Below are 53,257 nucleotides of genomic sequence, written 5' to 3' on the forward strand. Positions count from 1 at the left end.
GCACCGGCGCCGGTGCCCCGGCCGCCCCGCTGATCCCGCTCGTCGGGATCGGCACCGACGTGCACGCCTTCGAGGCCGGACGCGAGCTGTGGTGCGCCGGACTGCTCTGGGAGGGCGAGGACGGACTGGCCGGACACTCCGACGGCGACGTCGCCGCGCACGCCGCCTGCGACGCCCTCTTCTCGGCCGCCGGGGCCGGCGACCTCGGCGCGCACTTCGGCACCTCCCGCCCCGAGTGGTCCGGCGCCGCCGGCGTCACGCTCCTCGCGGAGGCCGCCCGGATCGTCCGGGCCGAGGGCTTCGAGATCGGCAACATCGCGATCCAGGTGATCGGTGTCCGCCCGAAGATCGGCAAGCGGCGCGAAGAGGCGCAGAAGGCGCTCGCGGCCGCCGCGGGCGCCCCGGTCTCCGTCTCGGGCACCACCACCGACGGCCTCGGTCTCACCGGCCGTGCCGAAGGCCTGGCCGCCATCGCCACGGCCCTCGTCTACCGGACGAACCCTGCCTAGAGCCGCGTACGACGACACCGCTCCGGCAACAAACGGGGCCCCGCGTCCGCAAAGGGTCGCGGGGCACTGCTACGGGCGCACTACCCTGGATGCCGTGACTATTCGCCTGTACGACACCAGCGCCCGGCAGATCCGCGACTTCACCCCGGTCACCCCGGGCTGCGTCTCGATCTACCTGTGTGGCGCCACGGTGCAGGCCGCCCCGCACATCGGGCACGTCCGGTCGTACCTGAACTTCGACATCATGCGCCGCTGGTTCGCCTACCGCGGCTACGACGTCACCTTCATCCGCAACGTCACGGACATCGACGACAAGATCATCAAGAAGGGCTCCGAGCAGGGCCGCCCCTGGTGGTCCATCGGCTACGAGAACGAGCGCGCGTTCAACGACGGCTACGACGCCCTGGGCTGCCTCCCGCCCACCTACGAGCCCCGCGCCACCGGCCACGTGCCGGAGATGATCGAGATGATGCGCGGCCTGATCGAGCGCGGGCACGCGTACGAGGCGGACGGCAGCGTCTACTTCGACGTGCGCTCCTTCCCCGGCTACCTGGAGCTCTCCAACCAGAACGTCGACGACCTGCGCCAGCCCTCCGAGGAAGGCATCACCGGCAAGCGCGACCCGCGCGACTTCGCCATGTGGAAGGCGTCCAAGCCGGGCGAGCCCGACTGGGAGACCCCCTGGGGCCGCGGCCGGCCCGGCTGGCACCTGGAGTGCTCGGCCATGGCGCACAAGTACCTCGGCAGCGTCTTCGACATCCACGGCGGCGGCCTGGACCTGATCTTCCCGCACCACGAGAACGAGATCGCCCAGGCCAAGGCCTTCGGCGACGAGTTCGCGCGGTACTGGGTCCACAACGCCTGGGTCACCATGTCCGGCGAGAAGATGTCCAAGTCGCTCGGCAACTCGGTGCTCGTCTCCGAGATGGTCAAGCAGTGGCGGCCGATCGTGCTGCGCTACTACCTCGGCACCCCGCACTACCGCTCGATGATCGAGTACAGCGAGGAGGCCCTGCGCGAGGCGGAGTCGGCCTTCGCGCGCATCGAGGGCTTCTGCCAGCGCGTCGTGGAGAAGGCCGGCGGCCCCGTCGAACCGGCCGCCGAGGTACCGCCCGCCTTCGCCGAGGTCATGGACGAGGACCTCGGCGTACCGCAGGCGCTCGCCATCGTGCACACGGCCGTCCGGCAGGGCAACAGCGCCCTCGCCGCCGATGACAAGGACGCCGCCATCGCCCGCCTGTCCGAGGTCCGCGCCATGCTGGGCGTCCTCGGTCTGGACCCGCTCGACCCGTCCTGGGCCGGCGAGACCGACCGCGGCGAGGACCTGCACGGCGCCGTCGACACCCTGGTGCGCCTGGTCCTGGAGCAGCGCGAATCCGCCCGGGCCCGCAAGGACTGGGCCACCGCCGACGCCATCCGCGACCAGCTCCAGCAGTCCGGCCTGGTCGTCGAGGACAGCCCCACGGGACCCCGCTGGACGCTCGGCCCCCGCTGAGCCCACCGGAGCAGTCCCGCTGTGCCGCCCGGCGTCCCGGGCGGCACACTCTTCATACGTACACACCGCAGCACCAACGAAAACAGGTAGAGGTCATGGCCGGGAACAGCCAGCGCAGGAACCGCCGCACGTCCAACAAGAAGGGCGCTACGGTCGGCAGCGGTGGCCAGCGGCGCAAGGGCCTGGAAGGCAGGGGTCCGACGCCCAAGGCCGAGGACCGCAAGAAGCACAAGGCCCACCGCATCAGCAACGCCATGGCCAAGCAGGCCGCCAAGCGGCGCCCCGCCCCGCGCCGCGGCGGCCCCAAGGGCACCAGCGAGATGGTCGTCGGCCGCAACCCGGTCTTCGAGGCGCTGCGCGACGGCGTGCCCGCCACCACCCTCTACGTGCAGCAGTTCATCGAGAACGACGAGCGCGTGCGCGACGCCCTCCAGCTCGCGGCCGAGCGCGGCAACATCAACCTGATGGAAGCCCCGCGCCCCGAGCTCGACCGCATGACCAACGGGCTCAACCACCAGGGCCTGGTCCTCCAGGTCCCGCCGTACGAGTACGCGCACCCCGAGGACCTCACCACCGCCGCCTACGACAACGGCGAGGACCCGCTGATCGTCGCCCTCGACGGCGTCACCGACCCGCGCAACCTCGGCGCCATCGTCCGCTCCGTCTCCGCCTTCGGCGGCCACGGCGTGGTCATCCCCGAGCGCCGCGCCGCCGGTATGACCGCGGGCGCCTGGAAGACCTCGGCCGGCACCGCCGCCCGCACCCCGGTCTCCCGCGTCACCAACCTGACCCGCGCCCTCCAGGAGTACAAGAAGGCCGGCATGGCCATCGTCGGCCTGGCCGCCGAGGGCGAGCACACGGTGAACGACCTGCCGGCGCTGGCCGGCCCGGTCGTCATCGTCGTCGGCTCCGAGGGCAAGGGCCTCGGCCGCCTGGTCGGGGAGAACTGCGACTACCTCGTCCGCATCCCGATGCCGGGCGGCGCCGAGTCGCTGAACGCCGGTGTCGCCGCGGGCGTCGTGCTCTACGAGGCCGCCCGCCGCCGCGCCGAGGCGCCGCGCACCTGATCAACCGGCGTCGCCTTGATCCAATTGGCTCAGGGAACGTGACCCGTGAGCGTGTCACCCCGCCCCTTCCGGGCGGGGTGACTTGATCTTGACGGGTCTCGGACACATCCCTGCTGTCAAGGCAGTGTCCTTATCACTCGTCACTCGGTTAGATGAGTGTGGACACCAGAACGTCAGGGTTCGACGACCAGCCCGCGCTGAGCATGGTCAAGGTGCCGTGCGACCCCGCACAGGTCATCGTCAACCACGCAAGCTTCCGCGTGCGGCTCGCACCGAGCCCGAGCGCGCGTTCCAAGCCCTCGATGCCCGCCGACTCCCCGGGCCGCGCGCCCGTCCTCGGCGGAGCCGTGGTCGCCGCCGGGGCGGCGACCCGCCGCCGGGCCCCCGTGGTCTGGAGCGGCAAGGCCGACACCGGCGACACCGCCGCGATGGGCGGACTGCTCCAGGCCGCCCGGGAGGCGGGCCGCGGCCACGACCAGTTCGACGGGGGAGCCACCCAGACCATCCCGCGTCTCGACCTCGAACACGACCTCGCCGACGACACCCTCGCGACGCCGACCGTCATCGGCCAGCGCACCTACGGCGACCCGGAAGAGACCCGCCCCCTCGGCGCGGTCCGCCGGTCGGCCCGGCCGTCCTACGGCTACGGGCCGCCGGACGGGTACGGAGGCGGGTACGAGAACGGGTACGGCGACGGCGATGACGGCGAAGCCGGCGAACGGTCCCGGCGGCCCGCCCCCGACACCCGCGCACAAGCCTCGTACTACCCCGGCCGCCGGATGAACCTCGGTGTCGTGCTGCTCCCGCTGCGCGTCTTCCTCGGCTTCATCTCCATCTACGCCGGCATGGGCAAGCTGTGCGACCCCGTCTACTTCGACGGCGGCGAACGCGGCTCCATGGTCACCTGGCTGCACACCCTGCACCCCTGGGCACTGGCCGAACCGCTGCGCGACTTCGCGCTCGCCCACCCCGTCGGCGCGGGGCTCACCGTGGCGTTCCTCCAGGTCATCGTGGGCGTGCTGACCGTCTTCGGGCTCTGGCAGCGGTTCGCCGCCTGCTTCGGCGCGCTGCTGTCCGCCGCCCTGCTGATGACGGTCAGCTGGCAGACCGTCCCGGCCTACGACGCGCCCGACATCATCTACCTCGCCGCCTGGAGCCCGCTGATCATCGCGGGCGCCCCCGTCTACTCGCTCGACGGGCGCCTCGCGAGCGAGGCCTGGCGCACGCTCGGCCCGCGCTCCGAGGTCTGGCAGCTGCGCCGGCGCGTACTGCGGCGCGGAGCCCTCATGAGCGGTGTGATCTGCGGTCTCGCCCTGCTCGTCGGATCCCTCCTCGGCGGGGCCGTCCGGTCCACCGCAGTGGTCACCGTCCCGGGGCCCGGCCGGGCCCCGAGCAACTACCTGCCCGGTACCCCGCTGCCGGCGCAGGCCCCGGCGAAGCAGCAGCAGCGGCCCTCGCAGCAGCCGTCGAAGCCCGCCGCGCCCTCGGCGAGCGCGTCGGCTCCGGCCGCCAAGTCGGCCCGGAGCGGAGCGGGTTCGGCCCCCTCGCAGAGCGCCGGGACGGGCGCGCAGTCACCGTCCGCGAGCCGTAGCGGCGCCGGGAGCCAGAGCACCCCGCGCAGCAGCACGCCGCGCCAGTCCAGCCCGCAGCAGCCGCCGGCGTCCACCTCGGGCAGTGGCAGCGGCGGCAGCAGCGGCGGCGGCACCGCCAAGAAGCCCGGCCTGGTCGGGGGTCTGCTCGGCTGAGGACGGTACGACGTCACTCCGGGGCCCGGCGCGCGAGGAGCGCGCCGGGCCCCTCCGGCGTGCGGGCCCCTCCGGCGTGCGGGCCCCTCCGGCGTGCGGGGCCCTCCGGCGTGCGGGGCCCTCCGGCGTGCGGGGCCCTGCGCGGCGGGCCGGGCTTTCAGCCGGGCTGCGGGGGGCCTGCGTACGACCGTTCAGGAGCCCCCGTACGCGGCCAGCTCGCGGGCGGCCTCGGTCAGGTCCTTGGCGGTGTCGATCGCCCGCCAGTAGGCCCCCTGGGGCAGCGGAAAGCCCGCGAGGCGGCGCTCCCGGGCCAGCCGGGGGAAGGTGGTGCGCTCGTGGTCGCCCAAATCGGGCAGCAGCGCAGCGAATTGCGGACTGAACACGTACACCCCGGCGTTCACGGGATACGGCGACTGCGGCGCCTCGATGAAGTCCAGCACCTGCCCGAACTCGTTGGTCTCCACCACCCCCCACGGGATCCGCGGCCGGGCCAGCGCCAGGGTGGCGACCGCGTCCCGCTCCCGGTGGAAGGCGGCCATCTCGCGCAGCGAGAACCGGGTCCAGACGTCCCCGTTGGTCGCGTACCAGGGCTGGTCCCCGTACGGGAGGTGGCGCGCGGCGTACTTGAGCCCGCCGCCCCGGCCCAGCGGCTCCTCCTCCACCACGGTCGTCACCCGCAGCGGCAGCCGGGTCCGGCCCAGCCAGTCCTGGAGCACACCGGCGAGGTGCCCGCAGGAGACGACGGCATCGGTCACCCCCTCCGCCGCCAGCCAGGCGAGCTGGTGCCCGATGATCGGCATGCCCGTCCCGGGGATCTCGACCATCGGCTTCGGCCGGTCGTCCGTGTACGGCCGCAGCCGCGTCCCCTGGCCTCCCGCCAGGACCACGGCCTGGGTGGGGGCAGCCGGGAACGCGGCCGCGTCGTGCGTGGGTTGGGGCGGTACGGGGGGAACGTCGCTCATGCCCGCCAGCGTAGGCAGGACCCTCCCGCGGCGACGGCCGACTCGGCGGCCGTCAACCGGCTGGAAGGGCCGTCAGCCCATGGAGGCGACGCCGGACGCGTACGAGGTGTCGCAGACCGGGCGGGCGAACGACTGCGCCTTCGTCGGCCCGTAGGCGTCGACGGCGGCGCGGCCCAGCGCCCGCGCGATGCCCACGCAGTGCTCGGCGAGCGAGGGCCGCCGGTCGACCTCCTGCTGGAGGTGCGTGAGGACGTCGCCCGGCTCCTCGCCCTGCCGCAGCTCGGCGAGCAGCTTCTCGCGCAGCAGGTCCTGGGCGGCGCGCGGCTTGGCGGGAACGGACACGTCTTCGGCGGAGGCGGTCAGGATCTGGGAGGAGGAATTGTCCGCCCAGGGGACCATGGTGACCGCCAGCGTCCCGGACAGGACCAGGACGACGGGCAGGACCAGGGCGAGGGAACGGCCGATACGGCGGGCAGTGTGGGTCACGAGGGCGAGAGTAGCGCTCGGTGAAGATATGGCGACATTCAGTCACCCGGTCGGGGGATGGTTCGACGTGGTTTTTCGATTCCGGGGTTGACGGGCAGGGCTGAATGGCCCGATCTGCCCGGGATTCCGGTCACGGCCTTCCGCAACTCGCGCGGAAGGGGCGCCCCTTGGCGGAGCGCCCCTTCACGAGTGCTGCGCGGACCGTCAGTCGGAGAGGCGCTCGCCCGAGGAGGTCGAGAACACGTGGATCTCGCCGGGACGCGGCACCGCGTGCAGGGTCGAGCCCTTCTCGGGCACCTGGCGGCCGTTGACCCGGACCACGAGGTCCTGCTTGCCGGCGGTGGCGTCGGCGACCGAACCGTAGACGTAGCCGTCGGCGCCGAGTTCCTCGACCACGTTCACCGTGATCGTCAGGCCGCCCGCCTCGGCGATGTCGAAGTGCTCGGGACGCACGCCGACCGTCACCGTACGGTCGCCCGCGTCGGCGGCGGCGGCCAGCGCCTCGCGGGAGACCGGGACGACGCTCTCGCCGAACTTGACGCCGCCGTCGGTGATCGGCACCTCGACGAGGTTCATGGCGGGCGAGCCGATGAACCCGGCGACGAACAGGTTCGCCGGCCGGTCGTACATGTTGCGCGGGGTGTCGACCTGCTGGAGCAGACCGTCCTTGAGGACCGCGACCCGGTCGCCCATGGTCATCGCCTCGACCTGGTCGTGGGTGACGTACACGGTGGTGATGCCGAGGTCCCGCTGGAGCGCGGCGATCTGCGTACGGGTCGACACGCGGAGCTTGGCGTCGAGGTTCGACAGCGGCTCGTCCATCAGGAACACCTGCGGCTTGCGCACGATGGCGCGGCCCATGGCGACGCGCTGGCGCTGGCCGCCGGAGAGCGCCTTCGGCTTGCGGTCGAGGTACTGGGTGAGGTCGAGCATCTTCGCCGCCTCCTCCACCTTGCGACGGATGGTCGCCTTGTCCTCGCCGGCGATCTTGAGGGCGAAGCCCATGTTGTCGGCGACGGACATGTGGGGGTAGAGCGCGTAGTTCTGGAACACCATCGCGATGTCCCGGTCCTTGGGCGGCAGGTGCGTCACGTCGCGCTCACCGATGCGGATGGCGCCGCCGTTGACGTCCTCCAGGCCGGCGAGCATGCGCAGCGAGGTGGACTTGCCGCAGCCGGAGGGGCCGACGAGGACGAGGAACTCCCCGTCCTGGATCTCCAGCTCCAACTGGTCGACGGCGGGCTTGTCGCCGCCGGGGTAGAGCCGGGTCGCCTTGTCGAAGGTGACAGAAGCCATGGTGGTGAATCCCTTCTACCGGCAGGAACGTGCCGGACGATCCGAGTGGAAGGTCTAGTCCAGTAACCGGACTCCGCCTGACGCTACCCGCCCGCCCGCCTCCTGTCAGCACCCCCGGGACGTCCCGTCGGAAAGTTCTTCGCTGGGGGGTTGGCGGGCTGTGTAAAGTGAAGACGATTCTGCGTGCCGCGCAGTGTCAGTCGCCTCCTTAGCTCAGTCCGGCCAGAGCAACGCACTTGTAATGCGTAGGTCGTCGGTTCGAATCCGACAGGGGGCTCCGTCCCAGGTCAAGTGGTTGTCGGCCGTGGGGAATCGTACGGAAGCGGAATGCCCCGGGCCCTCAGGGTCCGGGGCATTCCGCGTGTTCGGGGGCGGTCAGCGGCGGCCCGAGATGCGGTTGGCGAGACGGGCCAGCGGCGTGGTGGTGGGGGTGTGGGTGGCGGTTTCGCGGCGGTCGGCCTCGCGGTAGGCGGCGTAGAGGGCCTGGACGCCGAGCCAGCGGAAGGGCTCCGGCTCCCAGCGGCGGACGCGGTGGTTGACCCAGGGGAGGGCGGTGAGGTCCGTGGACTCGCCCAGGACCAGGTCGCGCAGGGTGCGCCCGGCGAGGTTGGCGGTGGCCACGCCCGAGCCGACGTAGCCGCCGGCCCAGCCGAGGCCGGTGGTGCGGTCGAGGGTGACGGTCGCGCACCAGTCGCGGGGGACGCCGAGCACCCCGGACCAGGCGTGGGTGATCTCCACTCCGGTGAGGACCGGGAAGAAGGAGGTCAGCAGGGCGGTGAGGGAGGCGACGGTGCGTTCCTGGGTGGTGCCGTCGTGGTCGGTGCGGGAGCCGTAGCGGTAGGGGACCCCGCGGCCGCCGATCGCGATGCGGTCGTCCGCGGTGCGCTGGGCGTACATGTAGGCGTGGGCCATGTCGCCGAGCACCTCGCGGCCGGACCAGGCGAGGGAGTCCCACACCTCGGGCGGGAGCGGCGCCGTCGCGATCATCGAGGAGTTCATCGGGAGCCAGCTGCGCTTGTGGCCCTTGAGGGCGGCGGTGAAGCCCTCGGTGCAGCGCAGGACGTACGGGGCGCGGACCGTGCCGTACGGGGTGCGGGCCCGGCCGGGGGCGATCTCGGTGACGGGGGTGGACTCGTGGATGACCACGCCGAGCCGTTCGCAGGCCGCCGCCAGGCCGGTGACCAGCTTGAGGGGGTGGATGCGCGCGCCGTGGGGGGACCAGCTGGAGCCGACGGCGTCGGCGATGTCGATGCGGGCGCGGGTGTCGGTGGCGTCGTGCAGGACGCGGTCGGTCTCGCCGAAGGAGAGCTCGGCCTCGTGGAAGGCCTTCAGGCGGGTGAGCTGGGCGGGGGTGCGGGCGACTTCGAGGACGCCGCCGTGGTGGATGCCGGCGTCGATGTCCTCCTTCGCGGCGATGCCGATGACCTCGGTGACGGTCTCGTTCATGGCCCGCTGGAGGCGGAGCGCGGCCTGGTGGCCGTGGAGCGCGGCGTAGCGGTCGCGTCCGGCGATGCCGTTGTAGAGCCAGCCGCCGTTGCGGCCGGAGGCGCCGTAACCGCAGAACTTCTGCTCCAGGACGGTGACGCGGAGGTCGGGTGCGGCGGCCTTGAGGTAGTAGGCGGTCCACAGGCCGGTGTAGCCGCCGCCGACGATGACGACGTCTGCCGTCGAGTCGGAGGTGAGGGGGGCGCGGGGCGGTGCGGTGGCGGTGTGATCCGTCGCGTACCAGAAGGAAATGCCGCCGTTGATCGTCATGGGGAGTTTGCTACACCCGGTTTCCGAGGGGTGTCCAGGGACGGGGTGTCGGGTTTCCGGGCCGGATCGGGGGCCGGTTGGCTGATGCGGCCCGGCGGCCCGGTCGTAGGGTGCGGTCATGATTCGTATCGCTGAGGTGGCGGACGTACCCGTCATTCATTCCATGATCCGGGAGCTGGCCGAGTACGAGAAGGTGCCGCACGAGGCGCGGGCCACCGAGGAGCAGTTGCGGGAGGCGCTGTTCGGGGCGCGGCCGGCGGCGTTCGCGCACGTCGCGGAGACGGCGGAGGGGGAGACCGTCGGGTTCTCGTTGTGGTTCCTCAGCTTCTCGACGTGGCGCGGGGTGCACGGGATCTACCTGGAGGACCTGTACGTACGTCCCGGCGCGCGCGGGGGCGGGTACGGGAAGGCGCTGCTGGCGGAGCTGGCGCGGATCTGCCGGGAGCGGGGGTACGAGCGGCTGGAGTGGTCCGTGCTCAAGTGGAACGAGCCGACGATCGCGTTCTACGAGGCGCTGGGCGCGCGGCCGCAGGACGAGTGGACGGTGTACCGGCTGACGGACGAGGCACTGGCCGGGCTGGGGGCGGGCGCGGGGGCGTAGCGGGGCGGGGGCGTTGGCCGGGGCCGTTGTCAGTGGGGTGCGCCACGATGGGGGAATGGTGCGCAAGGGTCAGGGGTCGGGCGGTTCGGTGAGGGCGGCGAAGCGGGCGGAGGTGCGGCTGCCGGAGCTGGTGGCGTGGGAGGGGGGTGTGCTGGAGCCGGACGGGGACTACGACGGGGTGGAGTTCGCGGACCTGGACCTGGGCGGTCAGGAGGGGATCGGGGCCCGGTTCATGGACTGCGCGGTGCGGCGGTGTGCGCTGGACGAGGCGGGGCTGGCGAAGGCGCGGATCCTGGACTCGGTGCTGGAGGGGGTGCGGGGGGTGGGGACGGACCTGTCGGGGGCGTTGCTGCGGGACGTGGAGCTGGTGGAGGCGCGGCTGGGCGGTGTCCAGTTGCACGGGGCGGTGCTGGAGCGGGTGGTCGTGCGGGGCGGCAAGATCGACTACCTGAACCTGCGGACGGCGCGGCTCAAGGACGTGGTCTTCGAGGGGTGCGTCCTGGTGGAGCCGGACTTCGCGGGGGCGGTGCTGGAGCGGGTGGAGTTCCGGGACTGCACGCTGCGGGGGGCGGACTTCCAGGGGGCGCGGATGACGGACGTGGACCTGCGGGAGGCGGTGGAGCTGGGGATCGCGCGGGGGGTGGAGTCCCTGGCGGGGGCGGTGATCAGTCCGGCGCAGCTGTACGACCTGGCGCCGGCGCTGGCGGCGCAGCTGGGGGTGCGAGTGGTGCCGTAGCGGGCGGGGCGGGGCGTGGCGGGGCCGGGGGCGCCGGGCCGTGGGCGTCAGGCGGGGACGCGGGGGAAGCGGGCCTGGAGGGTCCAGATGGCGGGGTTGTCGGCGAGGCCGTCGTGCATGTCGACGAGGTCGGCGATGAGGTCGTGCAGGAAGTCCCGGGCCTCGCGGCGGAGCAGGCGGTGGGTGAAGGTGAGGGGGGCTTCCTCGGGCGGCATCCAGTCGGCCTCGATGTCGACCCAGCCGAAGCGGCGCTCGAAGAGCATGCGGTCGGAGGACTCGGTGAAGTCGAGTTCGGCGTACTGGCGGTTGGCGGAGCGGCTGCCGCGGGGGTCCTGGTCGAGCTGCTCGACGATGTCGCAGAGCGCCCAGGCGAAGTCGAGGACGGGGACCCATCCCCAGGCTGTGGACACTTCGCGGTCGGCGTGGGTGTCGGCGAGGTAGACGTCTCCGCAGAAGAGGTCGTGGCGCAGGGTGTGGACGTCCGCGGAGCGGTAGTCGGTCTGCGGGGGGTCGGGGAAGCGGCGGGAGAGGGAGTAGCCGATGTCGAGCACGTATTGATGGTGTCACGGCCGGTCGCGTGGGCCGGGTGCGGGGCGCCGCCGGCGGTCGGCGGGTGCGGGTGCGGCGCCGTTGCCGGGGGCCGGCCCCCGGCACCCCGCGCCTCAATCGCCGGCGGGGCTGGGTTGTGGGCGCGCGCCGCGATCGCCGGGGCTCGATTTGGCGGGGCCCGGTGGTCAGGGGAGGAGGCGTTGTTCCTTGGCTACCGCGACGGCTCCCGCGCGGGTGTCGACGCCGAGTTTGTCGTAGATGCGGCCCAGGTGGGTCTTGACCGTGGCCTCGCTGACGAAGAGGGCGCGGGCGATGTCGCGGTTGCCGAGGCCGCGGGCGAGCTGGCCGAGGATGTCCAGTTCACGGTCCGTCAGCGTCGGACGCGATCCCCGCATGCGGGCCATCACGCGGCTGGCCACCGGCGGGGAGAGGGTGGTGCGGCCCGCTGCCGCCGAGTGGATCGCGGCGAAGAGCTCCTCGGGGCGTTCCGCCTTGAGCAGGTAGCCGGTGGCACCCGCTCCGATGGCGCGGGTGATGTCCGCGTCCGTGTCGTACGTGGTCAGGACCAGCACGTGCGGCGGGCTCGGTGCCGAGGTGATGCGGCGGGTGGCCTCCACGCCGTCGATCCCGTCGCCGAGCTGGAGGTCCATCAGCACCACCTGGGGCCGGAGTTTCGCGGCGAGCGCGACCGCTTCCTCGCCGCTGCCCGCTTCGCCGAGCACCTCGATGTCGGGTTCGCTGCCCAGCAGGGCCAGTAGACCGGCGCGGACCACCGCGTGGTCGTCGCAGAGGAGGATCGTGGTCATCGGACCGGCTCCAGGGGGATCGCGGCGGACAGGACGGTTCCTTCGCCGGGGGCGGATTCGAGGGTCAGGGTGCCGCCGAGCTGCCGCACGCGGGCGCGTATCGCCGGGAGGCCGTGGCCCCGGCCCGGGTCGTCGTCGCGGGGGTCGCGCGGTGCGGTGAAGCCGTGGCCGTCGTCCGCGACGTCCAGGACGACCTGGTCGCCCAGGTAGCTCAGGGTCAGGGCCGCGGTACGGGCGCCCGAGTGCTCCCGGACGTTGGCCAGGGCGCCCTGGGCGATCCGCAGCAGGGCGGATTCGGCGCGGTCGGGCAGCGGCGCGGGCGTGCCCTCCAGGTGGAAGCGGACCTCGATGTCCGGGCCGGCGTCCAGCGCGCGCAGGGCGTCCGCGAGGCGTCCGCCGCCCGCCAGCTCGGGCGGGGCGAGGTCGTGGACCAGGCGGCGGGCCTCGGCGAGGCCGCGGGCGGCGATGTCGGTGGCGGTCCGGACGTGCGCGCGGGCGGTGGCGGGGTCGCTGTCCCAGGTGCGGTCGGCGGCCTGGAGCAGCATCTGCTGGCTGGACAGGTGCTGCGCCAGGGTGTCGTGGATCTCCATGGAGAGCCGTTGGCGTTCGGCGAGGGTGCCTTCGCGGCGCTCGGTGGCGGCCAGTTCCCGGCGGGTGCGGATGAGGTCGTCGATCAGGGTGCGCTGGGCCCGGGTCTGGCGCTCCATGTGGACGAAGACGGCCGTCGCGAGGGCGGCGACGGCGGGCGGGGCCAGCAACAGGTTGGGGTCGAAGGAGGGGGAGAGCTGCAACTGGGCGGCGACGACGAGGGCGGTGAGGAGGGCGACGAGGACGACCGCCGCGCGCGGGGGCAGGGTGCGCAGGGCGGTGTAGAAGAGGGGGACGGCGCACCAGGCGAAGCTGGGTGCGAGCAGGACGAGGACCACCCAGGTGGCGACGACCACGCCGAGCCAGAGCAGACGCCGGAGGGTGGGCGCGGCGCCGAGGGCGGGGCCGAGGACGTAGAGCAGGGCCAGGGCGGTGCCGAGGGCGATGACCCAGGGGGTGCGGGGGGCGCCGGGGTGGTGGAGCAGGAAGCGGGCCATCGAGGCGCCGAGGAGCAGGAAGAACGCCGTGTGGGTGACGGCGGCCAGCATCCGCGTCCCGGTGCCGGTGCCGGTGCCGGTGTCGGCCGCCCGAGCGGCAGGGGCCGGGTCAGGGGCGGGATCGGCAGCGGTGACAGGGGTCCCCGGCGGTGGTGCTTGGCTGCTCACGGGGTGCTCCTGGGGTGGGTGGTGCGTACGTCCATCCTGAGCCAATCCGCCGGCGTGCCGGGTCCGCATCGACCGATCGGATGACCCCGGGGTCATCCGGTGCGGTGGCCGTCGCGAGCCGGTACGGGGACGGCCGGCCCCGGTATCCGGCCCGAGGCTTGGACCAGCGGCGAGCAGGAGCAGCCGCCCCGGCCGCACAGGTCGTCCCAGCCCCCGACGCCCCCAGGAGCAGCAGACATGAACACCCGCACCCGCGTCCTCACCGGTACCGCCCTCGCCGTCGCGCTCGGCGCCGGGACCTTCGGCGCCGTCAGCGCGAGCGCCGCGCAGGCCGAGTCCGCCCCGGCGGCCGTCGCCGCCGTGCAGGGCGACGGGCAGCAGGGCGACGGCCAGCAGGGTGACGGCGGCGACGACAAGAACTTCACCACCACGACCCGCCTGACGGTCGACGCGGCCACCCGCGCGGCCCAGGCCGCGCTCCGGGCCGCCGAGAAGGAGGGCCAGAAGGTGACGGTCGCGGTGGTGGACCGGGGTGGCAACACCGTCGTCACCCTGCGCGGCGACGGTGCGGGCCCGCAGTCCTACGAGTCGGCGCAGCGCAAGGCCTTCACCGCCGTGTCCTGGAACGCCCCGACCTCGGTGCTCGCCGGCCGGCTGGCCCAGGCCCCGGCCCTCAAGGACATCCCCGGCACCCTCTTCCTGGCCGGCGGCGTCCCGGTGCAGGCCAAGGGCGCCCCGGTCGCGGGCATCGGGGTGGCCGGCGCCCCGAGCGGCGACCTGGACGAGAAGTTCGCCAAGGCCGGGGTCGACGCCCTCGGCAAGTAGGGCCCGGACGCCCGGACGGCACGACAGGCTCCCCGTCCGCCGTCCCGCATAGGATCGAACGCGTGGATCACCGTGCGCTCACCCGCCTCGCCGCCCCCGCGGTCGCCGTCCTCCTCGCCCTCACCACGGGCTGTACGGGTACGACGGTGCAGGGCCGGCCGGGCGCTTCGGGACTGCGGGACCCGTACTTCCCCAAGGCGGGCAACGGCGGCTACCAGGTCGAGCACTACGCCCTGGACCTCGGCTACCGGCCCGCGGGCGGGCAGCTGACCGGTACGGCCGTCATCACCGCCCGCGCGGAGCAGACGCTGAGCTCCTTCAACCTCGACCTCAGCGGGCTGCGCGTCGACGCGGTCACCGTCGAGGGGAAGCCGGCCCGGTACAACAGGACGGGCCGGGAGCTCACGGTGCGCCCACGCCGGGATCTGGGCAAGGGCGAGGTCTTCCGTACGGAGGTCCGGTACAGCGGCACGCCGAAGCCGCTCACCGACGCGGACGGTTCGCCGGAGGGCTGGATCAGGACCGCCGACGGGGCGGTGGCCGTCGGCGAGCCGGTCGGGTCGATGACCTGGTTCCCCGGCAACCACCACCCCAGCGACAAGGCTTCCTACGACATCACGCTGACCGTTCCGCAGGGCTACGAGGCGGTGTCCAACGGCGAGTTGCGCTCCCGCAGGGACACCGGCGACGGGCGGACCGCTTTCGCCTGGCACAGCGCGGAGCCGATGGCGAGTTACCTGGCCACCGCCGCGATCGGGAAGTTCAAGGTGGCCACCGGCCGCACGGCGTCGGGCGTCGGCGTCTACGACGCGGTCGCGCCCGGCGAGGAAGCCGGGAGCGCCGCGGCGCTGCGGCGGCTGCCCGAGGTCGTGGAATGGGGCGCCGGACGGTTCGGGCCGTACCCGTTCGCCACCGTGGGCACGATCGTGGTCCCGAACGGCACGCTCCCGTACGCGTTGGAGACGCAGACCAAACCCGTCTACGCCGGAGCTCCTTCGCTGGAGCTGGTCGTGCACGAGCTCGCGCACCAGTGGTTCGGCGACTCGGTGTCGCCGAAGTCCTGGAAGGACATGTGGCTCAACGAGGGGTTCGCGACGTACGCGGAGTGGCTGTGGTCGGAGGACCACGGTGGGCCCAGTGCGCAGAAACGGTTCGACGCGCTCCTGGCCGGCGATACGTCCCTCGAAGGGGCGGAGGCCTCCGACTGGGACGCCTTCCCGCCCGCGGCCCCGCCCGGGCCCGCGGACATCTCGGAGGGACCGGTGTACTACCGGGGTGCGATGGTGCTGCACCGGATCCGGCAGGAGGTCGGCGACGAGCGGTTCGCCGCCCTGCTGCGCGGCTGGGCGGCGGACCACCGGCACGGGAACGCGAGCACGGCGGACTTCACCGCCTACGCGCAGCAGAAGACGGGCCACGACTTGAAGAAGGTGTGGGACGTGTGGCTGTACGGCGAGGACAGCCCGAAGCCGTAGCGCTCGACGCCGCGCCCGGTGGAACGGCGACGAGGCCCGCTCCCGGACGGCGGGAAGGGGCCTCGGCGGGGTGCTGCGGGGGAAATCAGACGTTGACGCCGAAGTCCTGGGCGATGCCGGTCAGGCCGGAGGCGTAACCCTGGCCGACGGCGCGGAACTTCCACTCGGCGCCGCTGCGGTAGAGCTCGCCGAAGACCATGGCGGTCTCGGTCGCCGCGTCCTCGGAGAGGTCGTAGCGGGCGATCTCGGCGCCGCCGGCCTGGTTCACCACGCGGATGTACGCGTTGCGGACCTGGCCGAAGTTCTGGCTGCGGGTCGCGGCGTCGTAGATGGAGACCGGGAAGACGATCTTGTCGACATCGGCCGGGAGCCCGGCGAGGTTGACCTTGATGGACTCGTCGTCGCCGGAGCCCTCGCCGGTGCGGTTGTCACCGGTGTGGACGATGGTCTGGTCCGGGGTGGACTTGTTGTTGAAGAAGACGAAGTGACCGTCGGAGACGACCTTGCCCGTCGCGTTGACCGCGATGGCGGAGGCGTCGAGGTCGAAGTCGACACCGGTGGTGGTGCGGACGTCCCAGCCGAGGCCGACCGTGACGGCGCTGAGGCCGGGGGCCTCCTTGCTAAGCGAGACGTTGCCGCCCTTGGACAGGCTTACTGCCATTTTGACTGGTGTCCCTTCCTCAATCACATGACCGCCGGACGTGGTCAAGTTACCGCTGACCTCCATAACGCGGGGAGGGGGGCCGTAGGTTCCACGGGGGTTCCACGGGAGGTTCCACGGGCCCGTCCGGCGGGCGGGGAAATGGGGGTGACGGGGTGCGGCGGGGGGCGGATCATAGGGGCATGCCTGGTCCCTATGTCATCCGTGGTTCCGTCGTGCTGCCCGAGGGGGAGCTCGGCTGGCGGTTCTCGCGTTCCTCCGGGCCGGGCGGTCAGCACGTGAACACCTCGGACTCGCGGGTGGAGCTGCTGTTCGACCTGGCGGCGACGAAGGCGCTGCCGGAGGTGTGGAAGGAGCGGGCGCTGGAGCGGCTCGCGTCGCGGCTGGTGGGCGGGGTGCTGACGGTGCGGGCGTCCGAGCACCGCTCGCAGCTGCGCAACCGGGAGATGGCGCTGGTGCGGCTGGCTTCGCTGCTGGCGGAGGCGACGGCGCCGCCGCCGAAGCAGCGGCGGGCGACGAAGATCCCGCGCGGGATCAATGAGCGGCGGCTGCGGGAGAAGAAGGCGCGGGCGGAGACGAAGCGGGGCCGGACGGGGCGGGACTGGTAGCCCCCTCGGGGACGGGGGTGAGGCCGGGTCGTCCGCGGCGCCGTCGCGCTGCGCGGCCCCGGCTGCGCCGGGCTTCCCGGGGCTCCGCCCCGGACCCGCGCCTCGATCGCCGGCGGGGCTGGAGTGGGCCAGTGGGGCTGGATTTGCGCCGGCGGGGCTGGGTTTGGCCCCACGGGGCTGGAGTGGGCCGGCGCGGCCCCCGGTCAGCGGGCCAGGTGGCGGTAGCGGCCGCGGAAGTAGGTGAGGGGCGGGGCGTCCGGGTTGGGGAGGGTGGCCGTCAGGACGCGGCCGATGACCAGGGTGTGGTCGCCCGCCGGGACGCGGGACTCCGTACGGCACTCCAGCGTGGCCGACGCCTCCGTCAGCAGCGGGGCCCCCGAGACGGGGCCCCGTTCGTACGGCACGCCCTCGAACAGCAGCCGGTCGCTGATCCTCCCCTTCATCGCGAACCGGCCCGCGACCTGCAGCTGGCTGTCCGCGAGGATCGAGACCGCCCACAGCGGCTGCTCCGCCAGCAGGTCGTCCATCCGGGAGCCCTCGCGCAGGCTCACCAGCACCAGCGGCGGGTCCAGGGACACCGACATGAAGGCGGTCGCCGTCATGCCGACGTCCTCCCCCCGCGGGCCGTCGGCCGTCAGGGCGGGCTCGTGGGCGGTGATCAGCGTTACGCCGGCCGCCAATCGGGACATGGCGGCCCGGAATTCTTCGTCGGTCACCCCCTCAGGATGCGGGGTGGGGGCAGCGGGGGCGGGTTCCAGGGTCGTCTTCGGCACGCCTGGAACGCTAGTCTCGCTCCCCCGCGCGCACATCGGGCCCTGGTCCGAGGCGCGTACGGACCCCCGGTCCTAGGACCGCGCGTATCGTTTGCCCGCGGAAAGGAGAGGGAGCGCCCCCGGGTGCGGCTGAGGCTCGCGCGCCTTTTCGGGGCACGTTCTTCATCTCATGTGACTTGAGTCACAGACGGCAAGATTTGTTGACCCTGTGTACCTGCCGCACAGCTCACTGTGATTCAGTGGACGGGACACCGCAACGAACCGCCGATGACACACCTGGAGTTGCTGTCGAGGTCTCGGGGAGAGCGAGCAATGGAGACCGAGTCGGAGCCGTACGTCCGTCTTGCGACCCTGCGGCAGCTGCACCGGGTGGTGGCCGATCTCAATACGGCCCGGAGCCTGGCGGACACTCTGCAGACCGTCGTGGACGGCATCGTCGCGGGCCTCGGTTACGAACTCGCCTGTGTCAACCTCGTACGCCCTGACGGGGATCTGGTCGTGGCCGCCTTCGCAGGTGACCCGGCCGCCGAGGCCCTGATCACCGGACGCGTCGGCTCCCGCCTCTCCTGGGAACGCCGGCTGACGATGGGTGAGAACTGGGACGGGCTGCGCTTCATCCCGCACACCGAGGGCTGGGTCCTGCTGGAGGACGACGTGCCCCAGTGGCACACCGACGGCCCCGATCCCCGCTTCGCGGACGAGTGGCACCCCGAGGACCGGCTCTATGCCCCCATGTACGCGTCCGGCGGGGAACTTCTGGGTGTCATTTCGGTGGACAGACCGCGCAACGGCCGCCGCCCGGGCGCCTGGGGGCGCGAGGCGCTCCAGATGTACGCCTTCCAGGCGGCGATTGCGATCAGCAACGCGCGACTTCGCGCGAACATGCAGCGGGCCCTGGTCCGGCTGGAACGCGAACAACAGGCGCTGCGCGCCAGCGAGGAGTCGTTCCGTCAGGCCTTCGAGTACGCGCCCAGCGGCATGGCAATCGCCGAGATGGGCGGGGACCAGCACGGCCGGCTGCTGCGCACCAACGACGCGCTGTGCCGGCTGCTGGGGCGGCCGGCCTCGGTGCTGCGCCGGTACTCCTTCTCCGACCTCGTCCACCCCGAGGACATCGGCACGCTGCTGCGCACCTCGGCCGAGGGCGGCCGGGCCGAACTGCGGCTGGGCCGGCGCGACGGGACGTACGTGTGGGTATCGCTGCGCAATTCCGTGGTCGCGGACGCCGCCGACGGGCCGCGGTTCCTGCTCACGCACGTCGAGGACATCGAGGAGCGCAAGCGGCACGAGCTCCAGCTAGCGCACCGGGCCAGCCACGACGCGCTGACCGGCCTGCCCAACAGCGCCGAACTGCGCTCGCGGCTCGGCGCCCGGCTGTGCCGTCGGCCGCAGTCGGTGCGGGCCACCGCCGTGGAGGCGCTGGACGCGGCCTACGAGGGGCGCCCCGAGGGAGGTGGTGCCGTCGAGCACGGCTTTCGCCCCGACGGGTACGGCGACCCTTTCGAGGGGCAGGGCGTGGGGCCGGTCGCGGGGGCCGGCCCGGGCGAGCCGGGCCCGTACGACCACCACGTGCACACGGTCGCACCCGCCACTGACATCGACGACGGGACGAAGGGGCTCGCGGTGCTCTTCTGCGACCTCGACGGCTTCAAGTCGATCAACGACCGGTTCGGTCACCACACGGGCGACGCGGTACTGATCGAGGTCGCCCGGCGGCTGACGACGGGCGTGCGCGACGGGGACACCGTCGCCCGGCTCGGCGGTGACGAGTTCGTCGTCCTCGCGGACGGGCTGGGCGCCGCCGACGCCGCCGACCTGGCCGTCCGGCTGCGGAACGCGATCATCCCGCCGATCCGGGTGGACGGCCGCGCGGTCCGTGTCGGGGCGAGTTTCGGCATCGGCTGGGCCAGCTGCGGCATGTCCGCGGACGAGGTGCTGCGCTCCGCCGACCAGCGGATGTACATCGAGAAGAGGTCCCGTTCCAAGGCGCACCGCAGGGCGGGCTGAGCCGGTCGGCCGCCCGTGGGCGCACGTGTTCGGGGTAGGCTCCCGGGGGTCGAAAGGAGTGACCTGCGATGACGACGCCCGCGAACAGCGGTCCGCACGGCGGGGCGAACCAGCCCGAGGACGAAGATCCGTTCGGCTACCTCTACGCGGACGGCCAGGCTGCCGGTGCCACCCCGCCCGGTTCCACCGGCGGGTACGGGTACCCCGGCCCCGCGGCGGGTGGGCAGGGCGGCGTACAGCCCGGCGTCCCCCGTACTTCGTACAACCAGGTGCGCACGGTCGGCGACCGGCGCGGCCAGCGCGGTGCGGTCCCGTACCAGCCCGGGCCGGCGCAGCCGGGTCAGCAGGGCTACCAGGCCCAGTACCAGGCCCCGGAGGCGCTCCAGGCCGGTGGCTACGGCGTGCCGCAGCAGCAGACGCAGTCCCAGCCGCTCCCCGGCCGCGGCGGGCACGGCGGTGGCGGCGGTTCGAGCCGTCGCGGTCTGCTCATCGCGGCGGTCGCGGTGGTCGCCGCCGTCGCGATCGGCATCGGCGCGGCCCTGGCCTTCGGTGACAAGGGCGACAAGGACAAGAACCAGGCGAACGGCCAGAACAAGTCGTCGGCGGCACCGCAGGGCAACTCCCCGGGCCCGCAGCCGAGCGGTTCCCCGGAGCCCTCGGAGGGCCCGCTGCCCAAGGCGGACGCCTCGGGCTCGGGCATGACCCTGTCGGGCGGCGCGGCGCTGACGAGCACGGTACCGGGCGCGAAGAGCGCGGGCGGCCAGTACGTCGGCAACTTCAACCAGCCGGGCGCGGCGCTGACCTGGAGCCTGGACGTGTCCAAGGCGGCCCAGTACGCGGTCTACATCAGCTACTCCGTTCCCGGCAATGACGCCAATACCACGCTCACCGTCAACGGCGAGAAGCAGAGCCGTCCGATAAACATGAAGAACTTCGCCAAGGCCAAGCCGGGCGAGTGGGACAAGTGGACGTACACGTACTCGCTGGTGGACCTGAAGAAGGGTCCGAACACCATCAAGATGTCGTGCGAGACGGGCAACCAGTGCGAGATCGTCATCGACCAGCTCTGGCTCCAGAAGCCGTAGCCCGTCCTCACGCCTGAGCGTTCGTCACCGTCACCGACCCCCGTACCTGTTCGTAGGTGCGGGGGTCGAACTCGCCCGCCGCCGGGGCGTGCACGGTGGCCGCCGAGAGGGCGACGGCGCGGGTCAGGCGGGCGGGCCAGTCCAGGCCTTCGGTGAGGGCCGAGAGCAGGCCCGCGACGGCGGAGTCCCCGGCGCCGGTGGGGTTGCCGGTCAGCGGGCGGGGCGGGGCGGCCTGCCAGGTGCCGTCGGCGGTGGCGGCGAGCAGCCCGGCCGGGCCGAGCGAGGTGACCACCGCGTGGGCGCCCCGGCGGCGGGCGTCGCGGGTGGCGGGCAGCGGGTCGCGGGAGCCGGTCAGTTCGGCCAGCTCGGCCGCGTTCGGCTTGATCATCTCGGGGCGGGCCGCGACGCCGCGGCGCAGCGCCTCGCCGCTGGTGTCCAGCAGTACGGGGACCCCGGCCGCGCGGGCGGTGCGGACGAGTACGGCGTACGCGCCCACCGGCACGCCCGGCGGCAGGCTCCCGCACAGCGCTACCGCGCGGGCCCCGTCGAGGAGTTCCTCGTAGCGGGTCAGGAAACGCGTCCATTCCGCGGGAGTGATCTGCGGGCCCGGTTCGTTGAACTGCGTGGTGTCGCCGGCGGCTTCGTCGACGACGGCCAGGGTGCGCCGGGTGGTGCCGGTGCAGGGGACCAGGGCGTCCGTCACGCCGGGGTCGGCGGCCAGCAGTTCCCGTACGACCGCGCCCACCGGGCCGCCCGCGAAGCCGGTCGCCGTGACCCGGTGGCCGAGCGCGGCGAGCACGCGGGCGACGTTGACGCCCTTGCCGCCGGGGCGTTCGGTCGCGCCGGTGACCCGGTGCGAGGTGTGCGGGAGCAGTCGCGGCACCCGGTAGGTGACGTCGAGCGCTGCGTTGAGGGTCACGGTGAGGATCATGGTCAGCCCCGGTCTTGGTGTGTGCCGGGATCATGCCAAACCGCGGGCCGTCCGCCCAGTCCGGCGGGGCGACGGCCCGTTCCCGTCCAGCCGATCGGCGGCTCAGCCGCCGGGGTTGACGATCCATTCGCCGCGCCGCATGACGCCCTTGAGCTCGAACCCGGCGTCCAGGACGACGAGGTCGGCGTACTTGCCGGGCTCCAGCGAGCCGACCTGGTCGTACAGGCCGATCAGCTTGGCGGGGTTGGCGGAGATCGCCTGGACCACCGATTCGACGGGCAGCCCGTCGATGGTCACCGCGCGCTTGAAGGCGGTGTCCAGGGTGAGCGTGGAGCCGGCGATGGAGCCGCCTTCCACGAGGCGGGCGACGCCGTCCTTGACCTCGACCTCCAACGGCCCGAGGTGGTAGGTGCCGTCGCCGAAGCCGGCCGCGTCCATGGCGTCGGTGATCAGCGCGACCCGGTGGGCGCCCGCGTGGTGGAACGCCAGTTCCAGCATCGCCGGGTGCAGGTGCGTGCCGTCGTTGATCAGCTCGACGGTGACCCGCTCGTCCTCCAGCAGCGCGGCGATCGGGCCGGGGGCGCGGTGTTCGAGGCCCGGCATCGCGTTGTAGAGGTGGGTGGCGACGGTGGCGCCCGCGTCGATGGCCCGGCGGGTCTGGTCGTAGGTGGCGTCGGTGTGGCCGATCGCGGCGATGACCCCGTGCTCGGCCAGCAGCCGTACGGAGTCCAGGCCGCCGGGCAGTTCGGTGGCGAGGGTGACCATCCGGGCGGCTCCGTGCGCGGCGTCGACCAGCTTGCGGACCTCGGCCGGGTCGGGGTCGCGCAGCAGCTCGGCCTTGTGGGCGCCCTTGCGGCAGGCGTTGATGAAGGGCCCCTCGAAGTGGATGCCCGCGATCTCGCCCTGCTGGGTCAGCTCGGCCAGCAGCCCGGCGCGCCGGGCCAGTTCGTCCAGTTCGCCGGTGACGGTGGAGGCGATGAGCGTGGTGGTGCCGTGCTCGCGGTGGGTCCGTACGCCCTTGAGGACCTCTTCGGCGGTGCCGGAGGTGAAGGAGGCGCCGCCGCCGCCGTGGTTGTGCATGTCCACGAAGCCGGGGACGATCCAGTGCCCGGTCAGGTCGGTCACGGGGGTGTCCGCGGCCGCGCTGCCCGCGATCCGCTCGCCGTCGACGATGACGCGGCCGCCCGCCACGGTCCCGGTGGGCAGCACCACCTTGGCACCGGACAGAACAGTGCTCTGTGTGCTTGCGGCCATCAGGCAGGTACCTCCGTGGCGAGTAGGTCCCAGGCGAGCAGCCCTGCGCCCAGGCATCCGGCGGTGTCCCCGAGGGCCGCCGGAACGATCTCGGGCAGCCGCTGGAACGTCACGCGCTCCTCCACGGCCGTCCGAAGTGGTGTGAACAAGGTTTCCCCCGCCTCCGCGAGCCCGCCACCGATGATCACCGTGCGCGGGTCCAGCAGGGTGATCGCGGTGACCAGCCCGTCGGCGAGGGCGCCGATGGCGGCCAGCCACACCTCCCGGGCGCGGGCGTCGCCGGACTCGACGGCCTTCGCGCAGTGCGCGGCGTCCGCGTCGGGGTCACCGCAGGCGGCGGCCCAGGCGCGGCTGACGGCGGAGGCGGAGGCGAGGGTCTCCAGGCAGCCGTGCTGGCCGCAGCCGCAGGCGGGGCCGCCGGGGCGGACCACGATGTGGCCGATCTCGCCCGCGTAGCCGTGGGCGCCCGCCTCGATGCGGCCGGCCAGGCCGATCGCGCCGGCGATGCCGGTGCCGAGCGGGACGAACAGGAAGCGGTCCGCGCCGCGGCCCGCGCCGATCCGGCCCTCGGCGAGACCGCCCGTGCGCACGTCGTGCCCGAGGGCCACCGGGATGCCGCCGAGGCGGGCGCCGAGCAGCTCGCGCATCGGTACGTCGCGCCAGCCCAGGTTCGCCGCGTAGACGGCGGTCCCCTGCTCGGCGTCGACGATGCCGGGCACGGCGACCCCGGCGGCCGAGGCCGCCCGGCCGAGGTGCTCGCGGCCGTGGGCCAGGAGCTCGGCGGCGAAGCCGAGGATCGTCTCGACGACGGCTTCGGGGCCCCGCTCGCGGCCGGTGGCGCGGCGCGCCTCGTGCAGCAGGGTGCCGTCCTCGGCGATGAGGGCGGCCTTCATCCCGGTGCCGCCCACATCGAGGGCGATGACGTGTTTCACGGGTTTCACAGAAGACAGTCTCGCGTGCTCGGGAGGCAAAGGTCTAGTCCATTGGGAGGAATGTTGAGCGGCCATACAAATCCGGGAGCCCGCTCCGGCAACGGTCCGGACACGGTCCGGGCGAGCGGCGCGTTCCGGATGTGAAGCAGCCGGAAAGTGGTGTAGACCTTACGACGAATAGTAGGTACGACAAGGGGTGGATCAGAACTGTGAAGGGCCGTTACCTGAGCCTGGCCGCGACCGGGGCCGCGCTGTGCCTGACCGCCGTGACGCTGACGGGCTGCGGAACCGTGCAGGGGCTCACCGGGAACAACGAGGTGACCCTGCGGGTCGTGGCGGCCGACTACGGCGACAATCCGCAGAACTCCTCCGCCGCCTACTGGAAGACGCTCGCGGACTCCTTCGAGAAGACCCACCCCGGCATCAACGTCGAGGTCAGCGTCTACTCCTGGACCGAGGTCGACGCCAAGGTCGCCGAGCTGGTCAAGGCCCACAAGGCCCCCGACATCGCGCAGATCGGCGCCTACGCCGACTACGCGGAAGCCGGGAAGCTCTACTCCGCCGAGGAACTGCTCTCCGTCAAGACCGAGGCCGACTTCCTCGCGCCGCTCGCCGACGCCGGCAAGGTCAGGCACATCCAGTACGGCATGCCCTTCGTGGCCAGCACCCGGCTGCTCTTCTACAACGAGAAGCTGCTCACCGACGCCGGTGTCATACCCAAGGACAGCAAGGCCGGCTGGCAGCCCAAGAGCTGGGCGGACCTGGAGGCGGCCGCCAAGAAGCTCAAGACCGCGGGCGTCCCCACCCCCCTCGCGCTGCCGCTGGGCCGCGAGGAGGCACAGGCCGAGACGATGATGTGGATGCTGTCGGGCGGTGGCGGCTACACCGACAACGAGGACAGCTACGAGATCGACTCCGCCGACAACGTCAAGACCTTCGAATTCCTGCGCGACAAGATGGTCGGCCAGGGCCTCACCGGCCCCGTCGAACCCGGCAAGCTCGACCGGCAGGCCGCCTTCGACGCCTTCGCGCGCGGCGAGGTCGGCATGCTCAACGGCCACCCGACCCTGCTGAAGCAGGCCGGCGGCAAGGGGATCAAGTTCGGCATGGTGCCGATGCCGACGGCCGACGGCGCCGACCACTCCACCATGGGCGTCGCCGACTGGGTCATGGCCTTCAAGAACGGCCACAAGGCGGAGACCGGCAAGTTCCTCGACTACCTGTACGAGGCGAAGAACGTGACGGCCTTCACCGACAAGTACGACCTGCTGCCCGTCACCACCAGCGGCTACCGGGCCATGGAGGCCGCCGCGGCCGGCGGCGGGGGATCGCCGCAGCTCAAGACCTTCCTGGCGGCCCTGCCGAACGCGCGGCTGTACCCCGTCGGCAAGAAGTCGTGGGCCGGGGTGAGCGAGGACGTCAAGCAGAACATCGGCAAGGTGGTCCAGCCGGGCGGCCGGCCGGACAAGGTGCTGGGCGACATCGCGGACGCGGCGCGCAAGGCGGACGGCGACCGCTGAGCGGCGGGCCCCGCGCCTCCTGTGGGTCCGCCCGGGGCGTGTCGGTGGGCGGCGTTAATCTGGCCGTATGACGGACGACGGGCGATTGACGGCCGCCGAGGCCGCCGTGCTCGCGTACGAGGGACGTACCTGGTCCGGGCCCGGAGCCAAGGAACGGGCCATCCGGGAAGGGCTGGGGATGACCCCGGTCCGGTACTACCAGCTGCTCAACGCCCTGATGGACGACCCGCGGGCGCTGGAGCACGCGCCGGGGACGGTCAACCGGCTCCGGCGGATCCGCGCGGCACAGCGCGCCCGGCGATAGCAGTCGTACGACTGGACCGTTAGGGTCGTCCTCATGGGGAGCCATGCGCACGATCTGCCGATGCCCGTGCCCGCCACCGCCGCCGGACGGGAGGGGCTCGAAGCCCTCCTCCGCGCGCCGCGCCGATCCGTCGTAGCCCTCGACTTCGACGGCACCCTCGCCGACATCGTTCCCGACCCCGACCAGGCGCGCGCCCACCCGGACGCCGTACCGGCGCTGTCCGCGCTGGCGCCCGAGGTGCTGTCGGTGGCCGTCGTCACCGGCCGGCCGGCCGGGGTCGCCGTCCGGTACGGCGGCTTCGCCGGGGTGCCCGGCCTGGAACACCTCGTCGTGCTCGGCCACTACGGCGCCGAGCGGTGGGACGCCGTCAGCGGGCTCGTCCACGCGCCCGCCGAGCACCCGGGGGTGGCGGCCGTACGGGCCGAGCTGCCCGGGTTCCTGGAGTCGATCGGGGCGTGGCGCGGGACCTGGATCGAGGAGAAGGGCCGGGCGCTGGCCGTCCACACCCGGCGCGCCGAGGATCCGGAGGCGGCGTTCGAGGCGCTGCGGGAGCCGCTGGCGGAGCTGGCGGCACGGCACGGGCTGATGGTGGAGCCGGGGCGGGCGGTGCTGGAGCTGCGGCCGCCGGGGATGGACAAGGGCGTCGCCCTGACGGAGTACCTGGAGGAGGTCGGCGCGGAGGTGGTGCTCTACGCGGGGGACGACCTCGGGGACCTCGCGGCGTACGCCGCCGTCGAGAAGCGGCGGGCGGAGGGGCTGCCGGGGCTGCTGATCTGCAGCTCGGCGGAGGTCCCGGAGCTCGCGTCCCGCGCGGATCTGGTCCTGCCGGGTCCGGCCGAGGTGGCGTCGTTCCTCGCGACTCTGGCGGCGGCCCTGCGCCGCTGACGCCCCGGCGGCCCGAGGGTCTGCGGCGCCGCGCTGCGGGCATCCGCTGCGCGGAGCCTGTCCCCTCCCCGCCCTTCCGCCGTTCCCCGGGCTCTGCCCGGACCCGCGCCTCAATCGCCGGCGGGGCTGAAAAGGAGCCCGGACCCGCGCCTCAATCGCCGGCGGGGGAAATCCAGCCTCGCCGGCGTTTGAGGCGCGGGGTGCGGGGCGGAGCCCCGCGAGGCCCGGGCGGAGCCCGGGGGCGCTTGCGCGGCGGCGCCGCAGCCGATCAGGCCCCGGCCCCGGGTACCGGGCAGGCCGCGTCCGCCCCGGCTACGGTCAGGGCGTCCGCCCGAGGCACGGCCAGGCCCCGGCCCGGGTACGGCGAACGACCTGTCGGGTCCCGCCCGGGGCATGGGTACGGCGCCCGACCCGTCGGGTCCCGACCGAGGCATGGGTACGGCGCCCGACCCGTCGGGTCCCGCCCGAGGAGCGGGCAGGACCCGCCCCCGTCCCGGCGGCGTCAGGCCTCGCGGAGGGCCGAGAGCTGGGCCGTGAACCAGGCCGTCGGGGGCAGCGCCGTGGCCGCCGCGGACAGGCGCTTCGTGCGCTCCGCCCGCTCCGCCTCCGGCATCGCCAGCGCCGCGTGCAACGCCGCCGCCGTCTCCGACACGTCGTACGGATTCACCGTCAGCGCGTCCGAGCGGAGCTCCTCGTACGCCCCCGCCCCCGTCGACAGCACCAGCGCGCACCCCGCCTCCGACACCACCGGGATCTCCTTCGCCACCAGGTTCATCCCGTCCCGCACCGGGTTCACCAGCGCCACGTCCGCCATCCGGTACGCCGCCAGCGACCGCGCGAAGTCGTCCTCCACCGACACCAGCACCGGCTGCCACTCCGCCGTCGCGAACTCCGCGTTGATCTCCGCCGCCAGCTCCCGCACCGCCGCCGTGTACTCCCGGTACACCGCCAGGTCCTGCCGCGAGGGGTACGCCGACGCCATGTGCACCACCCGTTCGCGCCACTCCGGGTGCGCCGTCAGCAGCTCCCGGTACGCCAGCAGGCCGCGCAGGATGTTCTTGGACAGCTCCGTCCGGTCCACCCGGACGATCGTCTTGCGGTCCCCGACCTCCGCCCGCAGCCCGGCCAGCTTGTCGTCGACCTCCGGCCGGTGCGCCAGCGCCCGCAGGTCGTCCCCGTCCACGCCCAGCGGGAACGCCCGCACCTCCGTCGTGCGCCGCGGCCACACCGACTCCCGCCGGTGCTCCACGCGGCCCTCCCGGACCTCCTCCGCGCTGCCCTCAGCCCCGTCGAACGGCATCGCCGCCAGGAACGCCCGCGCCCATTTGGCGGTGTGGAAGCCCAGCAGGTCCGCCCCGAGCATCCCCCAGGTCAGCTCCTCCAGCACGTACCGCGGCAGCATCCGCAGGACGTCGGGCGAGGCCCACGGGGTGTGCGTGAAGTGCGCGATCCGCAGGTCGGGCCGCAGCACGCGCAGCATGCCCGGCACCAGCGCCAGCTGGTAGTCCTGGACGAGCACCGCCGCGCCCTCGCCGGCCTCCGCCGCCAGCGCGTCCGCGAAGGCCCGGTTGTACAGGACGTACGCGTCCCAGCGCCGCCGGAACTCCGCGTCGAAGACCGGCTCGCGCGGGATGTCGTACAGGTGGTGGTGGGTGAACCAGAGCACCGAGTTCGCGATGCCGTTGTACGCGGCGTCGTACACCGCGGGATCGATGTCCAGCATCCGGACGCCGGGCTCGGAGACCCCCCGCCGCACCGCTTCCCGGTCGCCCTCCGACAGCGCCGCGCAGATCCACACCGCGTCCGGCTGCTCCGCGAGCGCCGCGGAGAGTCCGGAGACGAGACCGCCCCCGCCGCGCCGGGCGCTGAGGGTGCCGTCGGGGGCGTGGGCGTACGAAAGGGGGCCGCGGTTCGCGGCGACGAGTACCTGGGAAGCCATGCCGCGAACCTAACCCCGCCGCACGCGCCTCAAACCCGCCGCGGCCGCACGCCACGCCGCATCAGGCCACGCCGCATCAGGCCACGCGGCGGACCGCGTACTCCTCGATCTCCAGCATCGGCGGCCGCTCCTCGGTGTCCACGGCGTGCGTGCGCGCCACGAAGCCGTCCGGGCCCCGCTCGAACTGGGTCAGGGCGGGGCGTACGGGGGGGTACCCCCAGCGGTAGCCGGGGGAGTGCCCGCGCGAGAGCCGCAGCTGCGCCGTGCGGTAGATCGCCGCGGCCATCCGGCCGAGTGCCTGCCCGTCCTGGTGGCGGTGCAGCCGTACGCCGACGTCCACCTGGGCCAGTGCGTCCAGCCCCACCGTGTGCAGCGCGTCGACCAGCAGGCCCAGCTCCACGCCGTAGCCGACGGGGAAGGGGAGACGTTCCAGCAGGGAGCGCCGTACGGCGTACTCGCCGCCCAGCGGCTGGACGAAGCCGGCCAGCTGCGGCCAGTGCAGGTTCAGCAGGGGCCGGGCCACCAGCTCGGTGACGCGGCCGCCCTGTCCCGGCGCGTCGCCGAGCGGGCGGTCGTACATCGCCTTGACGAACTGCACGTCGGGTTCGGTCAGCAGCGGGCCGACGATGCCGGAGACGAAGGCGGAGGAGAAGTCCCGCAGGTCGGCGTCCACGAAGCAGACGATGTCCCCGGTGGTGGCGAGCAGCGAGCGCCACAGCACCTCGCCCTTGCCGGGCACCGCCGGGAGCCGCGGCAGCACGGCGTCGCGGTGCACCACCCGCGCCCCGGCCTTCGCGGCCACCTCGGCGGTACGGTCGCTCGACCCGGAGTCGACCACCACCAGCTCGTCCACCAAGGGGTACGGCAGTCCCTCGATCAGGTCGCGGCGGATCACCTCGACTATGGCGCCGACCGTGGCCTCCTCGTCGAGCGCGGGCAGCACCACGCTGACCGTGGCGCCCGACGCGCGCTTGCGGTCGAGCAGCCGGTCGAGCGGCCGGTCGGCGGCGGACCAGGAACGGTCGGCCAGCCAGCGCTCCACCTCTTCCAGCACCCTCGGCACTCCCTGCATCGTCAGTTGTTTGGACCCATTTGTGATCCATCTCGCGGTTCGGACGGCTGTCTCAACCGCCCGCCCCTTCGGTTACAGTCTTGAACAACGCGGAGGACCACGGCATGCCGGGGTCCTCGCGCACAAATGCCCGGGAGCGCCATGGAGCGCGCGGCCCGGTGCCATACCGCTCATCCAGAGGGGCAGAGGGACACGGCCCGTTGAAGCCCCGGCAACCCTCCAGTCGGTTCTCGCGATGCGTTTTCACGCACCCCCGCGAGGTCCCCGGCTAGGGAAGGTGCCAATTCCGTCTCATGGCGAAGTGCGCCATGGGGAAGATGAGGAGAAAGGGCCTCGCCATCATGGCTGCACAGACTGTCGCCACCTCTGTTGATCTCGGACCTGCCACCGGCCTTTCCTGTCGCGAGTGCGGTACCCGCTTCGAGCTCGGGCCCATCTTCGCGTGCGCCGAATGCTTCGGACCTCTGGAAGTCGCCTACGACCTGCCGACCGGCGACCCCGAGGCCCTGCGCGCCGCGATCGAGGCCGGCCCGGACAACATCTGGCGCTACGCCCCGCTGCTGCCCGTCCCCGCGGACGTGGCCTCCAAGCCGAGCCTCAACCCCGGCTTCACCAAGCTGGTGGACGCGGCCAACCTGGCCAAGGAGCTCGGCGTCACCGGCAAGCTCTACGTCAAGGACGACTCCGGCAACCCGACGCACTCCTTCAAGGACCGCGTCGTGGCGATCGCCGTCGAGGCCGCCCGCGCGTTCGGCTACACCACCCTCTCCTGCTCCTCCACCGGCAACCTGGCCGGCGCCGTCGGCGCGGCGGCCGCCCGGGCCGGCTTCCGCTCCTGCGTGTTCATCCCGCACGACCTGGAGCAGGGCAAGGTCGTCATGGCCGGTGTCTACGGCGGCGACCTCGTCGGCATCGAGGGCAACTACGACGACGTCAACCGCTTCTGCTCCGAGCTCATCGGCGACCCGCTGGGCGAGGGCTGGGGCTTCGTCAACGTCAACCTGCGCCCGTACTACGGCGAGGGTTCCAAGACGCTGGCGTACGAGATCTGCGAGCAGCTCGGCTGGCAGCTGCCCGACCAGATCGTGATCCCCATCGCGTCCGGCTCGCAGCTGACGAAGATCGACAAGGGGCTCCAGGAGCTGATCAAGCTCGGACTGGTCGAGGACAAGCCGTACAAGATCTTCGGCGCGCAGGCCGAGGGCTGCTCGCCCGTGTCTACCGCCTTCAAGGCGGGACACGAGGTGGTGCGCCCGCAGAAGCCGAACACCATCGCCAAGTCCCTGGCGATCGGCAACCCGGCGGACGGCCCGTACGTCCTGGACATCGCCCGCCGCACCGGCGGTTACGTCGAGGACGTCAACGACGAGCAGGTGGTCGAGGCCATCAAGATCCTCGCGCGGGCCGAGGGCATCTTCGCCGAGACCGCGGGCGGCGTGACCGTCGGCGTGACGAAGAAGCTCATCGAGAACGGGCAGCTCGACCCCTCGCTGACCACGGTCGTCCTCAACACCGGCGACGGCCTCAAGACCCTGGAAGCGGTGGCCTCGGACAGCGGCCAGACCGCCACCATCCGCCCCAGCCTGGACGCGTTCCGCGCCGCCGGCCTGGCCTGAGGCCCGACCCACCCCCCTGTTCCCGGAAAGGCAGTAGCGCCATGAGCGTCAACGTCCGCATCCCCACCATCCTGCGCACCTACACCGGTGGCAAGGCCGAGGTCCCCGCCGAGGGCGCGACCCTCTCCGAGGTCATCGAGTCCCTGGAGAAGAACCACCCGGGCATCGCGGCCCGCGTCCTGGACGACCAGGGCAAGCTGCGCCGGTTCGTGAACGTCTACGTCAACGACGACGACGTGCGCTTCGAGGGCGGCCTGCAGACGGCGACGCCGGACGGCGCGGGGGTCTCGATCATCCCCGCCGTGGCCGGCGGCTGCTGACGCCCGGCTGCTGATGGCCGCCTTCCCGGCGCCCGTCCTCCGACGCCCGCCTTCCGGGCGGAGTCACACCTGAATTGCCCCCTCCGGTAAAAGCGGAGGGGGCAATTCTGGTTGGTTGGGCGCGGTAGAGTTTGGGAAGTCCCCTCCGTTGTTCTTGCCCGCCGCATATGAGCGGGCCGCCGGATGGTTGACATTGAGTCAACATGCGAGCCTGGTATGGGCCTTTGATGCCGGATGTCGGGCCCGAGTTGCCCGGGAATATGCCTAAATTTCACGTGATTTCCAGATTCCTTCTTGTCCGGAATTCTCGTCGGATTGACCTGTTGCAGACAGCACCGGTGCGGATACATTCAGCCGCGGTCGAGGCGTTCCGGCGCAAGTTCTGACCCGGGTCCGCGAAGTGCGGTCCTGCGCAAGGGCCAGTAATAGGGGAGTTAGGCATGGCTCAGGGCACCGTCAAGTGGTTCAACGCGGAGAAGGGCTACGGCTTCATCGCGGTCGACGGTGGTGCGGATGTGTTCGTCCACTACAGCGCCATCCAGATGGACGGGTACCGCACCCTTGAAGAGGGTCAGCGGGTCGAGTTCGAGATCTCGCAGGGCCAGAAGGGTCCTCAGGCGGACATGGTCAAGCTCGCACTCGGCTGACCCGGCGCGATCGACCACCGACGCAACAGGTCTTAAGGACCGCACACGCACGTGGGGCCCACATCCCGGACACGGGATGTGGGCCCCACGTGCGTCCCGGCCGGGGACTTCGCCCGGTGTTGCCCGAAGCCGCTTGCACTCGACGGGGTCGAGTGCTAATCATTGGCGTTAGCACTCTCCAGGTGAGAGTGCTACTGAAACGAGGACCGGGTCGGTGAGGCCCGAGGGTCCGGCGGGAAGGAACCGCCGGGCTCGCAGGCCGTCCGTCGCGGGCGCGGGCGCGGTCCAGGAGCAATCCACCCCAGTCCTGGAGGACCACTTCAGATGGCCAAGATCATTTCGTTCAACGAGGAGGCCCGGCGCGGTCTCGAGCGTGGCATGAACCAGCTCGCCGACGCCGTCAAGGTCACCCTTGGCCCCAAGGGTCGCAACGTCGTCCTTGAGAAGAAGTGGGGCGCCCCCACGATCACCAACGACGGTGTTTCCATCGCCAAGGAGATCGAGCTCGAGGACCCGTACGAGAAGATCGGCGCCGAGCTGGTCAAGGAAGTCGCCAAGAAGACGGACGACGTCGCGGGCGACGGTACGACCACCGCCACCGTGCTGGCCCAGGCACTGGTCCGCGAGGGCCTGCGCAACGTGGCCGCCGGCGCCAACCCGATGGCCCTCAAGCGTGGTATCGAGAAGGCCGTCGAGGCCGTCTCCGCCGCCCTGCTCGCGCAGGCCAAGGATGTCGAGACCAAGGAGCAGATCGCTTCGACGGCCTCCATCTCCGCCGCCGACACCCAGATCGGCGAGCTCATCGCCGAGGCCATGGACAAGGTCGGCAAGGAAGGCGTCATCACCGTCGAGGAGTCCCAGACCTTCGGTCTGGAGCTGGAACTCACCGAGGGCATGCGCTTCGACAAGGGCTACATCTCGGCGTACTTCGCCACCGACATGGAGCGTATGGAGGCGTCGCTCGACGACCCGTACATCCTGATCGTCAACTCCAAGATCGGCTCGGTCAAGGACCTGCTGCCGCTCCTGGAGAAGGTCATGCAGTCCGGCAAGCCGCTGCTGATCATCGCCGAGGACGTCGAGGGCGAGGCCCTGTCGACCCTGGTCGTCAACAAGATCCGCGGCACCTTCAAGTCCGTCGCCGTCAAGGCCCCGGGCTTCGGCGACCGCCGCAAGGCCATGCTCGGTGACATCGCCATCCTCACGGGCGGCACCGTCATCTCCGAGGAGGTCGGCCTCAAGCTGGAGAACGCCGGTCTCGACCTGCTCGGCCGCGCCCGCAAGGTCGTCATCACCAAGGACGAGACGACCATCGTCGACGGCTCCGGTGACAGCGACCAGGTCCAGGGCCGCGTCAACCAGATCCGCGCCGAAATCGAGAACTCCGACTCGGACTACGACCGCGAGAAGCTCCAGGAGCGCCTCGCGAAGCTGGCCGGCGGCGTGGCCGTCATCAAGGCCGGTGCCGCGACCGAGGTCGAGCTCAAGGAGCGCAAGCACCGCATCGAGGACGCCGTTCGCAACGCGAAGGCGGCCGTCGAAGAGGGCATCGTCGCCGGTGGTGGCGTGGCCCTGCTCCAGGCCTCCTCGGTCTTCGAGAAGCTGGAGCTCACCGGTGACGAGGCGACCGGCGCCAACGCCGTGAAGCTCGCGCTGGAGGCCCCGCTCAAGCAGATCGCCGTCAACGGTGGCCTGGAGGGTGGCGTCGTCGTCGAGAAGGTGCGCAACCTCCCGATCGGCCACGGCCTGAACGCCGCGACCGGCGAGTACGTCGACATGATCGCCGAGGGCATCATCGACCCGGCGAAGGTCACCCGCTCCGCGCTGCAGAACGCCGCGTCGATCGCCGCGCTGTTCCTGACCACCGAGGCCGTCATCGCCGACAAGCCCGAGAAGGCCGGCGCCGGTGCGCCGGGCGGCATGCCGGGCGGTGACATGGACTTCTGATCGGCCCCGGCTGATCGGCTGTTCATACGCTTCACGTTCCGAGGGCGGCACCCCGATGGGGGTGCCGCCCTCGGGCGTTCCCGCGGCGCGCCGCCCAGGCGGCCGGCCGCGCGACGAACCTGACCTCTTCCTGGCCCTCGCCCAGGGCGATGTTCAGCGAGGCGTCCAGGGCCCGCGCGAGGCGCAGCAGCAACGCCAACGTCGGCACGGCATCGGCGCCCTCCATGGCCTTGGCGAGGGCAACGGCCAACCGGATCTCCGCCCGGCCGCCCGCTTCCTCGGCCGTCTCGGTGTACCCCGTCACCGCAAGCGCGCTCCGCCGCCGGGAGGCGGAGGAGGCAGGGCGAGGTCTCCGCGATGTGCCCCGCTGGGGGCGTGGACCTTCGTCCCGGGCCAGTGGCGCGGGGCTCGCCTGCCCGGCCCCTGGGACGGATCGCCGCCGAGCGGGCGAGTTTGGTTGACTCGGGGGCATGAGCGAGAGCAGCGCACCCTTCGTCAAGATCTGCGGGCTGAAGACCGCGCACGACGTCGACGTGGCCGTGGCGGCCGGGGCCGATGCCGTCGGGTTCGTCTTCGCCCCCGGCAGCCCCCGGACCGTCGACGCCGCCACCGCGCGGGAGCTGGCCGCGCGGGTGCCCGAGGGCGTGCTGACCGTCGGGGTGTTCCGCGGGCAGTCGGTGGCTGAGGTCCGGCGGCTGGCGCGGGAGAGCGGCGTGCGCGGCGTACAGCTCCACGGCGACGAGGGGCCCGAGTACTACGAGGCCCTGCGCGAGCCGGCCCGCACCCTCATCCGCGCCACCGCCACCGCCGTCGCGCGGACCGGCGAGTACGGCGAGGACCTGCTGCTGATCGACGCCCCCGACCCCGGCTCCGGCAAGCCGTGGAACTGGGGTTCCGGCGGGTTCACCGCGCCCCGGGGCCCCTGGCTGCTGGCGGGCGGCCTCGACCCCGCCAACGTGCGCGCGGCGCTGCTGGCGACCGGCGCGTGGGGCGTGGACGTCTCCAGCGGCGTCGAACGGGAGCGCGGGGTGAAGTCACCGGAGCTCATCCGCGCGTTCCTCGCGGCCGCCCGCGACCCCAGTCGCTGAAAGCAACCGTCCGACTACCCAGGGCGAGAAATCCGGCATGGCCCGCTCCGCTCCCGGGCAGACACCCTCCATGGACACGGACCTGCTCGGCTGGCTGGGGCGCCTGGCGTCCCGCCTCGCCCCGGGGGGCGGTGGCGGACCGACGGTACCCGGCCCCCGCCGCGCCCCGGTCTTCACCGCCGACTTCGCCTCCCCCACCCAATGGGTCGCCGGACGCTCCTGGGCGTATCCCGACGGCGGCCCCGTCAACCCCGGCGACAACAAGCTCGACCACCTCGTGGCGGACCCCGCCTACAGCCGCGGCGGCGTCTTCCGCGCCACCCGCCGCCCCGACGGCAACTGGGACACCGGCCTGCTCACCACCGAGGGCAGCGACGAGGGCTTCATGGTGCGCACCGGCGACGTGCTGGAGGCGCGGGTCCGGCTCCCGGCGGAGCTGGGGGCCTGGCCCGCGATCTGGACCTGGCGGGACGGCGGCCAGGAGATCGACGTCTTCGAGTACCACCCCGACAACCTCGACCTGCTGGAACTCTCCAACCACGTCCGCGAGGCGCACCGCTACCACCGCGACCCTTCCATCTGGCCCGGTTCCTGGGTGGACCTGCGGGTGGAGTTCGGGCGCAACTCGGTCGTCTGGTGGGTCAACGGCGCCCGCGTCTTCTCCGACCGCCGGGGCGTGGGCCGCGGCTGGCGGGCGTACCTCATCGTCAACCTGTCGGTGTGCGCGGGCAACTACCACCCGGCGCCGGATCCGGAGGTCACGGAGATCTCCTACGAGGTGTCCGAACTGCGCGTCTACCGCGGCTAGGACCCGCCCCCCACCGTCGCGGCCGCGACGGTGGGGCGCTCCCGGCGCAGGCTTCAGGGGCGTTCGCCCGTCAGGGAGTTCAGCAGGGCGGCGCCGCGTTGGGCGTCGTCGATGCTGACCGCGAAGTCCCGGCCGTGGGAGCGGATCACGAGGCAGGGGCCGCCGCGGACCATCACCGTCGTACCGAGCCTGCTCACGCGGTAGCCCCAGCCGCCGACCTGCGCGGGCCGGCGCTCCTCCACGCGGGCCGGGGCGTCGATCTCGGCCGGGGACCAGCGCCGCACGGGGCGCCCTACGGGTCCGTACGCCACTTCCAGCGCCCGCCCGGTCACCCGTACCGTCACGGAGGCGAACACCAGCAGCAGCAGGGACGACAGGAGCAGCACCACGACCGGCACCCACACCATCACCACCGCCCCCGCCAGCCCGGCGGCCGCGAACCCGACCGCGATGAGCCCGAGGACGAGGGCCGTCGCCTGCATCCACCGGTTCGCCGCGTGTGACCGCCACAGGACCTGTTCGGCGTGAGCCATGACGCCTCCACGATCGGTCGCCGGGAGCCCTTCCCTCCAGTCTCCTCCCGCAGGCCGCCGCCGGCCCCGGCGTACGGTGGGAAGGAGGGGAGGCGAGCCCCGGGAGGCCGGTGATGAACGACGAACGTGACGCGTTCCTGGACTGGGCCCGGTCCCGGCTGCGGGACGCGGAGGTGGCCCTGCACAACGGGGACGCCGGGCCGCGCTTCGCGATCTGGTCCCGGCACGAGCCGGTCTCGGTGCTGGGCGCCTGGATGTCGGCCGTCGGGTACGAGGAGGTCAGCGCGCTGTTCCTCAAGCTGGCGCAGTCGTTCTCGGACTGCACCTCGTACGAGCACGAGATCGTCGCGGCCGACGTGGTCGGCGACATGGCCTACACCGTCGGGTACGAGCGCACGCACGCTTCCGTCAACGGCGAGCCGCGCCGGTACGTCCTGCGCGCCACCCAGGTCTACCGCCGCGAGGGCGGCGAGTGGAAGGTCGCCCACCGGCACGCGGACACCCTGGACACCCCCTAGGGATGTCAGGGCGGGGCCGCGAGCGGAGCCAGCGCAGTGGGCCGTACGGCGCCCGCCGCGGCCGAGCCGCGCAGCAGTCCGGTCAGGTCGTGGGGCCGGCCCCGCCCAGTGGTGGGGACCGCGGCCGTGACGCGGTCCAGCCGGAAGCCGCGGCCGGCCCGCCGCGTGCGGCACCACGCGATCAGGTACCAGCGGCCTTCGGCCGTGAGCAGTCCGGCCGGTTCCACCGCGCGGTCGCTCTCGTGCCCTGCCGCGTCGGTGTAGGACAGCCGCAGGACCGTGTTCGTGGCCAGCGCCCGACCCCGGCGGAGATCGCCGAGTTCCTGAGCGAGGGGTCCAGCAAGGACGTGCTGAGCAGCGTCAGCAAGAGCAGCCCGAACGAGCTGCTGTTCACCAACGGTCTCTGAGCGACCCCACGAAGTCGGCCCAGGCCCGTGCGTGGAACACCACGTGCGGGCCTTCGGGCTGCTTGGAGTCCCGGACGGGGACGATGTGGGGGTGGCCGTCGGCGACTTCGAGGCAGTTACCGCCGTCGCCAGCGCTGTGGGTGGACTTCCGCCAGGTGGCCATTTCGAGGCAGTCGCCGCCGGTGCCGTCGCTGTAGCTCGACTTGTGCCAGCTGGCCGTCGAGAGGTCGTATTCAGGCGTGCTCGTCATGCGCGTAACCCTCCGCCACGGAATCGATCAACGCCAGCGATTGCGTTGGTGACAGCGCGCTGGCCGTGAGGAGATCGTAGGTCAGGCAGTGGCGCGCAACCGTGGCCGGATCGTCCAACAGCACGCCCATGGCGTTGCCTTGGACGTAGGCGAGAGGGGGAGCGTCTTCGAAGGTCATCAGCTTGAGGGTGCCGCCCATGGATGAATGGGCCCCTGCGCTGAACGGCAATACCTGGACGATGATCCGGTGGGCACGGATGAGGGCTGCGATGTGCCGCAAGGCCTCCGCCATGATTTTCGGACTGCCCACCACTCGTCGCAGTACCGCCTCATCAAGCACACACCACAACAGTGGCTTTGTTGCGTCAGCAAGCAGCTTTGCTCGGTCCAGCCTGTTTCTGACCAGCTCGTCAATGACCTCCTCGATCGCTGTCGGCTGATAGGCGCGGAAGACTTCGCGCGCGTACGGCTCCACCTGGAGCATCCCTGGAAGGGCCAGGGGCGCGTACTCGCGGATTGTCGTTGCCGCCGCCTCTGCTTCGGCGGCCTCAGCAAAGTGGTTGGGGTACCTGGACTTGGCCAAGGCGCCGCAGTTGCGGGTGAAGAAGCCGTCCGTGTTGAGGATCTCGTCTACCTGGCGGGCGACATCGAGGTGCATCCGACGGGTCCCGGCTTCGAGCTGGCCGATGAACGAGCCGCTGACGAAAAGCCGTTCGGCCAGTTCGGCCTGGGTGAGGCCCGCGCGTTCGCGCGCCACACGGAGTTCGGCGCCCAGTAGGGCGCGGGGTGAGGAGGAGGGATCGAGGTTCTTCGGTCCTGGCATGGCAACTCCTGGTACAACACGTGCGTTTGTGCACCGCCCGACGTTGAAAGGCTAGCTAGCGAGTAGCCACTCTGTGTGCAGAACGCGATTACTCAGAGCGAAAGGAACGTGTCATGGTGCTCTCGCCCAAGGAACGCATGCTGGCGGCGGAGGAAGCTGTGGGGCAGTTGAAAGAGGCCCTCGGTGACGTGGGCGTGGTGTTCCCTTCGCTCGGTGTGGACGGGGTGTCGGCGGCCGGGACGTACGGGCTTCCGCTCGTAGACCTCGGGCGCTGCAACCTGGACACCGCGCTGCGGCTGGTCGCCGTACTGCACGAGCGGGCCAACCCGTGACGGCTGACGAACGCGCGCGCTGCGACGCCGTCTTGAAGGGGCTGGCGGAGGCCGCGCGCGGGTGGGAGTTCGAGCTGGCGTGGAAGCTCTGCTGGCTGGAGAAGGGGATGTTCAGAGCCGGGTGGAAGCGTGCGGGCATGGGTCTTTCGGTGCGGGTCGCGCGGGACGCGCGCAACGGGTTGTGGACCGCTGTCGGGGACGACGGGAAGCGGCGGGTGAGCGAGACGGCCGACACGGCGGACGAGGCGACGGCCTTGGTCCAGGAGGCGTTCGGCATCAAGGCGTGGCGTCCGCAGCCGCCTCCGCCGCCCGGCTGGCAGCGGTTCGCGCTGGTCCACAGCCCGGCCGACGAGTGCCCGCGGTTCGATGACCGGCGCTACGACGCCATCAAGGCCCGGCCGCCGACCGGGTGCGTGGTGGAGGACTTCGGCGGGTGCTTCGGGCTCCGCTGCGAGCGGCCGGGGGCCCGGCTGCTCGACGCGGTGGCCCCGCTGTGCGGGGAGATCCGGGTCGGGCACGGGCTGTTGATGTCGGGACTCGGGATCGAGAGGCTGTGGGAGTGGGCGCAGGACGGGACGGACGGCTGGGGCGCGGAGATCGTGGGCCAGTTGCTGCTGATGGCCGCCGAACGCGGTCCGAAGCTGGGGTACTCGGTGGAGGACCTGGTGGCCTACCTGCGCACTGCGGCCGGGGCGCGCGGGGCGTGATCAGGGAGTGCGGACGTACTCGACCTGGGTGAGCGGGGCGCCGTCGCCGAAGTCGTGGGGGCGTACGGCGCCGGATTCCGTGAAGCCGGATTTGACGTAGAAGCGGCGGGAGCGCGGGGTATCGCGCAGGGTCCACAGGTGGGCCCCGCCGTACCCGGCTGCGTGCAGGCGGTCCAGCGTCGCCGTCATGAGGGCGGCGGCGATGCCGGTGCCCCAGGCGTCGGGGTGGGAGAAGAACGTGCGGATCTCGGCCAGGCCCGGACGGTCGGGGGACGGGACGGTGAAGGACAGCGCCAGCGGGCGGCCGTGGAGGGCGGCGAGCAGGATCGTGCCGGTGCCGTCGGCGACGCGGGCGTGCCAGCGGGTGCGGCGCGCGCGGACCTCGCGGGCGGCCCATTCGGTTTCGAAGAAGGGGGCGTACGCCGCCCCCCAGGAGGCGGCGTGGATCTCCCCGAGCGCGTCACCGTCTGAGGGGCCCGCGTCGCGTATCTCGATCATCCGAGCACCCTACGCGGGCCGTTGGGCAATCAGACCTTGATGGCGAGGAGCCGATCGCCGCAGAGGGCGGTCAGGTCTTCGGGATCCGAGGTGAGGACCGTGACGGGTCCGGGCGCCGAGAGCGCCGTGGCGGCGAGCATGGCGTCGATGGCGTACTTGTGGCCGTGGAGGCCCGCTGTGCGGAGGAGGTTCGTGGCCTGGTGGGCGATCTCCTCGGTGACGGGTTCGACCACCACGCGGGACAGGGTCCACTTGAGGGCCGACACGTTGATCGCCGGGTGGACGACCTCGACCAGGGTGGCCGAACTGGTGATCACCCGCATGTCGTCGGCCCGGGCGAGGGTCAGCCAGCGAGTGACCAGGCGGTCCCGCAGGACGGCCTTGGAGAGCCCTTCGCAGTCGAGCACGAGCGTGCCGCCCGGCGTGGCCGGCTGTGGCGTCATGCGACGCTCCTGTGCTCGTTGCCCTCGCCGGACTGCTCTTCGCGGGCGCGCTGGAGGATCTCGCGAGTGGCCCGGAGCTCCTCTTCGGTGATGGGGCCGTGTTCCGCCTCGGCCACGGCGATGAGCTCGTTCAGGTTGTCCCGTTCGATCTGGCGGGCCACGGCGGCGGTGACGTAGGCGGACAGGCCCGAAGGGCCGCTGCGGGCGCGAGCGGCCTCTGCGACGTCGCGGGGCATCGAGATGGAGTACTTCTGGGTGGGCTCGCTCATGCCACCCATGCTACTTCCGATGCCACCGCCGTACGCGGCGTATGCGGCGTATTCGGCGTAGGGGGAGGAGACGTACGTGGGCACAGGCTGCTGGCATATGCGCGCCCCTCGGGCGGCCTTCGTCCCCGTTAGCCCGATCGTGTGACGCAGGGCAGCGGCAGCGGCTCAGGCCAGCGCCGGTTCCTGCGGCGCCGGGTCGGCGGCCGGGGGAGTGTCCGGGCCGGGGCCGGTGTCGAGGTCCGTCAGCATCTGCGGGGTGAACCCGAAGAAGTACGTGGCGACGAAGCCCACCGCGTAGCCGACCGCCAGACCGCCCGCGTAGACGCCGATGGCCGGGCCCAGTCCCGACGGGCCGTCCAGCAGCGGGAACAGGGCCCAGCCGGAAGGGCCGATGGCCGTCGAGCCGAAGCCGGCGCCCAGCTGGTTGAAGAGGCCGACGAACGCCCCGCCCGCCGCCCCGCCGACGCAGGCGGTGACGAACGGGCGGCCCAGCGGCAGGGAGACCCCGTAGATCAGTGGCTCGCCGACGCCCAGGAAACCGGCCGGGAGCGCCGACTTGATGGTGGTGCGCAGCGAGCGGTTGCGCGGGAGGCGGTAGTAGACGGCGATGGCCGCGCCGACCTGGCCGGCGCCCGCCATGGCCAGGATCGGCAGCAGCACGGTGTAGCCGGAGTGCTCGATGAGGGTGGTGTGGATCGGGATCAACGCCTGGTGCAGGCCGAGCATGACCAGGGGCAGGAAGAGGCCGCCGAGCACGAGCCCGGCGAGCGCGCCACCGGTGGCGAGGAGCCGGTCGGTGAACCAGCCGATGCCCTCGGCGACCTGGCCGGCGAGGTACATCAGGCCGTAGAGGGTGACCAGGCCGGGGAGGAGGACGGTAAGGGTGGGCGTGACCAGGTTGTCCACGGCCTGCGGGACCCAAGTGCGGCACCACCTCTCCACGTACACGGCGAGCAGCGCGGCGGCCAGCGCGCCGAGCACGCCGCCCTGGCCGGGGGCGAGGTGCCGGCCGAACACCTCGATCTTCGCGACGCCCGGGAAGACGATGATCGCGGCGACCGCACCGCCGAGTACGGGCGTACCGCCGAACTCCTTGGCGGTGTTGTGGCCGACGAAGACGGCGATCAGGGACATGAAGCCGGACGCGATCGCGGCCAGGGCGGGGACGACGGCGGGCAGCAGGCCGGAGTTGGTGAGCAGGCCGTTCAGCCCGGCGATGATGCCGCAGCCGATGAGGGCGGGGATGAGCGGGACGAAGATGTTCGCGATGCGGCGCAGGAGCAGTTTGACGGGGGTGGCGTTGCGCGCCTTGCGGGCTTCTTTCAGTGCCGTTCCGCGCGCCTGGAGGGCGTCGGCGGTGACGGGGCGGGTTTGCCGCACCAGCGCCTCGAACTCGGGGGTCACGCGGGCGACGGCGCCGGGGCCGAGGACGATCTGGTACGTGTCGTCGTCCACGACGCCGAGGACGCCGGGGACGGCCTTGAGCGCTTCGTCCTGGACGAGGGCCCGGTCGCGCAGGCCGATGCGCAGCCGGGTCATGCAGTGTGCGACGGAGGTGACGTTGTCCGGGCCGCCGACCAGGGGGAGGATCGCGGCGGCCGTGGCGCGGTGCGTGTCGGGGGACATCGTGGTGGTTCGCCTCGCTGCTGGTCGGTGGGGCGCGGGGGCGCGGGGTGCGCGGGGGCGGGTCAGCGGGTCCGGGTGAGGGCGGCGCGCAGGTGGCCGTCCGCCTCGGCGAGGAGGGCGGCGGCGGTGGGGCCGTCGACTCCGCCGAGGACGACGAGGACGGCGTTCTTGACCTCGCCGCCGGTGGCGGCGAGCGCGGCCTCGATCTCGTCGTCCGGGGCGCCGGTGGCGAGGGCGACGATGCGGCGGGAGCGGGCGCGCAGCTTCTCGTTGGTGGCGCGGACGTCGACCATCAGGTTCCCGTACGTCTTGCCGAGACGGATCATGGTGACGGTCGAGATGAGGTTCAGTACGAGTTTCTGCGCGGTGCCGGCCTTCAACCGGGTGGAGCCGGTGAGGAATTCGGGGCCGACGACGACTTCGATGCCGTGGTCGGCGGCCGCGGCGAGGGCGGAACCGGGGTTGCAGGAGAGGCCGACGGTGAGCGCGCCGCGCGTACGGGCGAACTCGACGGCGCCGATCGCGTACGGGGTGCGGCCGGAGGCGGAGATGCCGATGACGGTGTCGGTGGCGGTGAGGTCGAGTGCGGTGAGGTCGTCGGCGGCGAGGCCGGGGGAGTCCTCGGCGCCTTCGACGGCCTTGACCATGGCGGTGGGGCCGCCCGCGATCAGGCCGATCACCTGGCCGGGGTCGGTGTTGAAGGTCGGCGGGCATTCGCTGGCGTCGAGCACGCCCATGCGGCCGGCGGTGCCGGCGCCCGCGTAGAGGAGCCGGCCGCCGCGGGCCATGCGGTCGGCGATCGCGTCGACGGCGGCGGCGATCTGGGGGAGCCGGTCGGCGACGGCGGCGGGGACGGTGGCGTCCTCGGCGTTCATGAGGCGGACGATGTCGAGGGTGGGCAGCCGGTCGATCTCGGCGAGGTCGGGGCGGAAGGCCTCGGTGGTGAGGGAGTCGAGCTGGGCACGCAGGTCCGCGTGGGCGGTCATGGGCGGGTCCTAGCGGTGGGGGCCGAGGGGGTCGAGGGGGCGAGGGGCTGAGGTCGGCAACGTATTTTCGCCGGGGGTGGGGGTCAAGGCGCCATGCCTTTCCCGTACTCGCCCGTACGGGTTCACAATGGGCCCATGGACCAAGCGACCCCCCTTGAGCAGGCGCTGCACGCCGCCCGTGCCCTTGTACTCGCCGATCTCGTTGCGGGCGAGGTCGCCGAGGCCGATGTCGTGTCCCTCGTCGAGGACGCGGTCACGCACCGCCGGTGGTGGGTGGAGCAGTGGCCGGAGGGGGTCGACTACCTCGCCGGACTGGTCGCGCAGGACGTGCAGGACGCGCTGCTGGAGAAGTACGGGCGCTGGCCGCTGTGTCCGGTGTGCGCGCGCGGCGAACCGCACGCGCTGGACGTGGAGCCGGAGCTGGGGCCGGACCCGCACTGGGTGTGCTCGGAGGCGGGCGTGCGGGTGTCGGCGGTGGGCGGACTCGGCCCCGTGCTCGGCCGGCGGTGAGCGGCGGGTGACGGTGTACATAGACCCGCCGACCTGGCCGGGGCACGGGCGGATGTGGTCGCACCTGGTCAGCGACGTCTCGTTCGAGGAACTGCACGCCTTCGCGGAGTCGATCGGCTGCCCGGCGCGGGCGTTCGAGCGGGACCACTACGACGTGCCGTCGTACCGGTACGCGGATGCGGTGGCGGCGGGAGCGGTGGAGGTGGGCAGCAAGGAGCTGCTCCACCGCCTCACCCAGGCGGGCCTCCGCCGCCCCAAGGGCCGCACGGCCTGACGCGGCCCTGCGGGGCTGTCCCGTTCCCGTGACTCCGCCCCGCCCCCCGCCCCCCGTCCGGCGGGGTGCTTCGCAGCCTCGGCTCGGCCCGGGGCGGCCCTGCGGGGCTGTCCCCTGCCCGCCCTTCCACCGTTCCCCGGGGCTCCGCCCCGGACCCCCCGTCCGGTGGGGCCGGCTAAAACCAGCCTCGTGGGGGTACCTCTGGGGGTCCCCCGGACGGAGTCTGGGGGAGGTAGCTGGGGGAGTTCGAGGCGCGGGGGTCCGGGGGCCGGCCCCCGGACGCGGCGCCGCGGGTATCCCCCACCGTTCCCCGGGGCTCCGCCCCGGACCCTGCGGCGCGGGTGCGGGCCGTCATTGGCGGCCCTGCGGTACCCGGCCCGGGCCGCCGGCCGAAGCCAGCCGCGGCCGGGGGCCGGCCGCGACCCGCGGCGCCGCGGGTCAATACAGCTAGCGACAGGTAGCGCCGCGTCAGGGCTTGGGTGCGGGGCGTGGAGGTGGCCACCACGCGGGAGCGGGTGGGGTGGTCCAGGCGGAGGGCCAGGGCCGTCAGGGCCAGGGCGGTGGCCGTCATCGCCGCGCCCGCCCAGGCAGTGGCCGCGAAGCCGAAGTCGGCGTCGATGACCGTGCCGCCGAGCCACGGGCCACCCGTGTTGCCGAGGTTGAACGCCGCCGTCGTCGTGGCCCCCGCCAGGGTCGGCGCGGCACCGGCGACGTTGAACAGCCGCGCGTTCAGCGCCGGGGCGGTGAAGAAGGCCGAGACGCCGATCAGGAACGACAGGCCGACCGCCGCCACCGCGAAGGACGCCAGCAGCGCCAGGGCGACGAGGAACACCGTCGAGCCGGCGATGCCCCACAGCAGCACCCCGAACAGGTGCGCGTCCGCGACCCGCCCGCCGATCGTCGTACCGACCAGCGCCCCCACCCCGAACAGGCCCAGGATCCACGGCACCCAGCCGGCGTCCAGCCCGGCCACGTCCGTGAGCAGCGGGGACAGGTAGCTGAACGCACAGAAGACGCCGCCCGCGGCGAGCGCGGTGACGGCCACCGACAGCCACACCTGGCGGTCCCGGTAGATCCGCAGCTCACTGCGCAGCCGCGGCTTCTCGGCGGGCAGCGGGATGCGCGGGATCAGCGCCAGGATCCCGGCTAGGGCCACGGCCGAGGCCGCGCCGACGGCCCAGAACGCCGAGCGCCAGCCGAGCTGCTCGCCGAGGAAGGCCCCGGCGGGCACGCCGAGGACGTTGGCGATCGACAGCCCGCCGATCATGACGGACATCGCGCGGGCACGCTGGTCCTTGTCGACCATGGCGATGGCGACGGCCGCGCCGACCGCCCAGAAGCCGGCGCAGGCGAGCGCGGAGACCACGCGGGAGGCGAAGAGCAGCTCGTACGAGGGGGCCAGCGCGCCCGCGACCTGCCCCAGGCCGAAGAGGGAGATCAGGCTGACGAGGGTCGTACGGCGCGGCAGCCGCAGGGTGGCGACGGCCAGCAGCGGCGCCCCGACGACCATGCCGATCGCGAAGGCCGATATCAGCAGGCCCGCCTGCGGGATGGTGACGCCCATGTCGTCGGCGATCGGCGGTAGCAGCCCGGACAGCATGAACTCGCTGGTCCCGAGCGCGAAGACGGACAGGCCGAGGACGTAGACGGCGACGGGCATGCGGGAGCGTTCGGAGGCTGCGGGCATGTCGGGTACAAACCAGCAGGAACGGTGGCGCATTCCCGCCCCCCTGGCGTCCGTCAGGTTCCGTCGGTCAAGGTGGCCAGCTCGACGGCCAGGTTGCGGCGGGCCGGGGCCTCCCAGTGCGTGCTGCCGTAGGGGGTGCGGAAGAGCCGGGGCAGGCCGAGCAGCTGGCGCAGTACGGCGGCGCGGCCGGCCCGGAAGGCGTCGTCGGGGACGAAGCCGTACTCGGCGCGGACGGCGGCGACGTAGGCGGCGTACGCGTCCGGGTCGCCGGCGAGGACGGCGAGGTCGGCGTCGCAGAGCACCTCGCCGTTGGTGTCGCCGGGCGCGGGGTCGTGGCTGACGGTGAGGCGGACCAGTCGGGCCACCTCGGCGGTGCGGGCGGCGTCGATGCCCAGCTCGGGCAGGGCGCGCTCGGCGAGGGCGGCGCTGCGCTCCTCGTTCTCGGACCGGTCGGGACGGTAGACGGCGTCGTGGAACCAGGCCGCGAGCTCGACTGCGGCGGGGTCCTGCGCGTGCGGCGCGAGTACGTCGACGCGTGCGAGTACGTCGGCCAGGTGCGCGGTGGTGTGGTACCGGCGCTGCGGCTCCGCCCAGGCGGCGAGGAGGCGGTCGGCGTACGGCGTGGCGTCGGTCCCGGGGGCGGCGCCGGCGGCGGCGGTGGTGGCGTGCCAGCGGTCGCGGAGGTCTGAGGTCATGGGCACATTGTGGGGTGGCGCAGATGGTGCTGGTGGTGGGTGGGGGCGGGCCCGTACTCTGAGATTGGACTAGACCTATTTTTCCGAGGATGGGATCGATCGAATGAGCAACCGTGCGCTCCTGGAGGTGATCGCCCTCGACGTGGAGGACGCGGTCGCGGCCCAGGCCGGTGGGGCGGACCGACTCGAACTGGTCACCGACATGGCCGCCGACGGGCTCACCCCGCCGCGCGAGACCTTCGCGGCGATCCGGGCGGCGGTCGACATTCCGCTGCGCGTGATGCTCCGCCGGACGGACGGGTTCGCCGCCGGCCGGATCGACCTCCTCGTCGAGCAGGCGCGGGAGCTGCGGGCGGAGGGCGCGCAGGAGTTCGTCCTCGGTTTCCTGGACCGGGACGGGGAGCCCGACCGGGCCGCCCTCGAGGCGGTGGTGGCGGCGCTGGACGGCTGCCGCTGGACCTTCCACCGGGCGATCGACCGGGCGGCCGACCGGGACCGGGCCCGCAGGGCCCTCGCGGAGCTGCCCGGGCTCGACACGTTCCTGACGGCCGGGTCGGCGGCCGGGGTGGACGCGGGGCTGCCGGTGCTGGTGGCGGAGGCGGCGCGGCAGGGCGAACCGGGGTACGGGCCGCGGATCCTGGTCGGCGGCGGCCTGGCGCTGCACCACCTGCCGGCGCTGCGGGCGGCGGGCCTCGACGCCTTCCACATCGGCGGCGCGGCCCGCCCGTCGGGCTGGAACGGCCCGGTGTCGGCGGCGGCGGTGGCCACCTGGCGGGCGGCCCTGGCGTAGCCCGCGCCGCGGGACGGGCGCTCGGGCACCGCGCCGGGGAGAACCCCGCCGTCCGGCCGGAGCGCGGGCGCAGCGCCGATCCGCCCGGCGGCGGCGCCGGGGTTGACCTTGCCACTGGCGGCAGGGTTGCACGATGACCGGCATGAACAGCACCGCACCGCAGAGCCGCAGGATCGTCGTCGTCACCGGAGCCGGCACGGGCATCGGCCGGGCGACCGCCCGTGCCTTCGCCGCCGAGGGCGCCCAGGTGGTCGCGGTCGGACGGCGGAGCGAACCGCTCGGGGAGACGGCGGCAGGGCACGGCCGGATCGTGCCGCTGTCCGTCGACATCACCGCCGAAGGGGCGCCCGAGCGGATCGTCCGGGACGTCCTGGCGGCACATGGCCGACTGGACGTCCTGGTCAACAATGCCGGCATCGTGCGCAGCGGCACCCTCGGCACGCTCGGTCCGGAGCTGATCGCGGATCAGGTCGCCACGAACCTCGTCGCTCCCATTCTGCTGGCCCGCGCCGCGCTGCCGCTGCTCGAGAGCTCGTGCGGAGTGATCGTCAACGTCAGTACGTCGGTGGGGCAGCGGGGCTGGCCCGGAAGCTCGGTCTACGCGGCGACCAAGAGCGCCCTGGAATCGCTGACCCGCAGTTGGGCGGTCGAGCTGGCACCCCGCGGGGTCCGGGTGGTGGCGGTCGCCCCCGGCGCGATCGACACCCCCATCGGAGAACACCAGGGCCTGACGTCCGAGCGGATGGCCGCGGTGCGGGAGTGGCAGCTGGCGCTCACGCCGCTGGGCCGGATCGGCCGCCCCGAGGAAGTGGCCTGGGCGGTCACTCGGCTCGCCGCCCCCGCCGCGTCGTTCGTCACCGGAGTCGTACTCCCCGTCGACGGCGGAGCGGTCGTGGCGTGATAGGAGTGGCCCGGAGGTGGCACGGGTGCGGATAGGTGAACTGGCCGGGGCGACGGGGGCGACCGCTCGTGCGCTGCGGCACTACGAGCAGGCCGGGCTGATCTCCGCCGAACGGGCCGCCAACGGCTACCGCTGTTACGACGAGCGGACGGTGGTGCGGGTCCGCAACATCCGCTACCTGCTGTCCGCCGGGCTCACCCTCGATGACGTGCGCGTGTTCCTGCCGTGCCTGGACGGCGATGTCGCTTCCGCACCGCCCTCGGCCAAGGGTCTGCGGGTCGCGCGGGATCGCCTGGCCGTGCTCGAAGAACGCATCGCCGCCCAGACCCGGGCCCGTGACCGGCTGCGGACCGCGCTCCGGCAGCAGACCGGCGGTTGAACCCGCCGGGCGGTCCGATCGGCGACGCCCGGCGGGGTCGGGCCAGGGCCGCCGGGAGGGGGGCGCCGGGCGGGCGGGGTCGGGCCAGGGCCGCCGGGAGGGGGCGCCGGGCGGGCGGGGTCAGGTCAGGGCCGCCGGGAGGGGGGCCGCGTGCAGGACGTGGAGGCCCGAGACCGCTCGGGTGAGGCAGACGTAGAGGCGGCGCAGGCCGGTGCGTTCGTCCGGTTCGCCCGAGACGACCGCCGCCGGCTCGTCCAGCACCACGTAGTCGTACTCCAGGCCCTTCGCCAGCGAGGCCGGCACCAGCGTCAGCCGGGCCCGCTCCGTCGTCTCCTCGCCCGGCGCCAGGTGCGGCAGCCCCGCCGCCTCCAGGGCCAGCGCCAGTTCCGGGATCCGGGCGTCCGCTGCGATCAGGCCGATCGAGCCCTCGTACCGCAGGGACTCCGCGCACGCCGCGACCACCGCGGCCGTCAGCTCCGGCCCCGCCACCGCCGAGACGACCAGCGAGCCCGGCGTCTCACGTACCGACGACACCGGCGCCAGCCCGGGCGAGATCGCCGGCAGCAGCCGGGACGCGTACGCGATCACCTCGCGCGGCACGCGGAACCCGGCCGTCAGCTCCTCCAGCACCGCCTCCGGCTTGCCCAGGTGCGTCAGCGCCTCGTCCCAACTGCGGGTGGCCCACGGGGTGGTGCCCTGCGCCAGGTCGCCGAGGACGGTCGCCGAACCCGTCGTGCAGCGCCGCCCCACCGCCCGGTACTGCATCGGGGAGAGGTCCTGGGCCTCGTCGAGGACGACGTGGCCCAGCGAGTGCGTGCGCTCCACCAGGTCCTGCGCCTCGTCGATCAGGACCAGGTCCGCGGCCGACCACTTCGCCGACTTCACGCTGCGGAACGGCTTCTGCCACTGCAGCAGCTTCTGCTCGTCGTCGGTCAGGACCCCGTTCGCGTGGGCGGCGAGGAACTCCGCGTCCGACAGCAGCCGCAGCACCAGCTTGGCCGGCTCCACCGGTGGCCAGATCTCCCGTACCGCCGCCTTGACCGCGGGGTTGCGGGCCACCGCGTCCTGCACCCGGTCGTCGGGGGCCTCGCCCGCCTGCTCCATGCGGACGAGGACGGTGTGCGCGATCCGCTGCGGGAGCGCGTCGCGGGCGGCGCCGTAGCGGATGTCCCGGTCGAGGAGCTCGGAGACGATCTCCTCCAGCTCGTACGCGGGTACCCGCCAGCGGCGCGACCCGCGTACCACCGTCAGTGGCTCGACCGGCGCGCTGACGTGCGAGCGGACGGCGCGGCGCAGCACCTCGGCCATCCGCGCGTCGCCCTTGACCACGGCGGTTTCGGCGGTGTCCGTGCCGCGTACGGCCAGGCCTTCGCGGGTGACGAGGTCCTCGACGGTGGCCTGCTTGACCTCCAGCTCGCCCAGGGCCGGCAGGACCTGCTCGATGTAGTGCAGGAAGGAACGGTTCGGCCCGATGACGAGGGTGCCGGTGCGGGCGAGGCGCTCGCGGTGCGCGTACAGCAGGTACGCGACCCGGTGCAGGCCGACGGCCGTCTTCCCGGTGCCGGGGCCGCCCTGGACGCAGACGGAGCCGGAGAGGCCGGAGCGGACGATCTCGTCCTGCTCGGGCTGGATCGTCGCGACGATGTCGCGCATGGGGCCGACGCGCGGGCGTTCGATCTCCTGCTGGAGCAGCTTGCTGACGGCGGCGCTCTCGGCCGGATCGCTGAGGTGCTCGTCCTCGTACGCGGTGAGCTCGCCGCCGGTGTAGCCGAAGCGGCGGCGCAGGGCGACGTCCTGCGGGTCGGCCTTGGAGGCGCGGTAGAAGGGCTGGGAGACGGGGGCGCGCCAGTCGATGACCATGGGGTCGCCGTCGGCGTCGTGGACGTGGCGGCGGCCGATGTAGAACTGCTCGCCGTCGGCGCCCTCGGCGAGGTCGGCGCCCGGTGCGTGCAGGTAGTCGAGGCGGCCGAAGAAGAGGGGGGTGTGGGCGAGGTCGGCGAGGGCCTTGATGCGGTCGTCGATCTGGGCCTGGAGGACGACCGCGTTGACCCAGTTCGCGGTGACGTCGCGGATGTCGAGGGACTCGACGTCCTCGCGCATGGCGCGGAGCGCGGCGCGGGAGGCGGTGAGGTGGGCCTGTTCGCGGGCGAGGGGGCGGGCCCCGTCGGGGCCTTCGGCCCGGGGCCCGGGCGGCGTCGCGGCCGCGGTCGCGGCCGGGGTCGCAGCCGGGGCTTCGGTTCGGGCGGGGCCGGCGGGTTCGGGGGCGTGCGCGGGCACGGACTGCCTCCAACGGCTGGTCTGCGGACTGCGGGAGTTCGCTCCGGGGGAGCGGTGCGGTACGGACACGTGCCCGCCGGTACCGGCCGACGGGCGCTCTCCCGGTGGGGCGGAGGGAGGCGGCAAGAGCGGCGAGTGTAGCCACCGGGCGGCCGGTGCGCGAATGGATTAAGGCCCTGCGGGAAACGGTGCTCCGCGGCCCGGGAGCGTCACCGCTGCCGGGGGCCTGGTGGCGGCCGGTGGCCGGTACTCCGTGTGGGTGTCGTACGGGGGAGTGTCAGACCTCAGGTAGGACCCTAGGGGCCGGCATGGGCCGGGAGGAGGAGGTGGGGAGCCCGGGGATTCCGTCCCCGGGGTGATGTGACATCGCCGGAGAAAACGCACCATGGATACATGAGCACCGCAACCTTCACCCCGATCCGGGGCGGCCGCCCGCGCGGCGCCACCGCCCTCTCCGACCACCCTGCCCGCCACCGTGTCGGCAGCTTCCTGCACGCCGCCAAGGTCTTCGCCGCGGCCGCCGTGAGCGTCGTCGTCCTGGGCGAGTACTCCGAGGAGACGGGCCTCATACGCCGCTGAGCCGGGCGGGGCCCTGGCGCACACCGGGCCCGGCCCGGCCGCGCTCCGGCGTGCCCCGGCGGACCGCGGCGTTCGGCGCGCGCGGTGAACTGGCCTGATCCCGGCGGCGTCGGGTCACTGATCCACTAGGGTCACGCGCGTGACCCCGAGCCCCGAGCCCGCCCGCTCGCCGTCGCCCCTTTACCGGCTGCTGATCACCGGCTCGCTGCTCGCGCTGGGGGTGCTCTGCATCGCCCCGCGCATCCCGATGGCCGACGCACTCGTCCACGGCCTCTCCGCCGCCGAGTGGCGGCCGCCCACCGCCTATCCGCCGTTCGCCGCGATCCTGTTCACGCCTGCCGCCTGGCTGCCGGCCGGGGTGCTCAAGGCCGTGCTCGTCCTGGGGAGCGCGGGCCTGCTCGCCCTGCTGATCCTGTCGTCCTGCCGCCTCGCGGGACTGCGGGCCCGGCCCGGGCACGTACTGGCCGCGACCGTCGCCGGGCTGTGGGTCGAGCCGCTGTTCCAGAGCCCGCTGCCCGGTCAGGTCAACCTGGCGCTGGCCTGCGCAGCCGTCTGGGACCTGGGCCGGTCGCAGGCGGCGCTCGGCAAGGGCTTCGCGCTGGGCACCGCCGCCGGGATCAGCCTGACCCCGGCGGTCCTCATCCCGTACCTGCTGCTGACCGGCCGGTTCCGGACCGGCCTGACGGCGCTGGCCGCCTTCGCCGGCACCGGCCTGCTGGGTCTGCTCGTCCTCCCGCAGGCCTCCGCCGACTTCTGGACCCGCCACCTCGCCGCCGGTGGCCGGGCCCTGCTGCCGGAGCTGCCGCACCTGTGGGTCTGGTGCGTACCGCTGCTGGCGTTCCTGACGCGCGCGGCCGGCCGCCGGCGGGCGCCGGCCGCGCGGGTGCCCTCGCCGAGGTCACCCGTCGCGGAGGGGGACGCCCGCACGGGCGGCTCGCGGGGCGGGGTCAGTCGCTCGCCAGGAGCTCGTCGGCGTCCATGATCCGGTAGGCGTAGCCCTGTTCCGCCAGGAAGCGCTGGCGGTGCGCGGCGAAGTCCTGGTCGATCGTGTCGCGCGCGACGACCGAGTAGAACCGCGCCTCGTGCCCGTCCGCCTTCGGGCGCAGCACCCGGCCGAGGCGCTGGGCCTCCTCCTGGCGGGAGCCGAAGGTGCCGGACACCTGGATCGCGACGGTTGCCTCGGGCAGGTCGATGGAGAAGTTCGCGACCTTCGAGACGACCAGCACGCTGATCTCGCCCTCGCGGAAGGCGTTGAAGAGCTTCTCGCGCTGCGCGTTGGAGGTCTCGCCCTTGATGACGGGCGCGTCGAGGTGCTCGCCCAGCTCGTCCAGCTGGTCGATGTACTGCCCGATGACCAGGGTCTGCTCGCCCTGGTGCTTGCGCACGAGCGCCTCGGTGACCTTCCGCTTCGTCGCGGTCGTCGCGCAGTAGCGGTACTTCTCCTCCGTCTCGGCGGTCGCGTACGCGAGCCGCTCCGAGTCGGTGAGGTTCACCCGCACCTCGACGCAGTCCGCCGGCGCGATGTAGCCCTGCGCCTCGATCTCCTTCCACGGCGCGTCGAACCGCTTGGGCCCGATCAGCGAGAACACGTCGGACTCGCGGCCGTCCTCCCGTACCAGGGTCGCGGTCAGGCCGAGCCGGCGCCGGGCCTGGAGGTCGGCGGTGAACTTGAAGACCGGCGCGGGCAGCAGGTGCACCTCGTCGTAGAGGATCAGGCCCCAGTCCCGGGAGTCGAACAGCTCCAGGTGCGGGTAGACGCCCTTCCGCTTGGTCGTCAGCACCTGGTAGGTGGCGATGGTGACGGGCCGGATCTCCT

Annotated in this window: 58 protein-coding genes, 1 tRNA gene, 1 pseudogene and 1 riboswitch (1 of these 61 running past the window's edge); of the genes and pseudogenes, 32 read left to right on the top strand and 28 right to left on the bottom strand. The window is 72.9% G+C overall.

Going from position 1 to position 53,257, the window contains the following annotated elements; translation table 11 throughout:
• From ispF to ACZ4M3_RS28000, 4 genes are all read left to right on the top strand, one after another.
• A partial coding sequence (gene ispF / locus ACZ4M3_RS27985; protein ID WP_467737186.1) for a 2-C-methyl-D-erythritol 2,4-cyclodiphosphate synthase occupies positions 1–509 on the top strand: 509 nt, incomplete at its 5' end.
• Between the two features lie 94 nt (positions 510–603).
• Positions 604–2,004 carry a cysteine--tRNA ligase gene (gene cysS, locus ACZ4M3_RS27990; RefSeq protein WP_467737188.1) on the top strand — a complete coding sequence of 467 codons (1,401 nt, stop codon included), beginning with the start codon at positions 604–606 and terminating at the stop codon, positions 2,002–2,004.
• A 95-nt stretch (positions 2,005–2,099) separates the two neighbouring features.
• Complete coding sequence (gene rlmB, locus ACZ4M3_RS27995; RefSeq protein WP_467737190.1) at positions 2,100–3,071, top strand: 23S rRNA (guanosine(2251)-2'-O)-methyltransferase RlmB; 972 nt, start codon at positions 2,100–2,102, stop codon at positions 3,069–3,071.
• A gap of 152 nt (positions 3,072–3,223) precedes the next feature.
• A complete protein-coding gene (locus ACZ4M3_RS28000) occupies positions 3,224–4,816 on the top strand; it encodes a DoxX family protein (protein WP_467737192.1) in 1,593 nt (530 codons plus the stop codon).
• A 191-nt stretch (positions 4,817–5,007) separates the two neighbouring features.
• Here the strand turns inward: ACZ4M3_RS28000 and ACZ4M3_RS28005 are convergent, their stop codons facing one another.
• From ACZ4M3_RS28005 to ACZ4M3_RS28015, 3 genes are all read right to left on the bottom strand, one after another.
• Positions 5,008–5,778: a nucleotidyltransferase family protein gene (locus ACZ4M3_RS28005; RefSeq protein WP_467737194.1), complete on the bottom strand. Its 771-nt coding sequence runs from the start codon at positions 5,776–5,778 to the stop codon at positions 5,008–5,010.
• A 72-nt stretch (positions 5,779–5,850) separates the two neighbouring features.
• Entirely contained in the window at positions 5,851–6,264 is a 414-nt protein-coding gene (locus ACZ4M3_RS28010; RefSeq protein WP_467737196.1) for a hypothetical protein, read from the bottom strand.
• Positions 6,265–6,468: 204 nt separating this feature from the next.
• Positions 6,469–7,560 carry an ABC transporter ATP-binding protein gene (locus ACZ4M3_RS28015; RefSeq protein WP_467737198.1) on the bottom strand — a complete coding sequence of 364 codons (1,092 nt, stop codon included), beginning with the start codon at positions 7,558–7,560 and terminating at the stop codon, positions 6,469–6,471.
• Positions 7,561–7,762: 202 nt separating this feature from the next.
• Between ACZ4M3_RS28015 and ACZ4M3_RS28020 the strand changes: the two genes are divergently transcribed.
• Positions 7,763–7,837: transfer RNA gene (locus ACZ4M3_RS28020), tRNA-Thr, on the top strand.
• A 98-nt stretch (positions 7,838–7,935) separates the two neighbouring features.
• Here the strand turns inward: ACZ4M3_RS28020 and ACZ4M3_RS28025 are convergent.
• Complete coding sequence (locus ACZ4M3_RS28025; RefSeq protein ID WP_467737200.1) at positions 7,936–9,315, bottom strand: NAD(P)/FAD-dependent oxidoreductase; 1,380 nt, start codon at positions 9,313–9,315, stop codon at positions 7,936–7,938.
• 118 nt (positions 9,316–9,433) lie between these two features.
• Between ACZ4M3_RS28025 and ACZ4M3_RS28030 the strand changes: the two genes are divergently transcribed.
• Together ACZ4M3_RS28030 and ACZ4M3_RS28035 are read left to right on the top strand one after the other, a co-directional pair.
• Positions 9,434–9,916, top strand: a complete 483-nt coding sequence (locus tag ACZ4M3_RS28030) for a GNAT family N-acetyltransferase (protein ID WP_467737201.1) — start codon at positions 9,434–9,436, stop codon at positions 9,914–9,916.
• A 55-nt stretch (positions 9,917–9,971) separates the two neighbouring features.
• Positions 9,972–10,652 carry a pentapeptide repeat-containing protein gene (locus ACZ4M3_RS28035; RefSeq protein WP_467737203.1) on the top strand — a complete coding sequence of 227 codons (681 nt, stop codon included), beginning with the start codon at positions 9,972–9,974 and terminating at the stop codon, positions 10,650–10,652.
• 47 nt (positions 10,653–10,699) lie between these two features.
• Here ACZ4M3_RS28035 and ACZ4M3_RS28040 read toward each other — a convergent pair whose 3' ends face one another.
• The 3 genes from ACZ4M3_RS28040 to ACZ4M3_RS28050 all read right to left on the bottom strand — a co-directional run bounded on the left by ACZ4M3_RS28040 (position 10,700) and on the right by ACZ4M3_RS28050 (position 13,143).
• On the bottom strand, positions 10,700–11,203 hold the full coding sequence (locus tag ACZ4M3_RS28040) for a hypothetical protein (RefSeq protein ID WP_453352365.1): 504 nt from the start codon (positions 11,201–11,203) through the stop codon (positions 10,700–10,702).
• Between the two features lie 183 nt (positions 11,204–11,386).
• The gene (locus ACZ4M3_RS28045) at positions 11,387–12,007 is read right to left on the bottom strand and encodes a response regulator (protein ID WP_467737205.1); all 621 of its coding nucleotides are present in this window, start codon (positions 12,005–12,007) and stop codon (positions 11,387–11,389) included.
• A complete protein-coding gene (locus ACZ4M3_RS28050; protein WP_467737554.1) occupies positions 12,004–13,143 on the bottom strand; it encodes a sensor histidine kinase in 1,140 nt (379 codons plus the stop codon). Before ACZ4M3_RS28050 ends, ACZ4M3_RS28045 begins: the two co-directional genes overlap by 4 nt.
• A 354-nt stretch (positions 13,144–13,497) precedes the next feature.
• Here ACZ4M3_RS28050 and ACZ4M3_RS28055 point away from each other — a divergent pair, with 354 nt between their 5' ends.
• Both ACZ4M3_RS28055 and ACZ4M3_RS28060 read left to right on the top strand, forming a co-directional pair.
• The gene (locus tag ACZ4M3_RS28055; protein ID WP_467737207.1) at positions 13,498–14,085 is read left to right on the top strand and encodes a GlcG/HbpS family heme-binding protein; all 588 of its coding nucleotides are present in this window, start codon (positions 13,498–13,500) and stop codon (positions 14,083–14,085) included.
• Between the two features lie 62 nt (positions 14,086–14,147).
• On the top strand, positions 14,148–15,560 hold the full coding sequence (locus ACZ4M3_RS28060; RefSeq protein WP_467737209.1) for a M1 family metallopeptidase: 1,413 nt from the start codon (positions 14,148–14,150) through the stop codon (positions 15,558–15,560).
• Between the two features lie 85 nt (positions 15,561–15,645).
• Here ACZ4M3_RS28060 and ACZ4M3_RS28065 read toward each other — a convergent pair whose 3' ends face one another.
• Complete coding sequence (locus ACZ4M3_RS28065) at positions 15,646–16,221, bottom strand: TerD family protein (RefSeq protein WP_467737211.1); 576 nt, start codon at positions 16,219–16,221, stop codon at positions 15,646–15,648.
• Positions 16,222–16,403: 182 nt separating this feature from the next.
• On the opposite strand from ACZ4M3_RS28065, the gene arfB reads away from it, so the two are divergent.
• Positions 16,404–16,829 (top strand): alternative ribosome rescue aminoacyl-tRNA hydrolase ArfB, encoded by a 426-nt coding sequence (gene arfB, locus ACZ4M3_RS28070; protein WP_136213764.1) that lies wholly within the window; start codon positions 16,404–16,406, stop codon positions 16,827–16,829.
• Between the two features lie 203 nt (positions 16,830–17,032).
• On the opposite strand, the gene ACZ4M3_RS28075 is transcribed toward arfB, so the two are convergent.
• Positions 17,033–17,638: a flavin reductase family protein gene (locus ACZ4M3_RS28075; RefSeq protein ID WP_467737214.1), complete on the bottom strand. Its 606-nt coding sequence runs from the start codon at positions 17,636–17,638 to the stop codon at positions 17,033–17,035.
• 276 nt (positions 17,639–17,914) lie between these two features.
• On the opposite strand from ACZ4M3_RS28075, the gene cdgB reads away from it, so the two are divergent.
• Both cdgB and ACZ4M3_RS28085 read left to right on the top strand, forming a co-directional pair.
• On the top strand, positions 17,915–19,609 hold the full coding sequence (gene cdgB, locus ACZ4M3_RS28080) for a diguanylate cyclase CdgB (RefSeq protein ID WP_467737216.1): 1,695 nt from the start codon (positions 17,915–17,917) through the stop codon (positions 19,607–19,609).
• Positions 19,610–19,677: 68 nt separating this feature from the next.
• Positions 19,678–20,694: a CBM35 domain-containing protein gene (locus ACZ4M3_RS28085; RefSeq protein WP_467737218.1), complete on the top strand. Its 1,017-nt coding sequence runs from the start codon at positions 19,678–19,680 to the stop codon at positions 20,692–20,694.
• A 7-nt stretch (positions 20,695–20,701) separates the two neighbouring features.
• Here ACZ4M3_RS28085 and ACZ4M3_RS28090 read toward each other — a convergent pair whose 3' ends face one another.
• From ACZ4M3_RS28090 to ACZ4M3_RS28100, 3 genes are all read right to left on the bottom strand, one after another.
• Positions 20,702–21,625, bottom strand: a complete 924-nt coding sequence (locus ACZ4M3_RS28090; protein WP_467737220.1) for a 1-phosphofructokinase family hexose kinase — start codon at positions 21,623–21,625, stop codon at positions 20,702–20,704.
• A 102-nt stretch (positions 21,626–21,727) separates the two neighbouring features.
• A complete protein-coding gene (gene nagA / locus ACZ4M3_RS28095) occupies positions 21,728–22,879 on the bottom strand; it encodes an N-acetylglucosamine-6-phosphate deacetylase (RefSeq protein ID WP_467737222.1) in 1,152 nt (383 codons plus the stop codon).
• On the bottom strand, positions 22,879–23,811 hold the full coding sequence (locus tag ACZ4M3_RS28100) for an ROK family protein (protein WP_467737556.1): 933 nt from the start codon (positions 23,809–23,811) through the stop codon (positions 22,879–22,881). The genes nagA and ACZ4M3_RS28100 overlap by 1 nt, the downstream gene beginning before the upstream one ends.
• Positions 23,812–24,020: 209 nt before the next feature.
• Here ACZ4M3_RS28100 and ACZ4M3_RS28105 point away from each other — a divergent pair, with 209 nt between their 5' ends.
• The 3 genes from ACZ4M3_RS28105 (at position 24,021) to otsB (ending at position 26,520) form a co-directional block, all read left to right on the top strand.
• A complete protein-coding gene (locus ACZ4M3_RS28105; RefSeq protein ID WP_467737224.1) occupies positions 24,021–25,331 on the top strand; it encodes an extracellular solute-binding protein in 1,311 nt (436 codons plus the stop codon).
• A 67-nt stretch (positions 25,332–25,398) separates the two neighbouring features.
• On the top strand, positions 25,399–25,635 hold the full coding sequence (locus ACZ4M3_RS28110) for a DUF3263 domain-containing protein (RefSeq protein WP_136213770.1): 237 nt from the start codon (positions 25,399–25,401) through the stop codon (positions 25,633–25,635).
• 33 nt (positions 25,636–25,668) lie between these two features.
• Positions 25,669–26,520 (top strand): trehalose-phosphatase, encoded by an 852-nt coding sequence (gene otsB, locus ACZ4M3_RS28115; RefSeq protein ID WP_467737226.1) that lies wholly within the window; start codon positions 25,669–25,671, stop codon positions 26,518–26,520.
• Between the two features lie 502 nt (positions 26,521–27,022).
• Here otsB and ACZ4M3_RS28120 read toward each other — a convergent pair.
• Positions 27,023–28,459 (bottom strand): alpha,alpha-trehalose-phosphate synthase (UDP-forming), encoded by a 1,437-nt coding sequence (locus tag ACZ4M3_RS28120; RefSeq protein ID WP_467737228.1) that lies wholly within the window; start codon positions 28,457–28,459, stop codon positions 27,023–27,025.
• 76 nt (positions 28,460–28,535) lie between these two features.
• Entirely contained in the window at positions 28,536–29,513 is a 978-nt protein-coding gene (locus ACZ4M3_RS28125) for a glucosyl-3-phosphoglycerate synthase (protein ID WP_467737558.1), read from the bottom strand.
• A 185-nt stretch (positions 29,514–29,698) separates the two neighbouring features.
• Positions 29,699–29,855, top strand: a riboswitch (SAM riboswitch).
• 17 nt (positions 29,856–29,872) lie between these two features.
• Between ACZ4M3_RS28125 and thrC the strand changes: the two genes are divergently transcribed.
• The 4 genes from thrC (at position 29,873) to groL (ending at position 34,061) form a co-directional block, all read left to right on the top strand.
• Positions 29,873–31,147, top strand: a complete 1,275-nt coding sequence (thrC, locus tag ACZ4M3_RS28130; RefSeq protein ID WP_467737230.1) for a threonine synthase — start codon at positions 29,873–29,875, stop codon at positions 31,145–31,147.
• Between the two features lie 41 nt (positions 31,148–31,188).
• Positions 31,189–31,467, top strand: coding sequence for a ubiquitin-like small modifier protein 1 (locus ACZ4M3_RS28135; RefSeq protein WP_467737232.1), 279 nt, complete (start codon positions 31,189–31,191; stop codon positions 31,465–31,467).
• Between the two features lie 440 nt (positions 31,468–31,907).
• A complete protein-coding gene (locus ACZ4M3_RS28140; RefSeq protein WP_030009783.1) occupies positions 31,908–32,114 on the top strand; it encodes a cold-shock protein in 207 nt (68 codons plus the stop codon).
• A 324-nt stretch (positions 32,115–32,438) separates the two neighbouring features.
• The gene (gene groL, locus ACZ4M3_RS28145) at positions 32,439–34,061 is read left to right on the top strand and encodes a chaperonin GroEL (protein WP_389663469.1); all 1,623 of its coding nucleotides are present in this window, start codon (positions 32,439–32,441) and stop codon (positions 34,059–34,061) included.
• Between the two features lie 31 nt (positions 34,062–34,092).
• Here the strand turns inward: groL and ACZ4M3_RS28150 are convergent, their stop codons facing one another.
• A complete protein-coding gene (locus tag ACZ4M3_RS28150) occupies positions 34,093–34,365 on the bottom strand; it encodes a hypothetical protein (protein WP_467737235.1) in 273 nt (90 codons plus the stop codon).
• Between the two features lie 166 nt (positions 34,366–34,531).
• Here ACZ4M3_RS28150 and ACZ4M3_RS28155 point away from each other — a divergent pair, with 166 nt between their 5' ends.
• Positions 34,532–35,149 (top strand): phosphoribosylanthranilate isomerase, encoded by a 618-nt coding sequence (locus tag ACZ4M3_RS28155; protein WP_467737237.1) that lies wholly within the window; start codon positions 34,532–34,534, stop codon positions 35,147–35,149.
• Positions 35,150–35,219: 70 nt separating this feature from the next.
• On the top strand, positions 35,220–35,957 hold the full coding sequence (locus tag ACZ4M3_RS28160) for a LamG domain-containing protein (RefSeq protein WP_467737239.1): 738 nt from the start codon (positions 35,220–35,222) through the stop codon (positions 35,955–35,957).
• A gap of 53 nt (positions 35,958–36,010) precedes the next feature.
• On the opposite strand, the gene ACZ4M3_RS28165 is transcribed toward ACZ4M3_RS28160, so the two are convergent.
• On the bottom strand, positions 36,011–36,490 hold the full coding sequence (locus tag ACZ4M3_RS28165) for a hypothetical protein (RefSeq protein WP_467737241.1): 480 nt from the start codon (positions 36,488–36,490) through the stop codon (positions 36,011–36,013).
• Positions 36,491–36,603: 113 nt separating this feature from the next.
• On the opposite strand from ACZ4M3_RS28165, the gene ACZ4M3_RS28170 reads away from it, so the two are divergent.
• Positions 36,604–37,008, top strand: a complete 405-nt coding sequence (locus ACZ4M3_RS28170) for a nuclear transport factor 2 family protein (protein WP_467737243.1) — start codon at positions 36,604–36,606, stop codon at positions 37,006–37,008.
• A 5-nt stretch (positions 37,009–37,013) separates the two neighbouring features.
• Here ACZ4M3_RS28170 and ACZ4M3_RS28175 read toward each other — a convergent pair whose 3' ends face one another.
• Positions 37,014–37,301: a helix-turn-helix transcriptional regulator gene (locus ACZ4M3_RS28175; protein WP_467737560.1), complete on the bottom strand. Its 288-nt coding sequence runs from the start codon at positions 37,299–37,301 to the stop codon at positions 37,014–37,016.
• Here ACZ4M3_RS28175 and ACZ4M3_RS28180 point away from each other — a divergent pair.
• Positions 37,251–37,415, top strand: a complete 165-nt coding sequence (locus ACZ4M3_RS28180) for a hypothetical protein (RefSeq protein ID WP_467737245.1) — start codon at positions 37,251–37,253, stop codon at positions 37,413–37,415. The genes ACZ4M3_RS28175 and ACZ4M3_RS28180 overlap by 51 nt on opposite strands.
• Here ACZ4M3_RS28180 and ACZ4M3_RS28185 read toward each other — a convergent pair.
• On the bottom strand, positions 37,399–37,665 hold the full coding sequence (locus ACZ4M3_RS28185; RefSeq protein WP_467737247.1) for a DUF397 domain-containing protein: 267 nt from the start codon (positions 37,663–37,665) through the stop codon (positions 37,399–37,401). The genes ACZ4M3_RS28180 and ACZ4M3_RS28185 overlap by 17 nt on opposite strands.
• On the bottom strand, positions 37,649–38,488 hold the full coding sequence (locus ACZ4M3_RS28190) for a helix-turn-helix domain-containing protein (RefSeq protein WP_467737249.1): 840 nt from the start codon (positions 38,486–38,488) through the stop codon (positions 37,649–37,651). Before ACZ4M3_RS28190 ends, ACZ4M3_RS28185 begins: the two co-directional genes overlap by 17 nt.
• Positions 38,489–38,601: 113 nt before the next feature.
• Between ACZ4M3_RS28190 and ACZ4M3_RS28195 the strand changes: the two genes are divergently transcribed.
• Complete coding sequence (locus ACZ4M3_RS28195) at positions 38,602–38,820, top strand: hypothetical protein (RefSeq protein WP_467737251.1); 219 nt, start codon at positions 38,602–38,604, stop codon at positions 38,818–38,820.
• Positions 38,817–39,527 carry a hypothetical protein gene (locus ACZ4M3_RS28200; protein WP_467737253.1) on the top strand — a complete coding sequence of 237 codons (711 nt, stop codon included), beginning with the start codon at positions 38,817–38,819 and terminating at the stop codon, positions 39,525–39,527. Before ACZ4M3_RS28195 ends, ACZ4M3_RS28200 begins: the two co-directional genes overlap by 4 nt.
• On the opposite strand, the gene ACZ4M3_RS28205 is transcribed toward ACZ4M3_RS28200, so the two are convergent.
• The 5 genes from ACZ4M3_RS28205 to murQ all read right to left on the bottom strand — a co-directional run bounded on the left by ACZ4M3_RS28205 (position 39,528) and on the right by murQ (position 43,349).
• Positions 39,528–40,025, bottom strand: a complete 498-nt coding sequence (locus tag ACZ4M3_RS28205; RefSeq protein WP_467737255.1) for a GNAT family N-acetyltransferase — start codon at positions 40,023–40,025, stop codon at positions 39,528–39,530.
• Between the two features lie 29 nt (positions 40,026–40,054).
• On the bottom strand, positions 40,055–40,468 hold the full coding sequence (locus tag ACZ4M3_RS28210; protein WP_467737257.1) for a PIN domain-containing protein: 414 nt from the start codon (positions 40,466–40,468) through the stop codon (positions 40,055–40,057).
• On the bottom strand, positions 40,465–40,737 hold the full coding sequence (locus ACZ4M3_RS28215) for a CopG family transcriptional regulator (protein WP_453353708.1): 273 nt from the start codon (positions 40,735–40,737) through the stop codon (positions 40,465–40,467). Before ACZ4M3_RS28215 ends, ACZ4M3_RS28210 begins: the two co-directional genes overlap by 4 nt.
• 165 nt (positions 40,738–40,902) lie before the next feature.
• Positions 40,903–42,363 carry a PTS transporter subunit EIIC gene (locus ACZ4M3_RS28220; protein WP_467737259.1) on the bottom strand — a complete coding sequence of 487 codons (1,461 nt, stop codon included), beginning with the start codon at positions 42,361–42,363 and terminating at the stop codon, positions 40,903–40,905.
• Between the two features lie 62 nt (positions 42,364–42,425).
• Positions 42,426–43,349, bottom strand: coding sequence for an N-acetylmuramic acid 6-phosphate etherase (gene murQ, locus ACZ4M3_RS28225; protein WP_467737261.1), 924 nt, complete (start codon positions 43,347–43,349; stop codon positions 42,426–42,428).
• Between the two features lie 135 nt (positions 43,350–43,484).
• Here murQ and ACZ4M3_RS28230 point away from each other — a divergent pair, with 135 nt between their 5' ends.
• Both ACZ4M3_RS28230 and ACZ4M3_RS28235 read left to right on the top strand, forming a co-directional pair.
• Positions 43,485–43,859: a hypothetical protein gene (locus ACZ4M3_RS28230; protein WP_467737263.1), complete on the top strand. Its 375-nt coding sequence runs from the start codon at positions 43,485–43,487 to the stop codon at positions 43,857–43,859.
• A gap of 7 nt (positions 43,860–43,866) precedes the next feature.
• Positions 43,867–44,133 carry a DUF4031 domain-containing protein gene (locus ACZ4M3_RS28235; protein ID WP_467737265.1) on the top strand — a complete coding sequence of 89 codons (267 nt, stop codon included), beginning with the start codon at positions 43,867–43,869 and terminating at the stop codon, positions 44,131–44,133.
• Positions 44,134–44,614: 481 nt separating this feature from the next.
• Here the strand turns inward: ACZ4M3_RS28235 and ACZ4M3_RS28240 are convergent.
• Together ACZ4M3_RS28240 and ACZ4M3_RS28245 are read right to left on the bottom strand one after the other, a co-directional pair.
• Positions 44,615–45,793 (bottom strand): annotated as a pseudogene (locus tag ACZ4M3_RS28240) (Cmx/CmrA family chloramphenicol efflux MFS transporter); the annotation flags it as partial.
• Positions 45,794–45,873: 80 nt separating this feature from the next.
• Entirely contained in the window at positions 45,874–46,515 is a 642-nt protein-coding gene (locus ACZ4M3_RS28245) for an HD domain-containing protein (protein WP_467737267.1), read from the bottom strand.
• A 103-nt stretch (positions 46,516–46,618) separates the two neighbouring features.
• Here ACZ4M3_RS28245 and ACZ4M3_RS28250 point away from each other — a divergent pair, with 103 nt between their 5' ends.
• The 3 genes from ACZ4M3_RS28250 to ACZ4M3_RS28260 all read left to right on the top strand — a co-directional run bounded on the left by ACZ4M3_RS28250 (position 46,619) and on the right by ACZ4M3_RS28260 (position 48,585).
• Positions 46,619–47,305: a copper homeostasis protein CutC gene (locus tag ACZ4M3_RS28250; protein WP_467737269.1), complete on the top strand. Its 687-nt coding sequence runs from the start codon at positions 46,619–46,621 to the stop codon at positions 47,303–47,305.
• 133 nt (positions 47,306–47,438) lie between these two features.
• Positions 47,439–48,206, top strand: coding sequence for an SDR family NAD(P)-dependent oxidoreductase (locus ACZ4M3_RS28255; protein ID WP_467737271.1), 768 nt, complete (start codon positions 47,439–47,441; stop codon positions 48,204–48,206).
• Positions 48,207–48,231: 25 nt separating this feature from the next.
• Positions 48,232–48,585, top strand: coding sequence for a MerR family transcriptional regulator (locus tag ACZ4M3_RS28260; protein ID WP_467737273.1), 354 nt, complete (start codon positions 48,232–48,234; stop codon positions 48,583–48,585).
• Positions 48,586–48,705: 120 nt separating this feature from the next.
• Here the strand turns inward: ACZ4M3_RS28260 and ACZ4M3_RS28265 are convergent, their stop codons facing one another.
• The gene (locus ACZ4M3_RS28265) at positions 48,706–50,685 is read right to left on the bottom strand and encodes a HelD family protein (protein WP_467737562.1); all 1,980 of its coding nucleotides are present in this window, start codon (positions 50,683–50,685) and stop codon (positions 48,706–48,708) included.
• A 570-nt stretch (positions 50,686–51,255) separates the two neighbouring features.
• On the opposite strand from ACZ4M3_RS28265, the gene ACZ4M3_RS28270 reads away from it, so the two are divergent.
• Positions 51,256–51,441, top strand: coding sequence for a hypothetical protein (locus tag ACZ4M3_RS28270; RefSeq protein ID WP_467737275.1), 186 nt, complete (start codon positions 51,256–51,258; stop codon positions 51,439–51,441).
• 139 nt (positions 51,442–51,580) lie between these two features.
• Positions 51,581–52,423, top strand: coding sequence for a glycosyltransferase family 87 protein (locus ACZ4M3_RS28275; RefSeq protein WP_467737277.1), 843 nt, complete (start codon positions 51,581–51,583; stop codon positions 52,421–52,423).
• Here the strand turns inward: ACZ4M3_RS28275 and ACZ4M3_RS28280 are convergent.
• Positions 52,389–53,257: the 3' portion of a DNA repair helicase XPB gene (locus ACZ4M3_RS28280; protein ID WP_467737279.1), read on the bottom strand. 775 nt of this gene lie beyond the right edge of the window; 869 of the gene's 1,644 nt are visible here — the last part of the coding sequence; its start codon lies off the right edge, out of view; it ends in the stop codon at positions 52,389–52,391. The two genes, ACZ4M3_RS28275 and ACZ4M3_RS28280, sit on opposite strands and share 35 nt — an antisense overlap.

The organism is Streptomyces sp. NPDC026522 (genome assembly GCF_055567555.1).

Coding starts and splice junctions, on each gene's coding strand:
- arfB (WP_136213764.1), top strand. CDS start 16,404: ATGCCTGGTCCCTATGTCATCCGTGGTTCCGTCGTGCTGCCCGAGGGG.
- ACZ4M3_RS28155 (WP_467737237.1), top strand. CDS start 34,532: ATGAGCGAGAGCAGCGCACCCTTCGTCAAGATCTGCGGGCTGAAGACC.
- murQ (WP_467737261.1), bottom strand. CDS start 43,349: ATGACCGCCCACGCGGACCTGCGTGCCCAGCTCGACTCCCTCACCACC.
- ACZ4M3_RS28160 (WP_467737239.1), top strand. CDS start 35,220: ATGGACACGGACCTGCTCGGCTGGCTGGGGCGCCTGGCGTCCCGCCTC.
- ACZ4M3_RS28065 (WP_467737211.1), bottom strand. CDS start 16,221: ATGGCAGTAAGCCTGTCCAAGGGCGGCAACGTCTCGCTTAGCAAGGAG.
- cdgB (WP_467737216.1), top strand. CDS start 17,915: ATGGAGACCGAGTCGGAGCCGTACGTCCGTCTTGCGACCCTGCGGCAG.
- groL (WP_389663469.1), top strand. CDS start 32,439: ATGGCCAAGATCATTTCGTTCAACGAGGAGGCCCGGCGCGGTCTCGAG.
- ACZ4M3_RS28135 (WP_467737232.1), top strand. CDS start 31,189: ATGAGCGTCAACGTCCGCATCCCCACCATCCTGCGCACCTACACCGGT.
- ACZ4M3_RS28055 (WP_467737207.1), top strand. CDS start 13,498: ATGAACACCCGCACCCGCGTCCTCACCGGTACCGCCCTCGCCGTCGCG.
- ACZ4M3_RS28140 (WP_030009783.1), top strand. CDS start 31,908: ATGGCTCAGGGCACCGTCAAGTGGTTCAACGCGGAGAAGGGCTACGGC.
- ACZ4M3_RS28110 (WP_136213770.1), top strand. CDS start 25,399: ATGACGGACGACGGGCGATTGACGGCCGCCGAGGCCGCCGTGCTCGCG.
- ACZ4M3_RS28165 (WP_467737241.1), bottom strand. CDS start 36,490: ATGGCTCACGCCGAACAGGTCCTGTGGCGGTCACACGCGGCGAACCGG.
- ACZ4M3_RS28090 (WP_467737220.1), bottom strand. CDS start 21,625: ATGATCCTCACCGTGACCCTCAACGCAGCGCTCGACGTCACCTACCGG.
- ACZ4M3_RS28250 (WP_467737269.1), top strand. CDS start 46,619: ATGAGCAACCGTGCGCTCCTGGAGGTGATCGCCCTCGACGTGGAGGAC.
- ACZ4M3_RS28230 (WP_467737263.1), top strand. CDS start 43,485: ATGGACCAAGCGACCCCCCTTGAGCAGGCGCTGCACGCCGCCCGTGCC.
- ACZ4M3_RS28265 (WP_467737562.1), bottom strand. CDS start 50,685: ATGCGCGAGGACGTCGAGTCCCTCGACATCCGCGACGTCACCGCGAAC.
- ACZ4M3_RS28045 (WP_467737205.1), bottom strand. CDS start 12,007: ATGACCACGATCCTCCTCTGCGACGACCACGCGGTGGTCCGCGCCGGT.
- ACZ4M3_RS28195 (WP_467737251.1), top strand. CDS start 38,602: ATGGTGCTCTCGCCCAAGGAACGCATGCTGGCGGCGGAGGAAGCTGTG.
- ACZ4M3_RS28255 (WP_467737271.1), top strand. CDS start 47,439: ATGACCGGCATGAACAGCACCGCACCGCAGAGCCGCAGGATCGTCGTC.
- ACZ4M3_RS28000 (WP_467737192.1), top strand. CDS start 3,224: ATGAGTGTGGACACCAGAACGTCAGGGTTCGACGACCAGCCCGCGCTG.
- ACZ4M3_RS28005 (WP_467737194.1), bottom strand. CDS start 5,778: ATGAGCGACGTTCCCCCCGTACCGCCCCAACCCACGCACGACGCGGCC.
- ACZ4M3_RS28245 (WP_467737267.1), bottom strand. CDS start 46,515: ATGACCTCAGACCTCCGCGACCGCTGGCACGCCACCACCGCCGCCGCC.
- ACZ4M3_RS28050 (WP_467737554.1), bottom strand. CDS start 13,143: ATGCTGGCCGCCGTCACCCACACGGCGTTCTTCCTGCTCCTCGGCGCC.
- ACZ4M3_RS28270 (WP_467737275.1), top strand. CDS start 51,256: ATGAGCACCGCAACCTTCACCCCGATCCGGGGCGGCCGCCCGCGCGGC.
- ACZ4M3_RS28220 (WP_467737259.1), bottom strand. CDS start 42,363: ATGTCCCCCGACACGCACCGCGCCACGGCCGCCGCGATCCTCCCCCTG.
- nagA (WP_467737222.1), bottom strand. CDS start 22,879: ATGGCCGCAAGCACACAGAGCACTGTTCTGTCCGGTGCCAAGGTGGTG.
- ACZ4M3_RS28075 (WP_467737214.1), bottom strand. CDS start 17,638: ATGTGCGCGCGGGGGAGCGAGACTAGCGTTCCAGGCGTGCCGAAGACG.
- rlmB (WP_467737190.1), top strand. CDS start 2,100: ATGGCCGGGAACAGCCAGCGCAGGAACCGCCGCACGTCCAACAAGAAG.
- ACZ4M3_RS28015 (WP_467737198.1), bottom strand. CDS start 7,560: ATGGCTTCTGTCACCTTCGACAAGGCGACCCGGCTCTACCCCGGCGGC.
- ACZ4M3_RS28025 (WP_467737200.1), bottom strand. CDS start 9,315: ATGACGATCAACGGCGGCATTTCCTTCTGGTACGCGACGGATCACACC.
- ACZ4M3_RS28190 (WP_467737249.1), bottom strand. CDS start 38,488: ATGCCAGGACCGAAGAACCTCGATCCCTCCTCCTCACCCCGCGCCCTA.
- ACZ4M3_RS28030 (WP_467737201.1), top strand. CDS start 9,434: ATGATTCGTATCGCTGAGGTGGCGGACGTACCCGTCATTCATTCCATG.
- ACZ4M3_RS28170 (WP_467737243.1), top strand. CDS start 36,604: ATGAACGACGAACGTGACGCGTTCCTGGACTGGGCCCGGTCCCGGCTG.
- ACZ4M3_RS28085 (WP_467737218.1), top strand. CDS start 19,678: ATGACGACGCCCGCGAACAGCGGTCCGCACGGCGGGGCGAACCAGCCC.
- ACZ4M3_RS28185 (WP_467737247.1), bottom strand. CDS start 37,665: ATGACGAGCACGCCTGAATACGACCTCTCGACGGCCAGCTGGCACAAG.
- ACZ4M3_RS28120 (WP_467737228.1), bottom strand. CDS start 28,459: ATGGCTTCCCAGGTACTCGTCGCCGCGAACCGCGGCCCCCTTTCGTAC.
- ACZ4M3_RS28035 (WP_467737203.1), top strand. CDS start 9,972: ATGGTGCGCAAGGGTCAGGGGTCGGGCGGTTCGGTGAGGGCGGCGAAG.
- ACZ4M3_RS28215 (WP_453353708.1), bottom strand. CDS start 40,737: ATGAGCGAGCCCACCCAGAAGTACTCCATCTCGATGCCCCGCGACGTC.
- ACZ4M3_RS28210 (WP_467737257.1), bottom strand. CDS start 40,468: ATGACGCCACAGCCGGCCACGCCGGGCGGCACGCTCGTGCTCGACTGC.
- thrC (WP_467737230.1), top strand. CDS start 29,873: ATGGCTGCACAGACTGTCGCCACCTCTGTTGATCTCGGACCTGCCACC.
- ACZ4M3_RS28205 (WP_467737255.1), bottom strand. CDS start 40,025: ATGATCGAGATACGCGACGCGGGCCCCTCAGACGGTGACGCGCTCGGG.
- otsB (WP_467737226.1), top strand. CDS start 25,669: ATGGGGAGCCATGCGCACGATCTGCCGATGCCCGTGCCCGCCACCGCC.